Raw genomic sequence first — 42,398 nt, forward strand, 5'->3', positions numbered from 1 at the left:
GCCNNAGGCCCTGGCCGGGCTGCCGGCGCCGGATGCGGTCTTCATCGGGGGCGGCCTCACGACCCCCGGGCTGCTCGACGCCTGCTGGGCGGCGCTGGGCGGACGTGGCCGGCTCGTCGCCAACGCCGTCACCCTCGAATCCGAGGCGCTCCTCGTCTCCTGGCATGCCCGCCTGGGCGGTGATCTGGTCCGGTTGTCAGTGAGTCGGGCGGCCCCGATCGGTGGCTTCACCGGATGGCGCCCGGCGAGGCCGGTGACCCAGTGGACGGTGTGGCCCGCCGCCCACCGATCCGTCGATCCGTCGAAAATGTAGAAGGTTGACGGTCTCCAGAGCGTGCCCAACCCTCTACAGTTCGATTCAGCCGAGCAGGTCCAGCACGCACCGGTCGGCCGGACCGCCGGGGATCGCGTGGTCGGGGGCGGCGAGGTGCCGGTGCCAGAGATCGGCGGCGCCCTGCGTGTCGCCGGCCTCGATGAGGTCGATGAGCGTGGCGTGGATCCGGCGGGTCGCACGGGCGGACGATCGGTCATCGGCGGCGACCGCGGCAAGGCTGGTCTCCTCCGGACGGTTGTCGGCACCGGGGTGACCGCCGTGGCTGTTTGTGAGCTCCACGAGATGCAGGAGCATCCCGGTGATCACGGTCAGTGACTTGTTTCCGGTCAGCTCCACCACGGCCAGGTGAAAGGCGGCCTGGGCCGAGGCGAGCGCGACGGGATGGTCGGCGGCCTCGTCACCCTCGTGGAGGAGCTGGCGCAGCCGGGCGACGTCGGCGGGATCACGCCGTTCGGCGAGCAGCGCCGCGCACGGCGGCTCGATGACGGCACAGGCCTGGTGGACGTCGCCCAGGGTGGCGCCGCGGTGTTCGAGGACGAGACCGGCGTAGCGCGCGGCAACCTCGGGGCTCGGGGTGTGGACCCGCGCGCCGCCGTGGGCCCCGCGCCGCACGAAGATCAGCGCTTCCGCCTCCAGCACCCGGAACGCCTCGCGCAGGGTGGGGCGCGAGACTCCGAACTGCGCCATCAGCGTGGGTTCGGGCGGTAGGGCGTCACCCTCGCTGAGCTCGCCGCGGATGATCCGCCGCCGCAGCTGGCTGGCGACGAGTTCCGCGGTCTTGGGTACCCGCACCCGCTGGCCGACCGGGGACGCGGCGGCCGGGACGTGGGCGGGCGAGACCGGGGGCGCCGGGTTCGGGGTGGCCTCCGTGGTGGATGCCCCGGCGACGGACGTGCCCGGGATGGTTCCCGCCGGAGCGGCTGGCCATGCCATGAGCGGTCCTCCTGCACGGCGGGCGTCGATTGTTGCCTAATGATCGTCGGATATCGGTGGACTGTGTGGCATATTTATGTTAACAGACGACGATTCGTCCGGATTGTCGGCATCGTGGCCTCGACATCATGCGTGTCGAAAGAGTGCGCCCGATCCACAGCACGACTCCGACGTGGCCTGACGTGATAGGGCCTGACGTGATGGGGCCTGACGTGCTTGATCCGAAGCCCGACCGTCTCGTTCCTTCGCGCGGGTGCTTGTCGGCCGCGGTCGCCCTGACGATCGACGACGGTCCGCATCCGGTGTGGACGCCGCGGATGCTCGACGTCTTGCGCCGCAACCGGGTCCAGGCAACGTTCTGCCTGGTCGGGGCCCAGGCACACGCGCNCCGGGACCTGGTGGGCCGCATCATCGCCGAAGGGCACTCCGTCTGTAACCACGCGATGACCCATCCCCAGCCGTTCAGTCATCGCACACCGGCGCAGATCCGGGCCGAGATGGTCCGCGCCCAGTCGGTCATCGTCGACGCGGGTGGGAAACCGCCCCGGCTCTTCCGCGCGCCGGGTGGTGACTGGTCGCCGGCCGTGCTCGCCGCGGCCGCGAACCTCGGCATGACCGCGATCGGCTGGGACGTGGACCCCCGGGACTGGGCCCGACCGGGCACGCCGCGGATCGTGCGCTCGCTGACCGCGGCGCGGCCGCGTCCCGGGCCGCGACCGGCGGTGATGGNGACCTGGTGTTTNGTGGATCGGGGNTCGCCGTCGGTGAGGGTTCATCGGCACCGGGCGGGGCACGTTCCTGGCGTTGGCCACGGAAGGAGCTCCCGATGACCCACGTCGCCGACATCGACTCCCCCTGGTTGGGCGCCTGGCATNTTCCCCGCAGCCGGGGTGTGGTCAGTGGTCTGCTGCTGATGCTCCTGGGCGTGTGGGGGGCGCTGATTCCGTTCGTCGGGCCGTACTTCGACTTCGCCTTCACCCCGAACAGCGCCTGGACCTGGACGTCGGCCCGCTTCTGGTTGGAGGTGCTGCCGGGTGCCGCCACATTCGTCGGTGGGTTCCTGCTGCTGATGAGCTCCACCCGCGGCACCGCCGCGCTGGGTGCGTGGCTCGCGATCGTCGCCGGCGCCTGGTTCGTCGTCGGCCCGACGCTGGCGGGACCCTGGGACCTCGGCGCGCTCGGCCGGCCGGTCGGNGGGTCCGCCCGGCAGGCGCTCGTCTGGATCAGTTTCTTCTACGGCCTCGGCGCCGTGATCCTCTTTCTCGGTTCGACCGCGTGGGGTCGGCTGAGCGTGCGGGGGGTGCGCGACGTGGCCGCGGCGCGCCGTCAGCGGGAACTGCGGGAGCAGGCGGCCATGCGTCCGGGCCCCCTGGCGGAGTCGGAGGTCTATCCCAGCGACCGCCTCAGTGCCCCGGCCCCGGCCGAGGGGGCCCCGGCCGAGGGGGCCCCGGCCGAGGGGGCCGAGGAACGCACGGGCGCGTTCGGCCGTCATCGGCGCCGCAGCCACCGCTGACGGAAGGATCCATCGGGGAGGAACAGGGGAAGCGTGCGTCTCAGGGTGGGCCGTGCGTCTCAGGGCCGGCCGTGCGTCTCAGGGCCGGCCGTGCGTCTCAGGGCCGGCCGTGCGTCTCAGGGCCGGCCGTGCGTCTCAGGGCCGGCCGGGTGCCTCGGCCCGGAGTGGTTTCGTGGGTCGGCGCCGGCGAAGTCCTGCGTCCAGTAGGTGCCGTNCGCGCNGCNGGTGGCGTANCCCACGCCGATGGCGGTGAAGGCACAGGTGAGGATGGTCGCCCGCCGATCGGCGCTGTCCATCCACATCTGCACGGTCCGAGCCGCGGTGAGCGATCCGGCGGCGATGTTCTCCCCGACGAGATCGGCGGTGTATCCGCGGGCGGCCAGCCGCTTGTCGAGGCCGCGACCGTCCCTACCGGTGTAGCCGAAGTAGCCGTTCGCCGCCATGTCGGTGCTGTGCGCCTGCGCCGCGGCTGCCAGCCGGGCGTCGACCGTCAGCGCGCCGCAGCCCGCTCGGGCCCGCTCGATGTTGGTCAACCGGACCACCTCGGCGGCCTCGGTGCCGGTCCGGGGCGGGGCGACGGGCGGCGTCCGCCTCGGAGCCGGCGCGGACGTGCTCGTGCCCAGCGCGACGCTCGTGCCNGGTGCGACGCTCGTGTCCGGTGCGACGCTCGTGTCCGGTGCGACGAGGGGTGCCTGCACCGGAACCGGCAGGCGGGTAGCGTCCGGCAGGCCCGCGGACGGTTCGTCGGTCCGCGACGGTAGCGGGGTCGTGGTCGTGGCCNTGGCCGTGGACAGGCCGGACGACGCCGTCGACGATGTCCTCGCCGGCTCCGCGACCGGCTCCGCGGTCGGGTGCGTGGTCGGGTGCGTGGTCGGCTGGGCGAACGACCCTGCGGTGAGCTCCGTGCGCGCCGCCCCGGACGGGTGCGGCGGGACGGGNGNCGCGGCGATCGTGATCTCCTGGTCGGCCCGGGCTCCCGTAGACGGCGTCGCCGACGCTGCCCTGCCGGCGGGAAACGCCTGGCAGGCCGTGGTGAGCGCCGCTGCGAGGGCGGCCACGGACGCGGCGGCGATGACGGTCGTGAACCGAAGCGAACCCAGCCGAACCGAACCCATAAGGCCTCCTCGGGTCTCCCCCCCGGGAGCAATACGAGCAAAGATAACTAATTCCGCGTGTGGCGCTCCTCGCCTGTCATCGTGTGGTCCAGCTGTGGTAGGGCCGGAACCGGATGCGCTGGCCGGGCCGGCATTGCGCGGCCAGGTGCAGATCCTCGGACGCGACGACGCCCAGCATGGGATAACCCCCGGTGACCGGATGGTCGACGAGGAAGAGGACCGGCCGCCCGTCCGGGGGGATCTGGANCCCCCNGGTGACGACGGCCTCNGNGGGCAGCNCCGNGGTGANNNGGNGGCGCGGCGCCGGCCCGACGAGCCGTACGCCGACCCGGTCGCTCTGGGCCGTCACCTCATAGGACGCGGAGAACAGCGTGGGCAGCGCGTCCGCGGTGAACCAGTCGTCGCGGGGGCCGGCGAGGACCCGCAGGGTCGGTTCGTCCGGGTACTGGGCGAGCGGGGCGAGGTCGACGGTTGGCGGGTCCGCGCTGTCGGCCGCCCGCGGCAGCCGCCGACCGGTGCTCAGCGGTTGCGGACCGATCCCGGAGAGGGTGTCACTCGATCGTGAGCCGAGCACCGGGGGGACACCGATCCCCCCGCGAATTCCGAGGTAGGTGCGCAGGCCCCGGTCGGGTGCCCCGATCCGCAACAGCGCGCCGGCGGGCACGTCCACCGGGGAGTACATGCTGATCTGGCGACCGGCGAGTTCCAGCGGGCACGGCGCGCCGGTCAGCGCGATCAGCGCCGGATCCGTGAACCGTGCGGTGAGGCCGCCGTAGGTGAGCTCGACCGCCGCCGCGGTCGCGACGTTGCCGACGAGCCGGTTCGCCAGCAGCAGACTGCGACGGTCGGCCGCGCCGGACCGGGTGATGCCCAGGNGCGCGAGCCCGGGCCGGCCGAGATCCTGGACCGTGGCGAACGGACCTGGCGCGACGATTTCGATCATGAAATCCCGATCATGACATTTNGATCACGACATCGACCGGGCGGCGTCAGCGATGGCGTCGGCGTCGGCGATGAACCGCACCCGCGTGCCCGGGGCCAGCACGGCGGGCGGCTCCCGGTCGGGATCGAAGACCCGCAGGTCGGTATGGCCAATCAGCCGCCATCCGCCGGGCGAGGTCCGCGGGTAGACACCGCTGAACTCGTCGGCGATGGCGACCGCGCCCGCGGGGACCCGGGTGCGCGGGCTGTCCCGGCGTGGCACGCGCAGCGCCGGGTCGAGGCCCGCGATGTAGGCGAAGCCGGGAGCGAAGCCACAGAACGCGACCCGGTGCCGGCCACGTACGTGCCGGTCCACGACCTGCGCCGGAGTCAGTCCGCTGAGCCGGGCGACCTCGGCCAGATCGGGACCGTCGTAGTGCACCGGTATCGTCACGACGTCCCGGTCGAGCGGGGGACCGGCCTGCGGCGCGGGGCCGGAGGAGGGCGTGGGGCCGGACGTGCCGGGCTGAGCCCCTGCGGCGCGCAGCAGGGCGGCGCTCAGGCGTCTGGCGTCGGTCGCCGCGGGATCGAACGCGACCAGCACCGTCCGCGCCGCGGGAACCAGTTGGATGATCCCGACCGGGGCGATCCGCCGCAGCCGCGCGTAGAGGGCCTCGGCCTCGGTCAGGCCGGCCACCTCGACGAGCAGTGCCTCGTCACCGCAGGGCAGGATGCGCATCGCGATCCTCTCAGCTGAACGGGATCAGGGGGACACCCGCGTCGAACAGGGCTTGGCGCAGCCGTCTGACCATCTCGACCGCGCCCGGCGTGTCCCCGTGCACGCAGAGAGAGCGGGCGCCGACGTCCACCGGTGTGCCCTGCTGGCTGACGACCACGCCCTTGATCGCCATCCGCACGCCGCGCGCGACGATGACGTCGGGATCGTGCAGGACGGCGCCGGCCGTGCGCCGGGAGACCAGAGTGCCCGCGGCCGTGTAGTCGCGGTCGGCGAACGCCTCGCCGACCGCGGTCAGGCCGGCCTCGCTCGCGCGCCGCAACCACGCCGATCCGGGCAGGCCCAGGACCGGCAGCGTCGCGTCGTAGCAGCGGATGGCCTCGACGACGGCCTGCGCCTGCTCCTCGTCGGTGACGATGGCGTTGTAGAGGGCGCCGTGCGGCTTGACGTAGCGAACCCGGTCGCCGGCCGTCCGGGCGAAGGCGTCCAGCGCGCCGAGCTGATAGAGGACGTCGTCACGTAGATCGTCGGGGTCCATGTCGATGCGGCGACGACCGAAGCCGGCGAGGTCGCGGTAGCTGACCTGGGCGCCGATGCGGACTCCGCAGCGGACCGCCTGCTCGCACGTCCGCCGCATCGTCGCGGGGTCGCCGGCATGGAACCCGCAGGCGATGTTGGCGCTGGTGACCAGGTCGAGTAGGGCCTCGTCCTCGGTGAGGCGCCAGACCCCGAAACCCTCGCCGAGGTCGGCGTTGAGATCGAGGGGACGCGGCGGATCCGCCGGAGGCGGTGGTGCGACGGGATGTGCCCGTCCGGCCGGAGGCGGTGGCTCGACCGGGTTCGGTGGATCGGCCTCCCCGGTGGTCGCCCGGTCTGGCCGAGGTCGCTCCCGCCTGCCGGGATCTCGCTGGTCGCCCATGCTGCCAATTGTTCACCACCTCGGCACTGGCGATCCGCCCCCGTCGGCACGGTGGCGGGTGAGCCATCCGGTCACCTTGTGCGGCTTGAGATCCAGGCCGGCCAGGATCCTGCCGACCTGAGAGGCGGATATCGGGGCGAAGACGGTGCCCGCGACCTGGGCGGAGATCGCCGCATGAGNCCAGGTGACGGCGGGCCCGGGCGGGGNGGCGGNGGCCGCGGCGACCACCGCCACGCGCGCCAGGTCGTCATAGCGGCGCGGGNGCTGTCAGGTTCTCTGNGTGCGGGTTCGTCGGGTAGATGATCCGCCGTACCGCCGCCGGGAACGGTCCGGACAAGATCGCCGCTTAACAGTTGGAGCCGTGGGATGGCTAGGTTGCCTCGACGGCTGCGGCGGGCTCAGGCTTCAGCGCCCGGATGATCGGCTGCGCCGCCGCGAGCGACTCGATCAGACGCTGATACCGGTCGGTGCCCAGGGCGTCGGCAATATGCGCCTCGAATGCCTCAACCGTCTCGTGGGCACTGACGCGGGCGCGGGCGCCCGCGTCAGTGAGGTACAGGCCGATGCCGCGGCTGCCGGGAACCAGCTTGCGCTCGATGCAGCCGAGCTTTTCCAGCCGCGCGGCGATCTGGCTCAGCGCCTGCTGGGTCTGTGGTGCGCGCCGGCTGAGCTCGGCGATGGTGAGGCCCGGGCGCGCGTTGAGATTCTCCAGCATTCCCAGGCTGGCCAGCGAGAGCGGACTGTCCCCGAGCGCGGCTTCTCCCAGCAGCGACGTGCGGATCGAGACGGCCCACAGCAAGTGCACGAGCCAGTGCTCCCAACGGTCCTCCTGACCTGCCTGACCTGCCTGACCTGCCTGACCTGCCTGACCTGCCTGACCTGCCTGACCTGCCTGACCTGCCTGACCTGCCTGACTTGCCTGACCTGCCATGGCGTCACTATAGCCCAAGCACCTTGTAGTAATCACACGTTGATATTACAGCATCTTGATTTCACAAGACCTTGTAGTACGCTCGGAGGCGTACAGGAACTCAGTAACGCGAGAGGAGGACCAGTGGTTCAGGAACCGACAAGCACGCCGAGCCTGGGGGCCCCGGCCGACCCGGCGCCGCCGATCCGCGGCTTGCGATCGGAATACGCCCGGGTCGGCGGCCACCGCCTGCACTACTGGACCGGCGGCCCAGACGACGGGACCCCGGTGCTGCTGTGGCATGGCTTCCTCGCCACCGGCTACGCCTGGCGCGGGGTCGCCCCCGCCCTGGCCGACGCCGGAATGCGCGTCCTCGTCATCGACATGCTCGGCTACGGCGACAGCGACAAGCCGGGCGGCACCGATCCCTACAGCGCACGCGCGCTGGCCGAGCAGGTCCGCGCCCTGACCGCCCGCAGCGGGTTCGGCGCCGGCCGGCCCATCCTGCACGTCGGGCACGACATGGGGGCGCCCCCGGCCCTGCTGTGGGCCGCCAGCCACCCAGAAGAGACCCGAGGCCTGGTCTACGCCGAGGCGCCCACCATGCTCGGCGGCCCGTTGCGGGACGTCCTGGCCTACGCCCCGGGCACCATGACCACAGGGTCCATGTGGTGGTGGATCTTGCCGCTGGCCCCGGGAGTGCCGCAGGCACTGATCGTGGGGCGTGAGGAAGCCTTCCTGCGCTGGTTCTACGACGGCCCGGCGGGAGCGCCCCGTGCGTTCGACGAGGCCACGGTGGCCGAATACCTGCGCACCTTCTCCGGGCCGGCCGGGGTACTCGGCTCCATGGGCGTCTACCGCGCCGCGTTCGCCAGCATCGCGCAAACCGAGCCGCTGCTCGTACACCCGACCCCCGTCCCCGTCCTCGCCGTGGGCGGCGAACGGGGCCTGGGCCAGCAGGTCGGCCGGATGCTGTCGCCGGTGGCCTCGCGCCTTAGCACGTCCATCCTCGACGGCGCCGGGCATTTCCTGCCCGAGGAAGAGCCCGAGCGGCTCGCCGCGGCCATCACCCTGTTCAACGACCGGATCTGAACGACCGAGGAGGAACGATGAGCTTCACCCCGCACACCGCCAGCCCGGCGACGCAGCCGGCGACGCAGCCCGCGACGCGCGGCTACGTCCTTGGCCCGGATGAGGGCAACCCCTATCACTGGCTCGGCACCCTCAGCCTGACCAAGGTGATGGGCTCGGTCACCACCGGCAACCTCGACATCGTCGACCACCGCGTTCCGCCCGGCTACGCGCCCCCGCCACACGTGCACCGCGACTCCGACGAGGTGTTCTTCCTGATCGACGGGCACCTGGAGGTGCACTGCGGCGACGACGCGTGGGAGGCCGGGCCCGGCTCGCTGCTCTTCCTGCCGCGGGGGGTCCCGCACCGCTTCGTCAACGCCGACCAGCCTGCCCGCACCCTGCTGATCAACGCGCCCGCCTCGTTCGCGGACCTGGTCGTCGCCATCGGCGACCCCGCGCCCGGCCTTGACATGCCCGGCCCGGACGCGCCGGTGCCGTCAACGGAGGAGATCTTCGCCCAGTCGCAGTGGTACGGCATCAACCCCGCGTGACGGACGGAGCGAGCCAGACAGGCAGGAAACCTCATGGTCGACGTCAGCCGCACGAGCAGGCCCCCGATACCCAGGACGTCGTCGAGCAGCCCCGCACCCGGTCGATCTCGCCGCCGGTGCAGTCGATCAAAACCTTGACCTCCACGTCACACGTGCCCGGATCCGCCGTCACGAAGAATCCCACCACGCCAGCACCGACAGCACTGCCGCGGAAGACGCCCACGCCGTCACCGTCACCGTCCGCGGCCACGGCGCCCTCCAGGTAGCCATAGTCGATGGGGTACACGGCCTCCGGCACCCGGGGGTGCCTGCTGCCGGCCGGGCGGTGCACCACCAGCCGCGAGGTAGCCGCCAACTCGTTGAGGTAGCCGCCAACTCGNCGAGGTTGCCGCCAACTCGTCGAGGTTGCCGAACAGCCGTGCGCGGGACGCGTCAACCATGATCACCGCCGAATCGGGGAGGTCCGCCAAGGAGACCACCGACATGAAGTGGTTCAGGGCGAAGAGCATGGTCCTGCCGCCTGACGTGAACGGCGACTCCCGGCCGGTGCCATCGGCATGCTGGACGGCAACTGGACGTGACCGTTCCCTTCGTCGCTGCCCGGGCCGTCGGCGAACAGGGTGCCCTGCACACTCTTGCCGTGGCCCCAGCAGCTGCCCGCGGCTACCGTGGCTGTCCTCCGAAGTAGCCACCGCTCAACACCTCGGCTGATCGGACGCCGTTCGCGTGATCGCAACATGGTCGTCCAGCCGGGACTCGAACCAACTCGCGAGGCCGTGACCAGCACCGTTCCACAGTGCTGGATCTCAAGCGACAGATCGCGAACCGTATTCACCCAGGCCAAGATCATGATCAGAAAAAGGGTGGACCTGACACGGCAGCAGAAGAACCGATCGGTCTTGGTCGAAGGCCCTGAAATCACCGTCCGCCCGGTCGGGACGCGGCAACTGACCAGGAACGATGCCAGATAAGGATCGAAATGATCGAACCACGGCCGGCCTCGAACGCATGTTCCGCAGGGTTGGTGGGACCCTCCCCACGGTGAGTCGCTCGACTGTGGTGGGAGGGAATCGTGGGCGACGATCCCGTCCGGCGGGGGCTCATGGCAGCGAGGTGGATGAGTTCCTCCTTGGTGAAGACGTTCGCCAATCTCCGGCTGGCGGGGTCGTGATCGTGGCGGCACTGGTCCGAACGCCCGGCCCCGACGCGATCCACCAGCATGGCCAGCGCCCGCGTCTTCTCCTCGTCGTCCCGGACCAGACGGGCATCGGCGTGGATCACCACCGAACGATAGTTCAGTGAATGATGGAAAGCGGAACGAGCCAGGACAACGCCGTCGAGAAGCGATACGGTCATACACATCCGGATCGGCGCGGATCTCGCCAGAATGGCCAGCCTTGCCGCGCTGGAGGCGTGCACGTACACAAGATCGTCGGCGCGGACGTGCATCGTGGGCAGGACATGCGGCTGCCCGTGTACGACCAGGCCGACGTGGCAGACGAGTGCCTCGTCCAGAACGCTGTGCACAGCCTCGCGCTCGTGGCTGACTCGATCGGAGCTGCGGGTGGGTCGCAACATACTGGGNATGCTGCCCGTCGCGGGGAGCGATGTTCACCGAAAATAGGTCGGGCACTTACCAGCCGTGAGCGGAAACGGAGCGCGGCGGGAGCGTCCCGAGCGGCGGTGCGGNGTGTTCGCGATGGGAGAGGCCCTCCAGGTCCAGGAAGTTGTCCTCGGGCTCGACTGTGGTCTCCTTGAGAAGATTTTCCACCCGCTGCACGGTGAGCTGTCGCACCACCTCCGCTCCCGGGACGTAAGTATTCGGAAGTCCCGTTGTTGATCGGTGCCGGTGGTGCTGGCTGGGGTCTGCGTGTGGCCTGATGGGCGACGGTGGGTGATGTCCTGATGGCTGGATTGGTGTGCTGCGTGCCAAGGCTGAAAGCGCNGGGNGGANGGTTGTTGAGGTGAACGCCCGCCACACCTCCCAGCGGTGCGCCGAGTGCGGGCACGTCGCGAAGGAGAACCGTCCCTCGCAGGCCGAGTTCCGCTGCGTGAGGTGCGGGCACTCGGCGCACGCCGACGAGAACGCGGCGATCAACATTCTCAGGGCAGGGCTTGCCCTTCAAGCTGACGCTCAGGCGGCTTGAGAAGCCGCCGGCTTTAGCCGGCGGAGGAGTCACTTCCCCAGCGAGCTGTGCATCTCCCAGACCAGGATCTGTTATGCGCGCCAGCATCTATGGTCTGACCAGTGCAGTAACGTGCCCCGGTCGTCTCGCCCGCGCCGCCTCGGGCACCCCTCAGGCACACGCAGAAGGGGCGCCCGGTGAGCGCCTCCACCGCCGCCGAGCGGGTAATCCTCCGCGACGGCGACTGGGAGCTTGAGCAGCNCCTCGACGGCCTCGGTGACGATGACGACGGGACCCGCCGCCGGCCGGTCATCGCGGAGACCACCATTCGCTACCTGGTGTGGGTCGAAGACGAGTACGCGACCGCGGATCTCCAGGAGGACCATGAGCTGATCGAGGGCGCTGAGGTCGTCGACGGCGACATGACGGTGACCGACCCAGACGACATGGACTGGTGGCACATCTACCGGCAGCCGTTCGGCCCGGACAGCGCGCCGGTGGAGGGTCCGGCGTGGAAGTGCCCGGAGCTGCGGTGTCACGCTTATCAGCCTGCGGGGGCTTCTTACGAGCGGCGGCACGGGTGGTTGTGCCCGCACGCCGCTGAGGGTGGTGCCCGGTGAGCGCCACCGAGGGCACCACCCGCCGCTGCAACCCCCCGGAGGTGGCCGGATGAGCGAGCCCACCATCCGCGTCCTGTCCCTCGGCGCTGGCATCCAGAGCACCACGCTCGCGCTCCTCGCCGTCGAGGCCGCGCTACCGCGACCGGATGCGGCGATCTTCGCCGACACCGGCTGGGAGCCGCGGGCCGTGTACGAGCACCTCGACCGCTCCCGGATGCCGCTCGATCAGGCGCCGATCGACAAGCTGACCCGCGCCGAGTGGATCGCGCTCTACCAGCCCACCATCTTCGACACCCTCGACGAGGAAGGCGACCCGGACGGATGCTCGCCCTACGGATGCCGCAGCGGAGCGACGGCGTGATCGCCCTGTTCCGGCCGCGCCGCCGACCCCAACCCACACCCGCGCCCGAGACCCTCACCGCCTACGAGATCATGGCCCGCTGGCGACCCGGGTCACACGACCGGCCATGGACCTGGGCCGACGAGATCGCAGACCTCGTCACACGCGACCGCGAGCGGCTCGGCTGGATCGCCCGGCACTGCATGCACGTCCCGATCCTCGTGGGCCCGGACGGCCGGGTCTGGGACGTTGACTTCCTCTCCGCCCTGAAGGGCGGAGATTCCCGTCTGCTACGCCCCGGTGGGGGTGAGCTTCGGGTGGGTTCCCGCTTCGTCGCGCGGTGCCGGCACGGATGCCGGTCTTACCTGCGCTCCACGGGCAGACACGGCCAGTCCGGCCGCCTTCGCGACGTTGACCGCCGCGTTCACATCCCTGTCCAACACCGACCCGCACGCCTGGCACGTCCACTCCCGGACCGCCAGCGGTTTCGGGCCGTCCTTCACCCCGCAGGCCGAACAGACCTGCGACGTCGGCTCGAACCGTCCGATCCGGACGAACGTCCGGCCGTACCGGGCGGCCTTGTACTCCAGCATGGCGACGAACGCCGACCAGCCGGCGTCGTGCACCGACTTCGCCAACCGCNTGCGCGCGAGCCCGTTGACCGCCAAGTCCTCGACGGCGACCGCTTGATTCTCGCGGATCAGCCGGGTGGAGAGCTGGTGATGGAACTCGCGGCGCGCGTCGGCGACCCGCGCATGCTCCCGGGCGACCTTCAACCGAGCCTTGGCCCTGTTCTTCGAGCCCTTCTTCTTCCGGGACAGGTCGCGTTGCACCCGGCGGAGACGTTTCTCCGTGCGGCGCAGGAACCGCGGGGAGTCGATTTTCCTCCCGTCGGAGAGGACCGCGAAGTGGCCGAGTCCCAGGTCGATACCGNCCTCGGTGGTCGTCTCCGCCGGGCTGTCCNCCTGTCCCGCCTCGACGACGAAGCTCGCGAAGTACCGGCCTGCGCTGTCCCGGATCACCGTCACCGACGACGGTGCCGACGGCAACCTGCGCGACCAGCGGACCGGAACATCGCCGATCTTCGGTAGGCGCAGCTTCCCGCCCGTGGTGACCGACCAGCGGGCGTTGGCGGTGAACCTGACCGACTGGCGGGNGTCCCGCTTGGNCTTGAACCGCGGCGCGCCCATCCGGGGCCGTTTCCCGGCCAGCCCGTCGAAGAAGTTCCGATAGGCCGTATCGAGGTCGCGCAGCGACTGCTGCAACACCACCGCGGACACCTCTGCGAGCCAAGCCCGTTCCGGGCTCTTCTTCGCCTCGGTGATCAGCAGCTTCGACAGGTCCCCCGTCTTCGGGAACGGCAGCCCCGCCGCCCGCGCATCCTCCCGGGCGCGCAGGCCGTCGTTGTACACGACCCGGGCGCACCCGAACGCCTGTGCCAGCGACGCACGCTGACCCGCCGTCGGGTGGAGCCGGAAGCTGTACCGAAGCTGCACACCCCCAGTTTACCCTTGGTTTATGGCCACCGATCTCAACGTTCGCACTGGCAGGCACTGCGTTTTCGCCCTGCACGCCCACTTGGTTTTCGTCACGAAGTATCGGCATCGGGTGTTTGACGATCAGCACCTCACCCGACTGGAAGAGATCATGCGGGCGGTGTGCGTCGACTTCGAGACCGAACTCGTCGAGTTCAACGGCGAACATGACCATGTCCACCTGCTGGTCAACTTCCCACCCAAGGTCGCCCTGTCGAAGCTGGTGAACAGCCTCAAGGGCGTGTCGTCGCGCCGGATGCGCCAGGAGTTCCCCGAGCTGGCCCGGCACTACTGGCGGGCGAACCGGCTCTGGTCCGGGTCGTACTTCGCCGGGTCGGTCGGTGGCGCGCCGCTGGAGGTGCTCCGCCGGTACATCGAAGAGCAGACCCGCCCGGTTTAGGGCACGCTCAGGCCGCGAGGCGGCCTTCCCGCGCGGCCCTTCACCTCNGGCCTGAAGGCCGGAGCACTGGGCCGCAACTTGGTAGCAGGTTCTCGCCCTATTCGGCGCGCACGGTTGCCGTCCAGGCTCCGTGGGAGAGCCGGATGCTGCCGTCGTCGGCGATCCGGGCGTTGGCGCCGAGGTGCGGGGCGTATCCGAGGCGGAGCCAGTCGTCGCGGACGTCGTCGAGAATGTCCCAGAGTCGGCGCGGCCCGCCCTGGTGAACCGTCGGCAGATCGGCGCCGACCGCGGTAGCCCGCGCCCACGACCCGTCCGAATGGGCCATGATCGCCGTGTGCCGGCCGTCGGCCTCCCTGCGGTAGCCGTGCCGTACCCCCGGCACGGCCAGGGCGATCATGGCCGACAGCTCCCACGCCTCGGCGACGTCCACGACCGGGTATCGGCCGGTGGTCACCTCCTCGCCGTCGGCCTCGTCAAGCCGGTCGCTGTCGACCGCGTTCGGCGGGTAGTCATCACCGGTGCGGGTGCGCATGAACGCGGCCGGCGTGAACTCGACCATGCCCACGCGGCCGCGTGGGGTGCTCGTCACGGTGATGACCATGTAGGTGCCGGTGATCGTGGCGACCAGCCGCCCCCCCGGGCGTAGTGCGTCCAGCCAGCTCGTCGGGATGGACGGGACCGAGACCATGGAGACGATCCGGTCGTACTGGCCGGGCAGCGGACCGGTGGCATCCACGGTCAGGGCGGTGGGGTGCAGGTCGAGGGCGGCGAGGCGGTCCGCGGCGGCGGCGACCAGGTACGGGTCGACGTCGATCGTGGTGATGCGCTGGTCGTCGTAACGGCGGGCGAGNAGCGCCGCCCCNTACCCNGNGCCGGNGCCGACGTCCAGGATGTTCAGGCCCTCGGCCAGTTGGGCGTGCTGGTACATGCGCAGGGCCAGCGCAGGCATCGTGGCCGACGACGTCGGCATGCCCATCGGCCTGTCGCCCTCGGCGGCGTGATCGGCGTGGTTCTTGCCGACTCTCGTGACGAGCGACCGGTGGGCGGCGTAGACATCGGCGATCGGGCCGCGGCGCAGGTCCCACCCGTTCTCGGTTCGCACCCACCACGCGGGCACGAACTCGTGCCGTGGGATGTCGGCGACGACCGGATACCAGCGGGATCCGGGATGGCTGATCTCGTCGGCCAGGGTGCGGGCGTGCGCCCGCCACGGCTCGGCCATCAGTTCGGGTCCGGCTCGGGATGCACCGGCCCACATCTCTCATGGTCGCTGTCCGGATCGCACGGGCCCATCCGGGACCGCGGGACCGATTCCACCGCGGCCTGCCACTGCTTCCCGGCCAGCAGACCGGCCAGCGGGGTGTCCCGGACGTTACCGCCGTCGAGGCCGCGGCTCATCACGCACGGCGTGATCCTGCCGTCCGGCAGGACCGCGGCCCGGCCGAGCCCGCAGTGTCCGCAGCCGCCCGCCCGGCCGAACGCGCGGACCACGTCCCGGCGGATGTTCGTCACGCCGAGGCCGAGCAGATCCGAGTGCGCCCGGTCGGCGGCGTCGCCGCCACCGACGATGCCGACCCGCAGGGGGATGGAGCGGCGCAGCACCTCGATGAGGTTCGCCCGGGTCAGGGCGTGGGAACCGGCGCGGCCGGTGACCCGGTCGTGGTCAGCCGCGCTGGCCGCATAGTAGCTGGTGGCCAGCCGCACCCCGAGGCGCATCAGCGTCGGCCACAGCTCGGCGGGCACCCGCACCAGGTTGCTGAAGATCTCCACGGTCAGGCCGGCGGCGAGGGCGTAGCCGACCAGGTCGGGCAGCGCCGGGTGCAGCGTCGGTTCGCCGCCGATCATCGCTACCTGGCGGACGCCGAGCCCGGCCGCGTCGTCGATGACCTTGTGCCAGTCGTCGACGGTCATCGTCCCGTGGCCGGCAGTCGGCCCGGACTCGGCGTAGCAGTGGGAGCAGGCAAGCTGGCAGCGTCCGGTGATCTCCAGCCACAGCATCTCGGTGTGGGGCATGTGCACCTCCAAGGTAAGTATTTGTTAGGCCGCCGCTGCCACGGGTGTGGCTGGGATGCGCGTACGGCCCATATCGGTGACCGCCCATCCGCCGCCGACTAACTGCCGCAGGAGTCCGGCGTCCTCCTGCTCCTGGCACCAGATCCGGAGCCGCGGCATGCTCAGGCCGAGCCGGTGGGCAACGTCGTCCATGTCCACCGCCCCGAAAACGGGCGGGCGGGTGGCGGCGATCGCCGACCAGCCGTCGGCCGAGTCGAGGGGCCGGGCGAGTGCGGCGGTCGAGGCCGCCGCACCGGCGGNGGNGTACCGCCNGCAGCCCGCGTCCACGGCGAGAATGCGCCGGGCGGCGAGCGTGGCGAGGCGCAGTGCCAGCTCCTCCCGGTCCACCCGACCTGTCTCCGCGTCCAGGACGCGGGCGATCCGTTCGGTGCTCGCCGGCCCGGAGGTCTGCGCGGCGGTGAGCGCGGCCCACAGCTCCCGGCGGCGGACCGCGTCCACCGGACGGCGCACCAGCGGTGGCACGTCCCGCCGGGGGGCGAACCGGTAGGCCCTCCCTGCGCCGGTGCGCTGCTCGGCCATGATGCCCACAGTGGTGAGGGTGGCCATCCAGGCGGCTACCTGCTCGCGAGGGGCCTGGAGCCGGTCGGCGAGGGTCTGCGGGCGGATCCAGCCGCCGCCGGGCCGGGCCCGGTTGTCCGCCCAGGCCAGCCCGGCCGCGAGCCGGACGGTTGGGATCATGTCGATGGTGCGCATGGAACCCCCCGGTGACGATGGGCCGGCTCAGGCGCCGGTGGCACTGGCGGTGATGAGCGGGATCTGCTCGACGGCTCGGACGGCGAGTTCCTGAGCGTCGAGCGCGGGTAGCTGGTCGAGCGTGCCGGCGTGGATCGCGGNGGAGAGTGCCCGCCACACCGGCGCGGGGAGCCGGGCCTCCCGCTGGTGGAGGTAGCCGTAGCCGTGCACCACCTCGCCGCCGTCCCGCCGCGAGCGGCCGCCGGATGACGACCACGCCGTCCATTCCTCGCCGAGCGTGGCGAGACGGCCGGCGGTGGTGACCTTGGCCAGACCAACCCAGATCACCAGCGGCAGCCGCAGGTCGCCACCGGTGCCGGCGTAGTCGTAGCGGATGACGACCTCGGCACCCGAGCGGCCGACCAGGATCGTCGGGGCGTCCGGGGTGGCCGGCGCGGTGGCCTGCCGGGACATGATCTCTCCCTGTGTTGTGGGGCCTGCCCGCCGCCGTCGGGGTGGACGGCCTCCCGGGCGGGCAGGCGGTCAGTGGGCCGCGGCGACCTTCTCTGCGCCTGTGACGAGCTGGTCCAGCTCGGCGCCGAGGGTTTCGGGTATGCGCTGCGCGGTCGCGCTGTGGAAGGCACGTAGGTACGGCACGAGGCGTAGGAACGGGTGTCGGGCCGCCCAGTAGCGGGTCGGGTCGGTGCTGCGTTCGGCGCCGCGCAGGACATAACCCATACTGACGATCTTGTCGGCGGTGAGGGCGGCCATGACCAGATCAGGCAGCCGGTCGAGGCGCCGCAGCGCCCGTGTCGGCGCGGTGGCGTACAGGTCCATCGCCATGTGCTCGCCGTACATCAGCCACACCATCGTCAGGGTGCGGGTGCCGCACCGGTCCTCGATGGCGTTGTCGACCAAGGCCGATCCGCGGTAGTCGGGCACGTCGTGCAGCAGCACCGCGGCCACCAGGTCGGCCGGCGCGTCGGGCAGGTGCCGGCCGAGGGTGACCGCGACGCGGACGGCATGGCCGAGCGCCGGGGCGCTGTCGATGATGTGCCCGGCGCACCATTCGCGGGCGATCCCGAGAGCGTGCTCGATGACCGGCGGCCGGGGCCGGGTGAGCACGGACCTGCGCAGCGGTGGCGATGATAGGCGGGTGGGGTCCGGTAGCGAGGTCATGGATCATCCCTGGGATGAGGACGCGCTGTGCGCGGTCTGCCCCGGACAGCTCCACGACCCGGGGCGGTTCGATGTGGTGGACGGGCCGCAGCCCGGCTGCCGGTACGACTCGACGGCCGGCTACCGGCGGGACACGGCCAGCGGAGNGCCGGNGTGCATCCACCCGGACAAGATCGGGGTGCGGCCGGGCCGGTACGCCTCCGGGGGNGAGGGGNGGCCCGCGCGGACGCCCCCGGCCGCCCCAGCGGGGCCGATGCCGGCCGAGGCCGGCGCGTTGGCCGGGTGGATGACGGAGCTGGTCCGCCACGCCGGCCCGGGCCGGGTGGATGCGGTGCTCGCTGATGCGGAGCGGCAGGCGGCCCGCAGCTTCCCCGCGGACGTCGTCGTCGGCGCGCTGCGGGCCGCCCTCGCCGCGATGGTCTAGCGGCCGAAGGTGAAGTAGTGCGACCGGCCGCCGGCCTGCACCCCGATCGACTCGTAGTGCTCGGACAGGATGTTGAGACGGCGCGCGGTCTCGGCCTTGCCGAGCCAGTAGCGCCGGGGCAGCTCCCCCCAGCGGGCAGCCCGGTAGATCTGGTCGGTGTAGCCGTCGACGTCGTAGTCGAACCGCTCCGCGTCGGTCGAGTGGACGAACGTCACCCGCAGATCGGCCTGGATCCGGGAGAGGATCGTGAACTGGGCGGTCAGCGCGTGCACCATCTCGTCCACCGGCGCGGCGACCAGCAGTTCCGCCGCCCGCTCGTCGCCGGTGAGCTCGTAGACCGCCGCCTTCATCGCCATGGTGCGCAGACCCTCGACGAACAGGTGCGGCCCGTCTTCGTCCAGGTCCCACTCGGCGATCAGCGGGTAGCCGGTGAACGTCGCCCAGCACGTCGGGTACTTCAGCGTGCTCGACCGCAGCCGGTCGAACTCCGGGTGCTCCTGGATCATGTCCATGATCACCGCCGCGCGCTCGCCGGCGGTGTACGGGCTCGGCAGGTCAACAATCATGATCGTTCCGGTCTCGGGGTTGGTCACGAGGCTCCTCCATGGGGATGTGAGGTGGGCTTCTGCCCACGGGGGCGCAGCGTTACCGCCGCGAACGGGACTGCTCGGCGCGCCAGCCCGCACTCAGCAGTTGGCACATCCGCCGGTGTGGATATGACACCCTCCGGCGCAGATCTGGTACAGACTGCGAGAAACTCGCATGCGCGAGAGGCATCTCTCTCGCGTCAGCGCAGGACGGGGAGACGATGACGGCTGTCGCGGCGCCGGCACGGGCGACGTTCGTTGCTGAAGTCGAGCGGCTGATCAAACAGACTGGGACGAACCGGTCCGAGCTGGCCNGCCAGATCGGCGTCAGCCGGATGGTCATCTCTGCCGCCGTCCGAGGTGAACAGCATGGGAGCCCGAAGCTCCTCCCATCACCGCACGTGATCGAGGGCTTGGACCGGGAGCTCCATGCCGCCGGCCGGCTGATCGCCCTCTGGCAGGACGCGGTGATGGAACGCACCGCCGACGAGATCAGATTGGATCGTGGACACCGTCTCTCTCTCGGCCCCACAGTGGATAGCCGGGGGCCAGGAGAGGAGACGAGTACGGACCGGCGCGAGTTCGTGGAACTGACCGCCCTGTCGGCCCTGGCCGCTGCCGCGCAGACACGCATGGACGAGGCGGTGACCGCGGCGACGCTCGACGAGCTGGAGGAGGACGCGGACGAGATCGCCTGTGTCTATGGCTCTGCCCCCCACGCTTCTCTCCTGCCTGAGGTCGGCGCCCGCTGGCGGCAGATCACCACGATCCTCGGCGGCCCCGTCGCCCCCGAGGCGCGGCCACGGATCACCCTGCTCGGCGGCCAGTTCACGTATTTCCTGGGCCGCCTGGCGTTCAACACCAACGACATGCGCTCCGCTCGCCGTTTCGCCGGCCTCGCCGGCCGCTACGCCGCGGAGGTCGGCGACCCGGTCCTCATCCTGTCCGTGGCCGCGCTGCGGTCGAGCATTGCCTACTGGCGGCGGCGGTACGCCCCGGCGCTCGCGGACCTCCAGGCCGTCGCGCACATCTCCGATCCGTACATGACCGCGCGGATCGCCGCATACGAGGCGCGCACCCACGCCGCCCTAGGGGATATCCCTGCGGCCCGGGAGGCGCTCGACCGTATGGAGATGACCGCGGACACGTTCGCACCCCGGCCCGGGTCGACCCCGGTAGGCCCGGCCGGCGTGGCGATGTTCCGCGCCGGCGCCGCGCTCGCGCTTGGCGACATGGACGAGGCCCGACGGTGGGCGACCANGGCCGTGGACGGCTACCAGNGCCGCGGTGGCGACTACTCGGCCGAGGAGTCCCACCACGCAACGCTGACCCTCGCGCTCGCGCACCTGCGCGGCACCCGGCCTGAGCCCGAGGAGGCCGCGCGCATCGCGAGCACCGTGCTGGCCGACAGTCCGTCTCCCACCCACACCGTCAGCGGGAAACTCCGCAGCCTCGGACGCGCGTTCAGCGCTGACCACCGGCAGCTCCCCGAAGTCGCCGCGTACGTCGAGGCATACCGGGCCCTGCCGGCGGGAACCGGCGCGTCGTGACCACCATCCCCACCCTCACCACCGAGCGGCTGACCCTGCGGCCCATCGCCCGCGCCGATCTCGACGCCTACGCCGGGATCTGGGCCGATCCGGAGTTCGCCCGGTACATCGGCGGCCCGACCGACCGGCACGGCATGTGGCACAACCTCGCCGCCAACATCGGCTGCTGGGAGCTGGAGGGTGTCGGCCCGTGGTCCGTCGTCGAACGCGCGACCGGGACGCTCGTCGGCCGCGCGGGCCTGTGGTCCGAACCGGGCTGGCCCGGCATCGAAACGGTCTGGTTCATCGGCCGGCCCTGGTGGGGGCGAGGCTATGGAACCGAGGCGGCGAGCGCTGCGATCACCTGGGCGTTCGACACCCATCCCGACCTGCCCGAGGTCGTGTCCGTCGTCCGCGCCGAGAACGCCGCGTCGGTCCGCCTCGCCGAACGGCTCGGCATGCACCTCGCGCGAACCGAGCATCTCCACGGCGCGGAGAAGGGCGTGTACGCGATCAGCCGCGAGGATTGGACGCGCCGGGCCGCCGCAGTCTGATTCACAGACCGGGATCGTCATCGGCGGCCCCGAGGAAGCCGCACACGGAGCGCGGCAATGGCGTCCGCGGTGGCCGGTGACCGGGTGCAGGCCAGCGCAGCGCCCGTTGCGGCCCGTGGCGCGCCCAGAACGGGCCCGGACCGCCCGCTGGCGTCGGCCGCGTGGTCGGCGCACACCGGGCAGGGCGCGGGCTGTGTGTGAAGCCGGCACATGTTCCGCAGGTTCGGTGGCGTCGGCGTCACGGCCGAGCTGGCGGCGGCCGGGGCGGGTTCGAGGTCACGGATGCGGCGTCGGCGCACTGCGGCCGGGCTGCGGACCGGTCCGGNCAGGGGCGCCCGGTAGGCATCGACGATCTGCGCGGGGGCGCAGCCGCGGGCGAGGGCGGCGGCGATGTCCGGGCGCCAGGAGGCGGGGAGCCGCTCGCCAACGACCAAGCGGCCGGCGAGGTCGGCGTACGGGTCCGCCTCGACGGCGTCGGTCGGCTCCTCAGCGTCGAGCGTGGGCGGATCGGGTTCGTCGTCGGTGGGCTCTGCTGCTGCTTGTAGTTCCAGGGAGCTTGCAAGGGAGGGGTCCGGTCCACCGGACGCAATTCGGCGGCCGACCGGACGCAACTCGCCGGTAACTTCCGTGTCTGCGTCCGGTCCACCGGACCCAAGTCCGTCGTGATCCTCGCGGTCTGCGTCCGCCCCACCGGACGCAATTACCTCGCCTGTGGGACTGTCTGGGCTTGCCTGCGTCCGGCCAGCCGGACCCATTTCGGCCGTCTCCTCGAACCGCGCCTCGTCGAACAGCAGCTCATAGACAGCGACGTGGCCCCGTCTGGCGCGCTCGATCTGGCGGATCAGCCCACGATCGGCGAGCTTGCCGAGGACCGCGGCAAGCTGAGAGCGGCTCTTGAGTCCCGAGCGGGCGAGGAGCTTGGGCAGGCCGGGTGAAGAGCGCCGCGAACCGCGGCNGGCATCCTCAGCGAGGATGAGCACGACCGTCCGCTCAGCGGGGGGCAGTTCCCCGGGAAGCAGGTCGAAGGCGGCAGCGACCCATCCCCAGCTCACAAGGCGCCCCAACAGGCGAGTGCAGTCGAGTCGTCGGGGGTCTGGCCGCCTTCGGGCAGGCTGCCGCGGGCATGATAGGACACGGATTGATGGCCCTTCCAAGGTAAGGGTTGTCGATCAAGGGCCCGTTCCGGTGCGACCAACACCGGGCGGGCCCGCTTCATGCGCGGGGGTGGTCTTACTCGCCGCTCTGGGCCTTCTCGGCGAGATCTGGCCGGTGCTGTCTGATCCAGTCCTCGACGTCTTCGCCGCGCCATACGTTGCCCATGGCGAGCTTGGTCACCGGATCAGGGAAGCCCTTCCCGTTGGTGATCTGGAAGACCCGTTGTCGGCTGACGCCGAGCCGTTTCGCGATCTCTGCCGCGCCCATGAGGTTCACAGCGCACATCGTAGTTGACGCACGCCTAGAGCGTGTGAATACTGGGGGCACGCGCTAGTCGGACACCAAGAGTGTGCGACTAGCTCAGGACCAACGAAGCGGCCCCGAACCGGTGATTCCAGCACCGGCCGGGGCCTAGACCTGAACCCCTGACCACAACAGGAGAACAAGCCTTGACCGACATTCTGCCGTACCCGTCGGACACCTACCTCGATGAGGAGCCGGGCCCGGCTACCCACGTCGGCCACGTCGACTTGGAGGGCATGACCTACGGCATCCACGATCTTGGCATCGGGGCGGGCGCGACCGTCGGCGAGATCATCGACGCCCTTCAGCAGCTCCCACGCGACATGGTGAGCACCGGGCAGATCGGCGGAAGCATGGATGTGCTGCTCGCCTTCTACGCACCCGAGGACCTCGACGGCGTCCTCGCCTTTTTCAACCAGCCCGGCCACGGGCACATCCATGAGGCGATCGGCGCCTACCGGGCCCGGCGCGCGGTCGCAAGCGAGGCGGCGTGAACGAGATCGTCCCGTTCCGCTTCCAGGGAGCCCCGGTCCGCGTCGTCACCATCGACGGCGAGCCGTGGTGGGTCGCGGCCGATGTGTGCCGGGTATTGGAGATCGGCAACCCGCGGCAGGCCGTCAGCTACCTCGACGACGACGAGGTCACGAGGGATGGCGTCACTACTAATGACGCCATGGGCCGACCGCAGAAGATGACCACCGTGAGCGAGCCGGGCCTCTACTCGCTGATCTTGCGGTCGCGGAAGCCGCAGGCGAAGGCGTTCAAGCGATGGATCACCCACGAGGTCATCCCGCAGATCCGCAAGCACGGCAGCTACGGCGCGCCCCGGGAGATGACGAAGCTGGAGGCGCTGCGCGCGGCGATCGAAGCCGAAGAGGCCCGGCTCGCCGCCGAGTCCCGCGCCGCCGTCGCCGAGCGGCAGGTGCTGGAACTGGAGCCGAAGGCCCGGGCTCACGACACCTACCTCGCAGTCCCGGATGGCGGCCGGCTGGTCCGCGAGGTCGCGAAGCTGCTCGGCTGGAAGGAGCAGGCACTCCGCGGCTTCCTGGTTGACCAAGGGCTTGTCTTCCGGCGGAAGGAGCCGTGCGGCGCCGCCCGCTGGGACTTCTACGCGAAGAACCGCGACCACTTCGGCGCCGTCGAACACCCCGTCAAGCACACGTGGGGAGACTGCACCCACTACACCCTGTTCGTCACACCTCGCGGGGTCGACCTGATCCAGCGGAGGATCGACCGCCAAGACTGACAGCCGGCACCAGGGCCCTGAACCTGCNCCGCTTGCCGCACAAGAAGTTGATCTGATAACTTTCTGTCGCTGGCAGCGCTATGCCCCGAGGAGGCCCGATGAGGCCCCCGGGGCTTCTTACGTTGCGGGACATCACCCACTGGACGGGCCTCCCCGCGGACCATCACTGCCTCGCCGCCCGCCGGCTCCTGCAACGCGAAGGCATCCCCCCGGCCGTCCCCGGCAAAGGCCGCCGTGCCGCACTCTGGCGCTGGGAAGACCTCCACATCCTCGTCTCACGGATCCCCCGGGCCGACTGGGCCAGCGACGAAGTCGCCTAGCCAACCCGATGCCGTTCGCAGNGGCCCACTCCTTGAGCTCTACACGGCCACCATCAGACGCCGATTCGACAACAGCTTTCATGCCCCTGAGGTGACCCATGGCCGCCCTCGGGCCGAAGTGCGCGGCCATCACCCTCAAGGGCCTGCCCTGCAAGAACAAGGCCCGCCCCGGCTCCCCGTACTGCGGGGTCCACAAGAACTACCATCCCGCCAAGGGCGGCCCGTCTCTGGCGAAACACGGCCCGAAGCTCGCCCAGCTTGCCGGCAAGGCGAAGCCTGCGGCAGCATCCAATCCGGCCACCACTGGCAGCCCGGCATCAGACGGCCTGTCCGAAGCCGATATCGCCCCCTACCGCTCGGGAGCGAAGAAAACCGTCGGCGCCTACCTGAAACGGCTCGCGGCAAACCCGGACGCCAAAGCGACCAACGCCACCAAGGAAAAGGCGGCCGCGGACGATCTCATCTACCTCGGCGCCGACGGCAAACACCACCTGACCCCCAAGGGCAAGTACATCGCGGCCGCACTCGCGCAGCCCAAGACGAAGCTCGCGCCCCTCGCCGGCAAGAAAGCCACCGGAAAAGAGCCGCTGACCACGTTCGGCGAGCTGAAAAGCTACATCAGCGGCCTGTCGAAGAAGGCGACCTGGAATGATTCGCAGAAACAGGCGGCGTACTGGTATTCTGGTCTATCCGCGACCAGCCTGAACAAGGAACTCCGCGACGGCAGGAATCCGGCGTCCATGCCGGACGCGCAGAAGATAGACGATCTTGATGCCGCGTTCGCCGCGGCCCCACCTGTCGACCGGCCGCTGGTTGTCCGCCGAGGCATCCACGACTTCACCGGAACATTCGGGACGGATCTGAAACCCGGGGATCTGTGGACCGACAAAGGTTTCATGTCAACGTCCATCAACCAGACAACCCCGGAAGACTACTCTGGATCCGGCGGGGCTATTGTCACCCTGAACATTCCGCCAGGCGTCCGCGCTATCGGCATCATGCCGCCGTCCCCACCGAACCTGAAATCCCAGTTCTCCAGCGAATCCGAGCTTCTCCTTCCCCGCAATTCGACACTCCGGATCAAAAGTGTTACAGTTGATTCCTCGGGTCGACGTCGTATCGAGGCCGACCTTGTCGTCAAGGGGAATACCAGTGGAGCAGCCACACCAGCAGGGTCAGCGGCCGTCGGAGGAGTGGGCGGACCGGTTCATCTGGGGTCCGGGGGACCTGCAGCCAGTAGCGTCGGAGGAGGACATCCCGGAGCCGGTGGTGGGATCACGGGCGGACCGGGAACGGCAGGGCCGTCGAAACTAGCCCAGCTCGCGGGCGGGAAGAAGACCCACCAGTTCTTCCCGGACAAGCCGGGAAGCAAGAACAACGGCCACTTCGTCGAGCAAATCTATGGCGCCCCGGGCATTCCGCCGACGACGATCCCACCGGACGCCGTGTACGGCCAGCAGGCCGTGGAGAAGCACATGGCTTCCCACATGGGCAAGGCCAGTTTCAGCCCGGCGTCGAAGACGGCGACCCTGCAATACACCACCCCCGTCTACAAGGCGACGAACGCCGCGTTGCGTAAGGGCGGGCCGCTGAGCAGTTCGCAGCAGCAGATGGTCGACGGTCTCGACGCCGCACTCCAGAACATCCCACCACTCGACAAGCCGATCATCGCCCACCGGGGAATCCGCAACTTCACGCAGATCTTCGGTGAGCCGCAGGTGGGCATGGCGATCGTCGACAAGGGCTTCATGAGCACCACGGCGAACCCCAACATAGCCTCACATTTCGCGACGAAGCACGGCCACGATGACGCGACGATCGTCAACGTGACGATCCCGGCCGGCGCGCGGGCGGTGAGCATCATGCCCCCGTCGCCGCCGAACCTGCCGACAAGCGCATCATGGGAGCGGGAGGTCCTCCTACCCCGAGGCTCGACACTGCGCATCACGAGGATCTCCTACGATGCGAACGGGGTCCGGCATGTCGAGGCGACCGTCGACCTAGGAGAAGCCACCAATGCCTAAACGCCCGACACTCAACTCGCTGCGGCGGCGTAGCCATCCCACACAGGCCGAACCCGACCATCCCACACAGGCCGAGGTCGACGAGTGGGAGGAGCGGTTCGGCTGGGAGCCGGGTGATGTAGACGTCCTCCCCCCCGGCACGCCCGCACCGCCCCCGGACCTCGGCCAGGCCAACAAGGGCACGTAGCCGCCGCCACCACTTCGACCGCCCCGCCACCCGCGGGATTCGCGCACTTCTGCCCTGAGGTGACCCATGGCCGCCCTCGGGCAGAAGTGCGCGGCCATCACCCTCAAGGGCCTGCCCTGTAAGAACAAGGCCCGCCCCGGCTCCCCGTACTGCGGGGTCCACAAGAACTACCACGGCGGCGCGACGTCGAAGGCCGTCTCGGCTCCGAAACTGGCCACGCTCGCGGAGAAGTCGAAGAAGGCCAAGGCCGCCCCCATGGTCGCCCAGCCGATACAGGCACCGAGCCCGCCCGCCGCCGTAGGATCCCCAGCTGCTTTCGATATCGCCCCCTACCGCTCGGGAGCGAAGAAAACCGTCGGCGCCTACCTGAAACGGCTCGCGGCANACCCGGACGCGCGGGCGCAGACCAGGACCAGATCGGCCGCGGCCACAGACGGCCTGATCGTCATCGACGCTGCGGGAACGGCGACTCTCACCCCGAAGGGCCACCAGATCGCTGGCGCGCTCGCGACCAAAACCCCGCCGAAGCTGGCGCCCCTCGCTGGGAAGAAAGCCACCGCCCCGGCAGGGCCGCTGCCGGGGCGGTGTGGCGGCCAGCCAGAACGCACCCAAGCCCGCCCCGGCAGGCGCCCCGCCGCCCCTGCTCGTACCTGGCGCCATCTACGGCATGAACAGTGTGATCGACTACATGACAGGCCACTCACAGAAAGCGTCCTACAGCCCACAGCACAAGCAGGCGACCCGGACCTACACGACCCCTGTCTACCGGGANATCAACGGAAGCCTACGGAAGGGCTCGTACGCGTCTCCCGCGGCGAAACAGGCGGTAGCCGGCCTCGACTCGGCGTTTCAGGCAACCCCACCACTCGACAAGCCGATTGTCGTACATCGAGGGGTCCGCTACTATCGTGAGGTCCTCGGTGACCTTACGGTTGGCGAAACAATCCACGACCAAGGATTTATGTCAACCTCGGTCGACCGGAACCAGGCATACTACTACACGACGAAACGCGGCAACATCAGTAAAGCCGCCTTCTTCAACATCNCCATNCCGCCGGGAGCGCGGGCACTCAGCATCCNCCCGCCGTCCCCGCCGAACCTGCCCCCCAAGTACGGCACCGAACACGAAGTCCTCCTACCCCGAGGCTCCTCCCTCAGGATCGACCGGATCGTTCGCAACGACCAAGGCGTCAGCTTCGTCGACGCCACCGTGGTCACCGGCGCAGATAACTGACCGCCTCCGCCCCACACCGCCCAGGCCGGGAGCCTGACCGCGTGGTCTACACCGAGGAGTGCCGTCAATGCGCCCTCCTCGGCAATGCGGCGCGCTCACTCTCGCGGGAACCCGATNTAAGAACCATGCCGCTCCAGGGTTACCTATCTGCGCGGTCCACGAGAGGACCCGCAAGAAGCTTGCGCACCTGGCGCGACGGAACGTCGGCCGTCCATCCCTGCGGAAGGTGCCAAAGTCCGGGCCGCTCCGAGGCGAGGATGCTGACCGCTACCTCGCCAACTTGATCGACGTCGATGCCATCCCGGAAGCCTCTCGGCGTGCGGTCTGGGCATACAGCGGCCCACGCTCGCCGATCAACCCTACGCTCCGCGCCGGCACCCTCTCCGATAATCCCGACATCGCCAAGACTGTCCGCGACCTCGACGCGGCGTTCGACGCGGTCCCCCCGACCGGAAGACCAATCCTCGTCGTCCGTGGGCTCCGTCATGTCGACCGATTCCTACCTCCTGATGCCACCGGATTCGAAGACGAGGACATCGGCTACCGCTCTACCAGCACGAACAGTGACATCGCTGAAGAGTTCGCCAGTTTCGGGCCACCGACAGCCAAGCGGATGATCGTCGAGATCGAGATCCCCGCCGGCTCGAAGATCCTCCCCGTCGAGACGATCGGTACTCAGTACCCCGGCCAAAAAGAGATTCTTCTTCCTCGAAACAGCATCATCGAGTTCACCTCTGACGAGACCCGAACGGATGCCAGCGGCCGTTCTATCCGCTATGCGACGGCTCGTGTCATCAACACCCCAAGCAGCTAGGATGTAGGACCATGGCAGAGACCTCATCGCAGTCCCAGGACGACAGGATGGAACGGTTCGTCGGCGGCCCCGGCGACAGCATCGTGCGCGGCCCCGACGGGAAGCCTTGGAAGCCCGGCGACCCGATCCCGCCCCGGAAGAAGAACCCGGACTCCAACACGAAGTAGCAACTCGCCTATCCTTCACCGCGGCTGGCCGGGAGCCTGACCGCGGCGCCCGCACCACACCCCGAGCGAGGTCACCATGGCCCGCTCAGGAGAGCCGTCCACCCCGCGGCCGCGGGGCCCGCTGTCGGACGCGGAGCTCCGCCGGCTGCGGACGCTGCACGGCAAGGGCATGGGCTGCAACGAGATCGCCCGGAAGATGAACCGGTCCGCCGCAGCCATCTCCGCCGCAGCGAAAAAGCTCGAGCTCTCCTTCGCCCGCGAGCAGACCGCCGCAGCGACCACCGCCCGCCAGGTCGACCTCGCTGCGGCACGGGCCCAGCTCGCCGCGGACCTGATGGAANACGCCCAGCGGTTCCGTGAGCGCGCCTGGTCGAAGTACAAGGTCGTCGTCGGCGGTGGAGAAGGCGCCGAGATCGTCGAACTGCCCTTGCCACCCCTCGGTGATGCCAGGAGCGCCTACCAAGCCATCGGCGTGTGCATCGACAAGACGAAGGTTCTCGTGGATGCCGACAAGGACACCGGGGAGCATGCGGCCCGGTCGATGCTCGGCGACCTCGCCCGCGCACTCGACGTCGCGGCGGGGNAGCTCCCACCGACGGACACGACCGGCTGATGGGCACATCTGTTCGAGTAGAATCGGGGCATACCTGGCGCCAGATGAGGCGCCCCGGGGGTTGAGGATTCCCGTCCTCGCCCCCGGGACTTCGCGACACCTTTCTCGGAGGTGCCCCGCGTGGGCGAGTCTATTTGTTCCGTCGACGGCTGTGGTACAGGCGGTCGAATTGTTCGTGGCATGTGCTCGAAANATTACCAGCGGNTNATGCTTCGCGGCTCAGTGGAGACTCTGTCTCGCTCGCAGAGCATGGAGTGCTCGGTCCCTGACTGTCCGGCAGTCGAGCAAACCCGCCGCGGAATGTGCTCCAAGCACTACCAGCGGTGGAAGAAGCACGGTTCTGCTGAGCTTCCCGAAAAGTCCGTACAGCCGTGCAAATTGCCCGACTGTGAAGATCGGCGCTCGCGTCGCAAGCTCGGCTGGTGCGAGAGGCACTACCAGCAGTGGCGGAAAGGGAAGATCGAAGGATTCCCGCCCCCCGCGATCCCCGAGTGCTCGGAGGCTGGCTGCCCGAAGCCCGCTGGAGCTCGCAGCCTCTGCGAGACGCACTACGCGGCATGGCGCCGGTCCGACGGTACGGGAAAGGTGTGCAGCGAAAACGGCTGCGGTAGCCCGGCGATCAGCCGGGGTCTGTGCCACAACCACTACATGCGCGAGTACACCGCGGCTGCCGGAGATCGAATCAACGCCCGGGAGCGAGAGAAGTATGCGTCGGCCTCCCCCGAGGAGATCATTCGCCGCAGACAGGCGAGCGCCGAATACCACCGCCGGAACCGTGCTCGAATCATCGTGCTCCAGCGAGAGCGGTACGCAAGGCTCACGCCCGAGCAGCGAGAAGCACACCGTTCCGCCCGCGCCAGGCGGAAGGTTCGCTTGCGCATCGCGATGACCGCCGAAGACCGGCAGGCCTCGGTTGGCTACCGGATCGCCACGATGAACGACCCATGCTTCTACTGCGGTTCGATCGATGAAACACATATCGATCATTTCATTCCGCTCGCTCGGGGTGGAACTGAGCATTGGTGGAACCTCGTGCGCGCCTGCCCTCCGTGCAACATGGCCAAGCACGCGCGCTGCGGAACGTACTTCGCCTTGATGAAGGGGTGCGGTGAACCTCGGCGCACTCCCTCTCTCCCCGAAGCAGATCCGGTCAATATCGGAGGCTAATAGCCGCCTAAATATATGGCAGGGTAGCGTCCGCAGCGGAAAGACAATAGCGAGCCTTCTTCGCTGGCTCCTTTTCGTTGCGGACCCGCCGCCCACCGGGCTTCTTATTATCACAGGCAAGACGCTCGACACGGTTTTCAGGAATGTTTTCGAGCCACTGATGGACCCGAGCATCTTCGGGGAGATCTCTCGTCACATCTCCTATACGCGCGGGGCGCCCACGGCAAAAATCCTCGGCCGCCGGATCGAGATCGTTACGGCGAACGATAAGCGCAGCGAAGGTAAGCTCCGCGGCGCCACCGTGGCGGGAATGTACGCCGACGAGCTGACCCTAGTAGGCGAGGACTTCTTCACGCAGGCGCTCGCCCGCTGCTCGGTTCGAGGGGCGAAGATCTTTGGAACCACCAATCCTGACGGTCCCGCCCACTGGCTGAGGAAGAAGTACCTTCTCCGTCAGGGCGATTTGAACCTGGCGACCTGGCACTTCACCCTAGAAGACAATCCGTCACTTGACCCGCAATATGTCGAGGACCTGAAAAGGGAATATACGGGCCTCTGGTATAAGCGGTTCATTCAAGGGGTCTGGGTATTGGCGGAAGGCGTAATCTACGATTCCTGGGATGAAGACAGGCATGTCGAGGACATCATACCAACGCTGACACGGGTCATCGGTACGGGCGTCGACTACGGCACTGTTGCGCCTTTCGTCGGTCTCGTTGGCGGCATCGGGGTAGACCGTCGGCTGCACATCTTCGCTGAGTACCGGTACGACTCGAAGCTGTCCCGCCGGCAGCTGACGGACGCCGAGTACTCCCGCGCACTGAACGACTTCCACGCCATGGTCCCCATCCCAGGCACCGAGCTGCGCGGGGTCCACCCGGAGTACATCTGCGTCGACCCGTCGGCCGCGTCGTTCGTGACGCAGCTGTACCGCGACGGCACCTCGAACGTGATGAACGCGGACAACAACGTCCTCGACGGCATCCGCATGTTCGCCTCACTGCTGGCGAAAGACCGTATCCGCGTCCACCGCTCCTGCAAGGGCTTCCTCGAAGAANTCCCCGGCTACGCCTGGGATGAGGACGCCGCCGCCAAGGGCGAAGACAAGCCGATCAAGTTGGACGACCACGACATGGACGCCGCCCGCTACCTCGTNAAAACAACTGAGCCGCTGTGGTATGGGCCGCTCCGCGANCCCCTCCAGCAGGCTGCCTGACCAGANCCGCGAGGTGAGCATGCCCGCCGTTCCAAAGCCGAAATGCTCAGCCACGACTCTCAAGGGCACGCGGTGCAAGAACAACGCCAGGGTCGGCGAACCGGTGTGCGGGGTGCACGCGAAGGCCAAGAAGGGCCTGTCGGGAGGGCAGAAACTCGCGGACCTCAAAGCCGCGCCGAAGGCCCCCGCGAAGAAGTCGGTCAAGGCAACGGCTGGGAAGGCGCCGGCCGTGGGTGCGAAGAAGCCGTCGACCGCGGCGAAGGTTCCGGCGTCCCCGCCAGCCAAGACCACCCCCGCACAGTCCAAGGTCACCCCCGTCGCGCCGAAGCTCCCGCCGCCGTCGCTCGACCTCCGAGGTTCGGCGCACGTGAACGAGCTCGCCCTACTCGGTATCAACCCATCCACGATCATGGCGGACGTCGACAAGTCCATCGGCTACGAGGCGTATCAAGCCGAGTTCAAGAAGCGTAAGCCGCTGGCCGTCGCGAACGCGGAACTTGCACGCCGCGCTCGGTACGCAGCCCAGGTGACCGAGCATCACGAGGCCGTGGGGCGTCTCATCGAGAAGGGCAGCGGCGACTACCCGTTCGACCACGCCATGGCCGAAGCGGTCACCGTCCACCCCGACGGGTCGGTGACGGTCGGCGGTGAGAAGTTCGACGCGAAAAGCCTGGCGGTCGCGCAGATGCTCACCGACAAGCCTCTCACCGACGCCGAGATTGGCAAGCTTCTCGGTATCGATGACTGGCAGGTCAACGACTATCTCGGCAAGTCGCCCCTCGGGTCGCTCCTCGTACGCACTTTCACGCAGACAGGTGTCTCGAATTTCGGCTCCGGCAAGGAGGTGGGAACGGTCCGGTGGCGGATCGGGCTCACGCAGTCTCCGGGCCTCTCGGGCTGGGACGCAGACAACCGGACGCGGAAGCAGGCGAGGGCGTTGAAGGCCCTGCGCGCACACACCCAGCCGTTGATCAAGTTCGGATGACCGGCCCGACCGAGCATGCCGCCCAGCAACGCCACCAGCAGGAGCAGGAAGCCCACGCGGCTGCCCGCGCACGGAAAGCCGCCGCGCGAAAGGCACGAGACCGCCAGGCCAGGCAGAAGGCCCGTGCAGCCGCAAACGTCCGGGCACGCACCCTTGACCATCTTCTCGCCCGCGAACGGGTCGACGTGGCCCGGCTGGTCGGCCGCCGCCGCGCAGAGCTGGCCCGACTGNCCCGGCTGATGTCCGAACACCCTGAAGGGATCTGATCTGTGCCCGTGCCGCCCATCGGACGCATCGTCCACGTGCTCGTCGNCCCCGCCGAGAACAACGGGGCTGACGTCGCACCCGCCGTCATCACCCGCGTGTGGGGTCCGTCCGCCTTCGCGAAGGGGGCGTGGACGGTTAATTACCGGATCCTCCTGGATGAGCTGGCCACCCCGTGGAAGACATCGGCCTGTCTGCACGAGGACGAGGAGTCCGCGCGGGCGCGTGAGCATGAGTCTGACGTGCCGGTGCAGGGGATGTCCGCGTTCTGGCCGCCGATGCCCGCAGACCCGCCGCCCGCGACCGAACCGACTCCGGTCGGCCCCCGGGCCCGGCTAGTCGAACTCGCCGAGGCGATCGAAGGCCGGGCGAAGGTCGCGCTCGACCCCGCAGCCCTCTACGGGGTGGCAGCCAGCATCTGGGAGTTCCTCGCACTCCATCCGGCCGAGGAGACCGTGGTGAGGCCACCGCGGCTGGCCGAGGGCGGCACTGTCGACACGAAGAAGCTGGCCCAGTGGGCTCAGCAGATGTCGTCTCGGCGGGGNCAGGCGTGACCGCCCCCGCCGAGGNGTCTCCGCCCGATGCGCCGTCTCCGCTTGATGTCGCCTACCGTGAGCGGGCCCGGCTGGTTGCCTTCCTGACCCGGGTGTACCCGGCCCATTGGGCGGAGGACCCGGAGTCACCCGGCTGGCCCGTCATCTGTGTGCACAGCCCGGCCGGTCAGCTTTGCTGGCACATCGGCCCGGACGACGTGCACCTGTTCCCGCCGGGTCTCGACACCCGCGAGAACGACTGGGACGGCCACAGCACCGAGGAGAAGTACGGCCGGCTGGCCCGGTTAGGCGCGGGGGTGAACCCGCTGCGTCTCCGCGCGGCGCTGCGCCGCCTCCGGAACCGGGCCGACCAGTACGCGCTCTCAGCCGATGTCAGCCCGACAGTACGGGAGGGGTACCGCCAGGCGCTGCTGGATGCGGCCGAGCGATCCCTCGATCTGCTCGACGGGAACCCGTACGACTACCGCGAGTTCCCGCGCCGCTTCCGCCTGGAACGCGATGTCGACGTGTCCGGAGTGTCCGGCACCGGGATCGTCGCCGACGGGGTGGTGTGGCCGGACGGGTCGGCGGATGTCCGCTGGCGCGGCGACCGGCCCTCCGCCGTCCACTGGGATCGGATGGAGCATGCCGAGCAGATCCACGGCCATGGCGGGGCAACCCGGTTCGTCTGGCTGGACTGATGGCCGCGCACACGCCCGGCGGATGGATCCCTGGCGCGCTCGCGCTCGGCAGTTGGAGCAGCAGCAGAGAAGCGGCTGACCGCNCCCCGAACGTGGGCGTGGTGCCGGACGATGCCGAGCCGGTACCACGCCACCCACTGTTCCGCGAGCCGGTATTGGTCGCCGCCGGACACTGCGGCTGTTGCGGCGGGCCGATCGACAGTGCCGGGCACTGCGGCTGCTCGACCTGAGAGGACCTGATGGCCGAGAACCGTGCCCGGAAGAGGGCGATCCGCGCCCGCATGGCCGAGACCGGTGAGCCGTACACCGTGGCGATGCGCGCAGTCGACGCCGAACACGCACGAGGAGAGGCCATGGCCACCCACCACACCCGCCCGGTCGAGATCGACGCCGTCCACTGGACCGGCAGCAACCGGGCCGAGCTCGAAGAGCTGGCGGGGAATCCGGTGACGGTGCAGCCGGACGGTGGGGCGATGTTCTGGGGCCCGGCCGGGTCGGTGTGGATGCTGGCCGGGTCGTGGCTGGTGCGCCGCGGCGACCAGGTCGAGGTCCTCGACGATGCGACGTTCACCGCCCGCTACGAACCGGCCGGTTATGACTCTGAGTAACCGACTTCGGGTATCGACCCCGCGCATGAAGATCACAACTTTCACGTAGCGTGACATCGGAGGCCCGGCGTGCCGCTGCCGACCGGTGGGAACACCCCATGGCCCCCGCCCCACCTCACCGCGCCGTTCACGGAGATGGAGCGGCTCGCCGCCTGGTGGCTCGGAGACCCGGAGCAGCTCTCCGCGGTCTACGGCGGCACCGCGATGGCCCGCTCCAGCGAGCACAGCTTCGACCGTCCCGCCCAGTACCGCGGCGGTGTCGTCGGCGCGGTCGCCCGGTGGTTCTGGGGCCAGCCCACTTCGCCTCAGCAGCAGCGCACCAAGGTCCACGTGCCGTTGGCGAGCGAGATCGCCGCCGCCTCCGCCGACCTTCTGTTCTCCCGGGCGATCACCGTCACCTGGGGCGATGAAGACNCCCGCCGCGCCGAACGTGACGCCGCCGTCCAAGACGCCCAAGACCTCGCCGACCAGCAGGCCGCCGACGACCACGCCACCGCCCTAGACGAAGCCGGCATCGACCCGACCGAACCCGACCCGCTCACCGGCCTGCCCCCCACCCCACCGAAAGCGGACCCGGTCGACGCCCCCGACGTCCCCCCCGACCCGGCACAGACGAGGTTCGACCAGCTCCGCGAAGCGTCCATGTTGGACGCAACACTTCTAGAAGCCGCCGAGATCGCCGCCGCGCTCAGCGGGGTCTACCTCCGTCTCGTCTGGGACGAGGATCTCCAGGACGGCCCGTGGATTGATGTCGTCCACCCCGACAGCGCCGTCCCGGAGTTCCGCTACGGGCGGCTGTGGGCGGTCACGTTCTGGCGCGAGCTGGTCTCTGCTGACCCGCAGCAGTCCCGCGGCAAGGTGGTCCGCCACCTTGAGCGCCACGAACGCGGCGTCATCCTGCACGGCCTGTACGAGGGTGACCGGGACAACCTCGGACGGCAGATTCCGCTGTCCGAAGCGCCCGACCTCGAAGGGCTCGTCGAGTCCCTCGAAGACGGCAACAAGATCGCCACCGTCGAGGGCCGGTTGACGGCCTGCTACATCCCGAACATGCGCCCCGCCCCCCAGTGGCGCCGTCTCCCGCAACTCGCCCCGCTCGGCCGCTCCGACTACACCCCGCCCGTCCTCGCCCTGATGGACCAGCTCGACGAAGTGATGACGTCCTGGATGCGCGACATCCGCCTGGGGAAGGCGCGCATCCAGGTGCCCGAGCAGTACCTGGAGAACCAGGGTCGCGGCAAGGGCGCCGTGTTCGATGGGGACCGGGAGGTCTACNCCNCCCTCANCCTGCTGCCCGTCCCGGGCGGCCCGCCGCAGATCACGGCGACGCAGTTCCAGATCCGGGTAGACGAGCACGAGCGCACCGCCCGCACACTGATGGACCAGATCGTCCGGGGCGCCGGCTACTCGGCGCAGACGTTCGGCTCGGACTCTGAAGGCACGGCCACGACCGCGACCGAAGTCAACGCCCGGGAACGCCGCTCGGTGATGACCCGCGAGAAGAAGATCCGCTACTGGGATCATGCCCTGTCGGACCTCTTCTACACGTGGCTGCTGCTCGACGCACAGCTCGCCGGCGTCCAAGCCCCGCCACCGGCCGCGGACACCCCGCCGAAACCCGGCCAGCAGCCGGACGGAGACGCTCCCGCCGAACCCGGGAAGGACACGGGCACCGGCGGGCAGAAGCCCCTCGCCGGCAAGCAGCCCACACCCGCACCGGGCCCGCCGGGCACGAAGCCGGCCCCGGGCGACGCGAAGACCGCGGCCAAGCCCGGCGCGCAGCAGGGCCAGGACGGCGAGGACGAACAGGACGACGCCGCCCAGCCGCAGGCGGGGAAGCGCCGTCCGTTCGGCAAGGGCAAGCCGCCGTTCGGGAAGAATCCGGCGCCCGGGCAGCAGCAGGACGGCGGGCAGGGCGCTCCGCCCGTCGGCGCGCCTGGGCAGCCCCCGGCCAAGCCCGGACAGGCCCCGCAGGCCGGGAAGCCGGGCCGACAGGGTCCGACGCTCGGCGCGCTCGCCCGCGCCCAGCAGCAGCCCACCGCCGATCCGATGGCGGACGATCAGGACCCGAACGCGATCGTCGACCCCAACGCCCCCGCTGCCCCGGTCATCCCCGACGGGCCACCGGAACTGACCTGGCCCGCGCTCGCCGACGCGGACATGCTCACCCTCGCCCAGACCGCACAGGCGATCTTCGCTGCGAGCGCGGCATCCAAATACACGCTGGTCAAAATGTTGCACCCCGACTGGGATGAGGACCAGGTGCAGGACGAACTCGCCCGCATGGACGAGGACGGCAAGACCGACGCCCCACCGGACCCGATGTCGCTGGGCGCCGAACAGCCCCTCGGTGGCGCCCCGTTTGGGCAGGGCCCGATGGACGACGGCAGCGGCGACCAGAGCGACCCCAGGCAGGACGACGGCAACGACAGCGTCCAGTAGGAGCCGACTCGATGTCCCTCCCGGTCCCGTACTGGTCGGACGGCACGGTCACCCTGTACCACGCCAACGCTCTCGAGCTCCTCGCCGAGCACGCCGACCAGCTCTCCGCAGACTGCATCGTCACCGACCCGCCCTACGGGGAGACCTCGCTGGCATGGGACCGCTGGCCCTCCGGCTGGCCTGATCTCGCCGCCCGCGCGGCTTCGTCGATGTGGGTGTTCGGATCGTTGCGCATGTTCCTCGCCCGCCGGGACGACCTTGCAGCCTGGAAACTTTCCCAGGATGTCGTGTGGCAGAAACGCACCGGGACGAATTTCGCCGCCGACCGGTTCCGGCGGGTTCATGAGTATGCCGTCCACTGGTACCGCGGCCCCTGGCGCGACATCTACAAGGATCCCCAGCGGGAACCCGGAGAGCGGAGGGAGAGGGGGCGGCTCATCCACCGCAAGCTGCCACCGGCCCACACGGGAGCGATCGGCGCCAACGTCTACTCCTACGGCGATACCCGGCTGATGCGTTCGGTGATCCCCGTCCCAGGCCTCCGAGGACGGGCGTTGCNCCCCACCGAGAAGCCAGCCGGGATCCTCAAGCCACTGATCGGCTATTCCTGCCCATCTGGCGGCCTCGTGCTCGACCTGTTCGCGGGTTCCGGATCCACCCTAGCGACCGCCCGCACGTTCGGACGACGCGCGATTGGCATAGAGGCGGACGAGCGGCACTGCGAGATCGCCGCCCGGCGGCTGTCCGCGGCGCTACCAGTGATGTGATCTTCGGGGGGTGTGGTGGCCCGCCCGAAGCTCGCCCACCTCGCCCGCCGCACGTACAAGCGGGACCGTCTCGGCCGGTTCGCCACCACCGACCACGGCGACGCCTCGGCAATCGGGTTCGGACGGCGTAAGGAAGGCCGGCACCGCGCCGGCCGCACCCCAGCCGACTGGGAGCAGGCCGAGCAGCGTCTCCGCGGCGTCTACGGTGACCGGCTGCGCGTCGCGGGCCGCGAGCATCCGGCGGTCCGGCAGGCACTGATCGACCTCGACGTGATGCCCGAGGACCACAAGCGCCGGCTCGCCGAACACTTCCGCGGCGTGGACGGCGGCGGGATCCTCATCGGCAAAGGCCGGGCCATGGACGTCTACCGCGCCCACAACCGGCAGGACCTGATCGACAAAGTGTGGGGCACACCGCTCGGCCGTCGCGCCGTAGGCCTGTACATCACCACCCCGCGGGTCATGGCCGTCGGCACCGATGAGACTGGCTCGCCGTCGGCCGCGCAGCATGAAGCCGGCCACGCCCTCGACCATGCGCTGCGGTTCCCAAGCCAGAACCGGAAGCTGCCGGTCTGGTACACGGTCGCCCGCGCACGCCACCACAACCTGTTGCACGACTACTTCGCCCAGCCGGGCGGCGAGGGGCAGCGGGAGTCGTTCGCCGAGGGCTACGCCCTGTGGAACGCCTACCGGCACGATCCGGACCGGACACGGAAGATCGCCGACGGGTTGGGTGCCCCCGTCAACGACCCGAAATACCGCGGGGAATCCGAACGCCTCGGTCGCACACTCGGTGAGTTCTTCGACACCTTGGTCTAGGATTCGCGGCATGCTTCCCACACGGCTCCCCGACGGTTCGATCCGGGTCATGCGCTCGGTCGGCAACGGCACCGACATGATCGGCGACGCCCCCGTTATCCTGAAGAAGGGCGACGCCGGCTATGACAAAGAGGACCGCTGGTTGAAGTCCCGCGGAAAATAGAACCACCAGGGGGTCAGGTTGGCCCCCACCCCGGACGACGCCTCCCACCTCGGCGACCGCATCCGCAAGGCATACGAGGATCTTGAGCTCGGTCTGATCGCCCAGATCGCCCGCGCAGTCGGACGCGGCCAAGGGAGCCTCGGTGGCGCCCTCGCCCGTCGTGGCGCGCTCCGCCGGGCCACGCGGAAGCTCCTCGACGCGCTGGCCCGCCGCCTCCACAGCGAGATGCCCCGCCTCATCGAAGAGGCATACCAGATCGGCGCCGACGAGGCGGCCCGCGGGCTCGCGCGGATGCGCCGCCTCGACGAGGACCAGCGGCCACGCCGCGAGTCCCCCGGTGGCCGTGGCCGCGTGCTGCCGATCCGCCCGCCGCTACGTTCCCGGCTGCCCGGCCCGGCCTCGCGGGATGAGCTCGCCGAACGGCTGATCCGCGAGTTCCACCCGCAGGTCCTGCGCGGCGTTGACGACGTCTACCGGCGGATCGTCGCCGAGGTGTACGCCCCGGCGCTGGCCGGGCAGGCGACCCGGCTGGAGGCATCGCAGCGGGCCCTCGCCCGGTTCGCGGAGGAGGGTGTCAGCGGGTTCACGGACAAGGCCGGACGACGCTGGCGCATCGAGTCCTACGCGGAGATGGCGATGCGCGCCGCGTTCGCCCGCGCGACCATCGCCGGCGCTCTCGACACCTACCGGGCGCAGGGCATCACCTGCGTCGCCGTGCCGAACATCCCCTACGAATGCGAAAAATGCCGCCCTTTCGAAGGGAAAACGCTGTCTATCACGGCCGGGAAACCGCCGCGCGGCGTGCAAATATTCACGTCGCTTGAAAATGCTATTGCGCGCGGGTTTCTGCATCCGAATTGCAGGCACGGCATTCTGCCGGTTTCGTCGCGAGGCGTGGTCTTGGCGATGGAGCCGGCCCGACCGGACCCCGAGGGCTACGCTGCCACCCAGAAGCAGCGCGCCCACGAACGGAAGATCCGCGCCGCGAAGCGTGCCCTCGTGGCCGCTCAGGAGTCCGGCGCCGACCCGGCCGCACTCCGCCGGGCCCGAGACGAGGTGCGCCGCCGGCAGGGTGACCTGCGGGCGTTCCTCGCCGCGAACCCGCAGCTACTGCGCTACTCATCCCGGGAGCAGGTCCGCCGGCCCGGAGAGACCATCGAACGCGCCGTGTAGGAGCTGCTGTGAAGAAGCCCGCCCCTCGCGGTGCCGCGCTGATGGCGAAGCTCCGCGCCGATCCCAACGTCCACGACCCGGAGGCGCTCGGCGCGTGGATCGGCCGTCGCCGGCACGGCAAGAAGGGCATGCACCTGCGGTCGAAGGCCGGCGCGTGGGCCCATCACGCGATGCGTCTCCACGACGCCCCGAGCAACGGTGCCGGCGACCCGGGATGGAACGGGAATCGGACGGCGGACGGTCGGTATGAGCTGACGAAATGGCGTGGCCGCTGGCGGGTCACGGACGTTCATGCCGACGCGTGGGCCAGCCAACCTCACAAGACCAAAGCGGCGGCGGNTCGGGACACCGAGGAGTTGTACGAGGGTTCGACGGCGAGGCGTGCGCGGCACGCGGAGGTGCAGGCTCGGCACTTCGGGGGTCAGGCTGAGGTCGAGTCGTTGGGCCGGGAGAGGCGCAAGGCGCATGCGCCGCTCGCGAATGCCCTCGGCGGTGCGGTCGCAGCGTATGGCGCGCGTAGCCCGCAGGCGCGGGAAGCCAGGCTGCGTCTGCAATTTGAGATGCCGAAGGTGAAGGCGGCGGCGATGCCGCCGAGTCTCGCCGCGCTCGCGGCGAAGCGGCGTCGCTGATGGCGTCCAGCGGTTTCCGGGTCCGTGCGGACTGGCGCGGGAACCGGGTGCTGGCCCGTATCCCGATCGTTCGCCGCCGGGCGTTGCAGCGGGCAGGGCATCAGTGGCTGGCCCGGTCGCAGGCGATCGTGCCGTTGCGGGAGGGGCATCTGTTGCGGACCGGGAAGATGACGATGACCGACCACAGCGTGACCGTAGCGTACGGGCAGAGATACGGCGCTATCCAGCACCAGAATCTGACCTATCGCCACCTGCCAGGAAGGCAGGCGAAATACATCACGGATGCAGTTCCCCCGGGTCGCCTCCAAGCCGTGTTGGCGGAGGTCATCCGCGAGATGTTCCACTGACTTTTTCGTGTAGAATTGAAAGGATAAGCGAATAGAAGACCCCGGCGAGTGCTGCGAACACTCCCGGGGCATGGCCGACTGGTTGGAGTCGACATGGCCGATCGTACCTGTGTGGGCGATGGATGCGAAGTGCCCATCGGCGCACGCAGCCGCACCGGGCTGTGCAGGAAGTGCTACCGCAAGCGGTACTACGAGCAGAACCGTGAGCATGAGCTCGCAGGGATGAAGCAGTGGCGAGCCGACAACTACGAGTACGACCGGGCGCGCTGGGCCACCTACGCCGAGCAGCGGTGGGGTGACGCCAGGCGCGAGCGTGAGGCCGAACTCGCGGAGCGGCTGGCCGCCTCGGACAAGCAGTGTTCCAAGTGCGATGAGCTGCCCACCGAGCCTGACCTTGACCTCGACGCGATCGAGGAGGGCCAACNCCCCCTGTTCTGATCAAGGAGGTCCCGATGGCCCGCCGCCCCGCATCCGCAGCCGCACGGGCCGCGATCGCCGCCGGCCTCCGCCACTACTGGGCCACCCGCAGCGGCGGCCAGCAGGACCGCAGCGTCCGCATCGGCCCCGTCCGCGTCGGTGTCCGCGACCGCAACGCCCCGCCGCGGACCACCCTCGGCGCCGCAGCCCAGGCGCACCGGCAGCACCGCGACGCCCAGCGGACCCGCGCGTTGAACAGTGGCCTCGGCGGTGACGTCGACCGGGCCCGCGCCCAAGCCCGACACCAGCGTGAGCAGGACGCCGCCAGCCGCGACGAACGTCTCGCGCAGGCACACCGCCGCAGACTGTCCCGAGGGCAGACGTCAACCCCGGAGCATCGCGCCGCCCATCAGCGACATCAGGCCCGGATGCGGCAGCGGCAGGCCGCCAGCCGGGAGGCCGAGAGGGAAGCCGCGCCACACCGGCGGCCGAACCCGGGCGCCCGGCGCCGCCCCCAGCCGCCCCCGCGCCGCCGGCAGTCGCCACGCAGGCGCACCACGGGCACGTCCTGACCGGCTCTACCGCGCGCCCTCGCGCCCCGGAGGTGATGAGCACTGTGCCTGACCATCCCCGCGGCTTCGCGAGCCGGGCCCAGTGGCGAAGAGCCTGTTTGTGACTCCTCTGACGCCTAAAGGCGTCAGCTTCTCAGGAAGCTTGCGCCACCTGAAGGGCGAGCCCCGCCCCGAGTATGTTGATCGCCGCGTTCACGTCTGCGTGCGCGGCGTGGCCGCACTCCACACAGCGGAACGTGGCCTGACTGGGCCGGTTCTCCGGGGCGACATGGCCACATTCGGCGCATCGCTGGGAGGTGTGGCGGGGGNTGACCTCGACGACGACCCNCCCNGCGCTTTCAGCCTTGGCACGCAGTGCGTTGAGGAACACCCCCCACCCGGCGTCGAGAATCGACCTGTTCAGCCCGGACTTGGCGGCCTGCCCGTTCGGCAGGAACGCCCCCGGCTGGTCCGGGTCGGGCTTCGGCTTGGCCCGGCGGACCATGCC

General features: G+C 69.9%; 42 protein-coding genes and 2 pseudogenes (1 of these 44 only partly in view). 29 read left to right on the plus strand and 15 right to left on the minus strand.

Annotated elements, in window-relative coordinates:
* Window positions 1-313, plus strand: the 3' portion of a protein-coding gene (locus CED_RS13440) for a bifunctional cobalt-precorrin-7 (C(5))-methyltransferase/cobalt-precorrin-6B (C(15))-methyltransferase (protein WP_051868816.1). It extends 1,124 nt beyond the left edge of the window; 313 of the gene's 1,437 nt are visible here — the last part of the coding sequence; its start codon lies beyond the left edge, outside the window; it ends in the stop codon at window positions 311-313.
* 45 nt (window positions 314-358) lie between these two features.
* Here the strand turns inward: CED_RS13440 and CED_RS13445 are convergent, their stop codons facing one another.
* On the minus strand, window positions 359-1,267 hold the full coding sequence (locus CED_RS13445) for a FadR/GntR family transcriptional regulator (protein ID WP_011437364.1): 909 nt from the start codon (window positions 1,265-1,267) through the stop codon (window positions 359-361).
* A gap of 212 nt (window positions 1,268-1,479) precedes the next feature.
* On the opposite strand from CED_RS13445, the gene CED_RS22660 reads away from it, so the two are divergent.
* Both CED_RS22660 and CED_RS13455 read left to right on the plus strand, forming a co-directional pair.
* Entirely contained in the window at window positions 1,480-2,097 is a 618-nt protein-coding gene (locus CED_RS22660; protein WP_235187077.1) for a polysaccharide deacetylase family protein, read from the plus strand.
* A complete protein-coding gene (locus CED_RS13455) occupies window positions 2,094-2,780 on the plus strand; it encodes a hypothetical protein (protein WP_051868802.1) in 687 nt (228 codons plus the stop codon). The genes CED_RS22660 and CED_RS13455 overlap by 4 nt, the downstream gene beginning before the upstream one ends.
* 116 nt (window positions 2,781-2,896) lie before the next feature.
* Here the strand turns inward: CED_RS13455 and CED_RS21570 are convergent, their stop codons facing one another.
* The 5 genes from CED_RS21570 to CED_RS23715 all read right to left on the minus strand — a co-directional run bounded on the left by CED_RS21570 (window position 2,897) and on the right by CED_RS23715 (window position 7,402).
* A complete protein-coding gene (locus tag CED_RS21570; protein WP_051868803.1) occupies window positions 2,897-3,895 on the minus strand; it encodes a CAP domain-containing protein in 999 nt (332 codons plus the stop codon).
* 76 nt (window positions 3,896-3,971) lie between these two features.
* Complete coding sequence (locus CED_RS13465) at window positions 3,972-4,838, minus strand: biotin-dependent carboxyltransferase family protein (RefSeq protein ID WP_035911067.1); 867 nt, start codon at window positions 4,836-4,838, stop codon at window positions 3,972-3,974.
* Window positions 4,839-4,862: 24 nt separating this feature from the next.
* Window positions 4,863-5,555, minus strand: coding sequence for an allophanate hydrolase subunit 1 (locus CED_RS13470; RefSeq protein ID WP_084680795.1), 693 nt, complete (start codon window positions 5,553-5,555; stop codon window positions 4,863-4,865).
* A 10-nt stretch (window positions 5,556-5,565) separates the two neighbouring features.
* Window positions 5,566-6,471, minus strand: coding sequence for a LamB/YcsF family protein (locus CED_RS13475; RefSeq protein WP_011437358.1), 906 nt, complete (start codon window positions 6,469-6,471; stop codon window positions 5,566-5,568).
* 370 nt (window positions 6,472-6,841) lie between these two features.
* The gene (locus CED_RS23715) at window positions 6,842-7,402 is read right to left on the minus strand and encodes a MarR family winged helix-turn-helix transcriptional regulator (RefSeq protein WP_152569744.1); all 561 of its coding nucleotides are present in this window, start codon (window positions 7,400-7,402) and stop codon (window positions 6,842-6,844) included.
* Window positions 7,403-7,525: 123 nt separating this feature from the next.
* Between CED_RS23715 and CED_RS22665 the strand changes: the two genes are divergently transcribed.
* Window positions 7,526-8,473, plus strand: coding sequence for an alpha/beta fold hydrolase (locus tag CED_RS22665; RefSeq protein WP_011437355.1), 948 nt, complete (start codon window positions 7,526-7,528; stop codon window positions 8,471-8,473).
* 17 nt (window positions 8,474-8,490) lie between these two features.
* A complete protein-coding gene (locus CED_RS13495; protein ID WP_011437354.1) occupies window positions 8,491-9,006 on the plus strand; it encodes a cupin domain-containing protein in 516 nt (171 codons plus the stop codon).
* A gap of 43 nt (window positions 9,007-9,049) precedes the next feature.
* Here CED_RS13495 and CED_RS13500 read toward each other — a convergent pair whose 3' ends face one another.
* Together CED_RS13500 and CED_RS13505 are read right to left on the minus strand one after the other, a co-directional pair.
* Complete coding sequence (locus CED_RS13500; RefSeq protein WP_051868805.1) at window positions 9,050-9,361, minus strand: hypothetical protein; 312 nt, start codon at window positions 9,359-9,361, stop codon at window positions 9,050-9,052.
* 563 nt (window positions 9,362-9,924) lie between these two features.
* The gene (locus CED_RS13505) at window positions 9,925-10,533 is read right to left on the minus strand and encodes a pyridoxamine 5'-phosphate oxidase family protein (protein WP_023840817.1); all 609 of its coding nucleotides are present in this window, start codon (window positions 10,531-10,533) and stop codon (window positions 9,925-9,927) included.
* A 389-nt stretch (window positions 10,534-10,922) separates the two neighbouring features.
* Here CED_RS13505 and CED_RS13510 point away from each other — a divergent pair.
* Together CED_RS13510 and CED_RS26215 are read left to right on the plus strand one after the other, a co-directional pair.
* A pseudogene (locus tag CED_RS13510) lies at window positions 10,923-11,153 on the plus strand (zinc ribbon domain-containing protein); the annotation flags it as partial.
* 648 nt (window positions 11,154-11,801) lie between these two features.
* Window positions 11,802-11,990 (plus strand): annotated as a pseudogene (locus CED_RS26215) (hypothetical protein); the annotation flags it as partial.
* A 392-nt stretch (window positions 11,991-12,382) separates the two neighbouring features.
* Here the strand turns inward: CED_RS26215 and CED_RS13525 are convergent.
* Window positions 12,383-13,588, minus strand: a complete 1,206-nt coding sequence (locus CED_RS13525; protein ID WP_035911078.1) for an RNA-guided endonuclease TnpB family protein — start codon at window positions 13,586-13,588, stop codon at window positions 12,383-12,385.
* A gap of 22 nt (window positions 13,589-13,610) precedes the next feature.
* Here CED_RS13525 and tnpA point away from each other — a divergent pair, with 22 nt between their 5' ends.
* On the plus strand, window positions 13,611-14,027 hold the full coding sequence (gene tnpA / locus CED_RS13530) for an IS200/IS605 family transposase (protein WP_023840823.1): 417 nt from the start codon (window positions 13,611-13,613) through the stop codon (window positions 14,025-14,027).
* A 97-nt stretch (window positions 14,028-14,124) separates the two neighbouring features.
* On the opposite strand, the gene CED_RS13535 is transcribed toward tnpA, so the two are convergent.
* The 3 genes from CED_RS13535 to CED_RS13555 all read right to left on the minus strand — a co-directional run bounded on the left by CED_RS13535 (window position 14,125) and on the right by CED_RS13555 (window position 17,951).
* Window positions 14,125-15,249 (minus strand): methyltransferase domain-containing protein, encoded by a 1,125-nt coding sequence (locus tag CED_RS13535; RefSeq protein ID WP_035911160.1) that lies wholly within the window; start codon window positions 15,247-15,249, stop codon window positions 14,125-14,127.
* Window positions 15,249-16,040, minus strand: coding sequence for a radical SAM protein (locus CED_RS13540; RefSeq protein WP_035911080.1), 792 nt, complete (start codon window positions 16,038-16,040; stop codon window positions 15,249-15,251). Before CED_RS13540 ends, CED_RS13535 begins: the two co-directional genes overlap by 1 nt.
* Before the next feature lie 1,275 nt (window positions 16,041-17,315).
* Window positions 17,316-17,951 carry a hypothetical protein gene (locus tag CED_RS13555; RefSeq protein ID WP_051868806.1) on the minus strand — a complete coding sequence of 212 codons (636 nt, stop codon included), beginning with the start codon at window positions 17,949-17,951 and terminating at the stop codon, window positions 17,316-17,318.
* On the opposite strand from CED_RS13555, the gene CED_RS13560 reads away from it, so the two are divergent.
* Window positions 17,929-18,375: a hypothetical protein gene (locus CED_RS13560; protein ID WP_235187078.1), complete on the plus strand. Its 447-nt coding sequence runs from the start codon at window positions 17,929-17,931 to the stop codon at window positions 18,373-18,375. The genes CED_RS13555 and CED_RS13560 overlap by 23 nt on opposite strands.
* Here CED_RS13560 and CED_RS13565 read toward each other — a convergent pair.
* Window positions 18,372-18,941 carry a hypothetical protein gene (locus CED_RS13565; RefSeq protein WP_035911164.1) on the minus strand — a complete coding sequence of 190 codons (570 nt, stop codon included), beginning with the start codon at window positions 18,939-18,941 and terminating at the stop codon, window positions 18,372-18,374. The genes CED_RS13560 and CED_RS13565 overlap by 4 nt on opposite strands.
* Before the next feature lie 242 nt (window positions 18,942-19,183).
* Here CED_RS13565 and CED_RS26220 point away from each other — a divergent pair, with 242 nt between their 5' ends.
* Window positions 19,184-20,512 carry a hypothetical protein gene (locus tag CED_RS26220; RefSeq protein WP_051868808.1) on the plus strand — a complete coding sequence of 443 codons (1,329 nt, stop codon included), beginning with the start codon at window positions 19,184-19,186 and terminating at the stop codon, window positions 20,510-20,512.
* Window positions 20,509-21,045, plus strand: coding sequence for a GNAT family N-acetyltransferase (locus CED_RS13575; protein ID WP_023840832.1), 537 nt, complete (start codon window positions 20,509-20,511; stop codon window positions 21,043-21,045). Before CED_RS26220 ends, CED_RS13575 begins: the two co-directional genes overlap by 4 nt.
* 1,230 nt (window positions 21,046-22,275) lie before the next feature.
* Here CED_RS13575 and CED_RS13585 read toward each other — a convergent pair.
* On the minus strand, window positions 22,276-22,485 hold the full coding sequence (locus tag CED_RS13585) for an AlpA family transcriptional regulator (protein WP_035911086.1): 210 nt from the start codon (window positions 22,483-22,485) through the stop codon (window positions 22,276-22,278).
* A gap of 164 nt (window positions 22,486-22,649) precedes the next feature.
* Between CED_RS13585 and CED_RS13590 the strand changes: the two genes are divergently transcribed.
* From CED_RS13590 to CED_RS21590, 18 genes are all read left to right on the plus strand, one after another.
* Window positions 22,650-22,997 carry a hypothetical protein gene (locus CED_RS13590; RefSeq protein ID WP_035911088.1) on the plus strand — a complete coding sequence of 116 codons (348 nt, stop codon included), beginning with the start codon at window positions 22,650-22,652 and terminating at the stop codon, window positions 22,995-22,997.
* Window positions 22,994-23,749 carry a phage antirepressor gene (locus tag CED_RS13595; RefSeq protein WP_051868810.1) on the plus strand — a complete coding sequence of 252 codons (756 nt, stop codon included), beginning with the start codon at window positions 22,994-22,996 and terminating at the stop codon, window positions 23,747-23,749. The genes CED_RS13590 and CED_RS13595 overlap by 4 nt, the downstream gene beginning before the upstream one ends.
* Before the next feature lie 98 nt (window positions 23,750-23,847).
* Entirely contained in the window at window positions 23,848-24,069 is a 222-nt protein-coding gene (locus CED_RS13600; RefSeq protein ID WP_152569747.1) for a hypothetical protein, read from the plus strand.
* Between the two features lie 98 nt (window positions 24,070-24,167).
* Window positions 24,168-26,093 carry an ADP-ribosyltransferase gene (locus CED_RS13605; RefSeq protein ID WP_035911094.1) on the plus strand — a complete coding sequence of 642 codons (1,926 nt, stop codon included), beginning with the start codon at window positions 24,168-24,170 and terminating at the stop codon, window positions 26,091-26,093.
* The gene (locus CED_RS23720) at window positions 26,086-26,280 is read left to right on the plus strand and encodes a hypothetical protein (RefSeq protein ID WP_152569748.1); all 195 of its coding nucleotides are present in this window, start codon (window positions 26,086-26,088) and stop codon (window positions 26,278-26,280) included. The genes CED_RS13605 and CED_RS23720 overlap by 8 nt, the downstream gene beginning before the upstream one ends.
* A gap of 676 nt (window positions 26,281-26,956) precedes the next feature.
* Entirely contained in the window at window positions 26,957-27,514 is a 558-nt protein-coding gene (locus CED_RS13610; RefSeq protein ID WP_160172390.1) for an ADP-ribosyltransferase, read from the plus strand.
* A gap of 280 nt (window positions 27,515-27,794) precedes the next feature.
* Window positions 27,795-28,328 (plus strand): ADP-ribosyltransferase, encoded by a 534-nt coding sequence (locus CED_RS13615; RefSeq protein ID WP_160172391.1) that lies wholly within the window; start codon window positions 27,795-27,797, stop codon window positions 28,326-28,328.
* An 11-nt stretch (window positions 28,329-28,339) separates the two neighbouring features.
* Window positions 28,340-28,495 (plus strand): hypothetical protein, encoded by a 156-nt coding sequence (locus CED_RS24340; protein ID WP_160172392.1) that lies wholly within the window; start codon window positions 28,340-28,342, stop codon window positions 28,493-28,495.
* 1,261 nt (window positions 28,496-29,756) lie between these two features.
* Window positions 29,757-30,275, plus strand: coding sequence for an HNH endonuclease (locus CED_RS23725; protein ID WP_035911104.1), 519 nt, complete (start codon window positions 29,757-29,759; stop codon window positions 30,273-30,275).
* Entirely contained in the window at window positions 30,217-31,491 is a 1,275-nt protein-coding gene (locus CED_RS13635; protein ID WP_035911105.1) for a PBSX family phage terminase large subunit, read from the plus strand. Before CED_RS23725 ends, CED_RS13635 begins: the two co-directional genes overlap by 59 nt.
* A 19-nt stretch (window positions 31,492-31,510) precedes the next feature.
* Window positions 31,511-32,476, plus strand: a complete 966-nt coding sequence (locus tag CED_RS13640; protein ID WP_152569749.1) for a hypothetical protein — start codon at window positions 31,511-31,513, stop codon at window positions 32,474-32,476.
* 1,737 nt (window positions 32,477-34,213) lie between these two features.
* The gene (locus CED_RS13665) at window positions 34,214-34,582 is read left to right on the plus strand and encodes a hypothetical protein (protein WP_035911116.1); all 369 of its coding nucleotides are present in this window, start codon (window positions 34,214-34,216) and stop codon (window positions 34,580-34,582) included.
* Window positions 34,583-37,035: 2,453 nt separating this feature from the next.
* Window positions 37,036-37,791, plus strand: a complete 756-nt coding sequence (locus tag CED_RS13675) for a site-specific DNA-methyltransferase (RefSeq protein WP_035911118.1) — start codon at window positions 37,036-37,038, stop codon at window positions 37,789-37,791.
* A gap of 15 nt (window positions 37,792-37,806) precedes the next feature.
* Window positions 37,807-38,610, plus strand: a complete 804-nt coding sequence (locus CED_RS13680; protein WP_152569751.1) for a hypothetical protein — start codon at window positions 37,807-37,809, stop codon at window positions 38,608-38,610.
* 10 nt (window positions 38,611-38,620) lie between these two features.
* A complete protein-coding gene (locus tag CED_RS24345) occupies window positions 38,621-38,773 on the plus strand; it encodes a hypothetical protein (protein ID WP_160172393.1) in 153 nt (50 codons plus the stop codon).
* 18 nt (window positions 38,774-38,791) lie between these two features.
* Window positions 38,792-39,946 carry a phage minor capsid protein gene (locus CED_RS13685; protein ID WP_051868813.1) on the plus strand — a complete coding sequence of 385 codons (1,155 nt, stop codon included), beginning with the start codon at window positions 38,792-38,794 and terminating at the stop codon, window positions 39,944-39,946.
* Window positions 39,947-40,574: 628 nt separating this feature from the next.
* On the plus strand, window positions 40,575-40,922 hold the full coding sequence (locus CED_RS13695) for a hypothetical protein (protein ID WP_051868814.1): 348 nt from the start codon (window positions 40,575-40,577) through the stop codon (window positions 40,920-40,922).
* 452 nt (window positions 40,923-41,374) lie between these two features.
* Window positions 41,375-41,911, plus strand: coding sequence for a hypothetical protein (locus CED_RS21590; RefSeq protein WP_051868815.1), 537 nt, complete (start codon window positions 41,375-41,377; stop codon window positions 41,909-41,911).
* Window positions 41,912-42,044: 133 nt separating this feature from the next.
* Here CED_RS21590 and CED_RS13710 read toward each other — a convergent pair.
* Window positions 42,045-42,398, minus strand: a 354-nt coding sequence (locus tag CED_RS13710) for a zinc ribbon domain-containing protein (protein WP_152569752.1), incomplete at its 5' end; no start/stop codon positions are given.

Origin of the sequence: Frankia sp. CeD, assembly GCF_000732115.1 — a bacterium.
GTDB lineage: Bacteria > Actinomycetota > Actinomycetes > Frankiales > Frankiaceae > Frankia > Frankia casuarinae.

What these genes read in the sequence shown, in the direction of transcription:
- CED_RS23725 (WP_035911104.1), top strand. Translation starts at nt 29,757, where the DNA reads ATGCGCGAGTACACCGCGGCTGCCGGAGATCGAATCAACGCCCGGGAG.
- CED_RS13555 (WP_051868806.1), bottom strand. Translation starts at nt 17,951, where the DNA reads ATGACCTCGCTACCGGACCCCACCCGCCTATCATCGCCACCGCTGCGC.
- CED_RS13640 (WP_152569749.1), top strand. Translation starts at nt 31,511, where the DNA reads ATGCCCGCCGTTCCAAAGCCGAAATGCTCAGCCACGACTCTCAAGGGC.
- CED_RS13540 (WP_035911080.1), bottom strand. Translation starts at nt 16,040, where the DNA reads ATGCCCCACACCGAGATGCTGTGGCTGGAGATCACCGGACGCTGCCAG.
- CED_RS13695 (WP_051868814.1), top strand. Translation starts at nt 40,575, where the DNA reads ATGGCGTCCAGCGGTTTCCGGGTCCGTGCGGACTGGCGCGGGAACCGG.
- tnpA (WP_023840823.1), top strand. Translation starts at nt 13,611, where the DNA reads ATGGCCACCGATCTCAACGTTCGCACTGGCAGGCACTGCGTTTTCGCC.
- CED_RS23720 (WP_152569748.1), top strand. Translation starts at nt 26,086, where the DNA reads ATGCCTAAACGCCCGACACTCAACTCGCTGCGGCGGCGTAGCCATCCC.
- CED_RS13495 (WP_011437354.1), top strand. Translation starts at nt 8,491, where the DNA reads ATGAGCTTCACCCCGCACACCGCCAGCCCGGCGACGCAGCCGGCGACG.
- CED_RS13445 (WP_011437364.1), bottom strand. Translation starts at nt 1,267, where the DNA reads ATGGCATGGCCAGCCGCTCCGGCGGGAACCATCCCGGGCACGTCCGTC.
- CED_RS13665 (WP_035911116.1), top strand. Translation starts at nt 34,214, where the DNA reads ATGGCCGAGAACCGTGCCCGGAAGAGGGCGATCCGCGCCCGCATGGCC.
- CED_RS13585 (WP_035911086.1), bottom strand. Translation starts at nt 22,485, where the DNA reads ATGTGCGCTGTGAACCTCATGGGCGCGGCAGAGATCGCGAAACGGCTC.
- CED_RS13605 (WP_035911094.1), top strand. Translation starts at nt 24,168, where the DNA reads ATGGCCGCCCTCGGGCCGAAGTGCGCGGCCATCACCCTCAAGGGCCTG.
- CED_RS13475 (WP_011437358.1), bottom strand. Translation starts at nt 6,471, where the DNA reads ATGGGCGACCAGCGAGATCCCGGCAGGCGGGAGCGACCTCGGCCAGAC.
- CED_RS13470 (WP_084680795.1), bottom strand. Translation starts at nt 5,555, where the DNA reads ATGCGCATCCTGCCCTGCGGTGACGAGGCACTGCTCGTCGAGGTGGCC.
- CED_RS24340 (WP_160172392.1), top strand. Translation starts at nt 28,340, where the DNA reads ATGGCAGAGACCTCATCGCAGTCCCAGGACGACAGGATGGAACGGTTC.
- CED_RS13600 (WP_152569747.1), top strand. Translation starts at nt 23,848, where the DNA reads ATGAGGCCCCCGGGGCTTCTTACGTTGCGGGACATCACCCACTGGACG.
- CED_RS23715 (WP_152569744.1), bottom strand. Translation starts at nt 7,402, where the DNA reads ATGGCAGGTCAGGCAAGTCAGGCAGGTCAGGCAGGTCAGGCAGGTCAG.
- CED_RS21590 (WP_051868815.1), top strand. Translation starts at nt 41,375, where the DNA reads ATGGCCCGCCGCCCCGCATCCGCAGCCGCACGGGCCGCGATCGCCGCC.
- CED_RS24345 (WP_160172393.1), top strand. Translation starts at nt 38,621, where the DNA reads ATGCTTCCCACACGGCTCCCCGACGGTTCGATCCGGGTCATGCGCTCG.
- CED_RS13565 (WP_035911164.1), bottom strand. Translation starts at nt 18,941, where the DNA reads ATGATTGTTGACCTGCCGAGCCCGTACACCGCCGGCGAGCGCGCGGCG.